Here is a 57155-nt window from a genome sequence, read left to right as displayed (position 1 = left end):
CGCGTCGGAAAAAATGTACTCTATCACTTTTGCCCCGCCGACAACCTAGCCTATCGACAATACAGCCCCTCGGTGTTGTTGACCAAAGGTTTGTACGAATTTTCCCAGCAAGAATGTGTAACTGTTTTAGATTTAGGCATTTCAGTTGACACCGCTGGCCAGCCCAAAACCAGTTTGGCACGTTTCAAACGCAACCTCGGCGCCCAAGAATGCGAAAAATGGCAGTTTGAAAGAAAAATCGGCATTTCTACCAAAATGTAAAAATGCCGATCGAGTCACGCGTGGGTCAATCTATATGTAAAGTCTGAATCAATGGTTGGCTATTTCAAGCCCGAAATAGTTAAAAAGGGTGCTCAAGGTTTTTCGTTCAGCCACAACGCTTTCCCCGCCTACCTCTTGGTAAGACACCCTTGATTTTTTCAATAATGGAGTAGGGTCAAAACCTTTTTTACCAGGTTTTAATTTATAATTTTTAGAAAAATAGATTTTATCAATATTGCGTGCCTCTAGAAAATTGCTCAAGGCATTGGCACTGTATCCATGAAAAAGTTCAACACTAATACTGCCCAAAAGAGATTCGTATCTATTTTTAAGAATAGCAATTGCTTCCTCAAATTCGGTTGTTTTCAGGCTATCTACCATTTCGTCGGGCGAATAAAACAAAAAATCCGAGATCGAATCTGTAGGAATTTTGGCATACATCAACACCACGTTTACTTTTCCCGCATTGATGGTATTCAATGCCAATCGGAGGGCATTTAGCGACTCAACTTTAAAATCTATCGGCACTAATATTGTTCTTTCCATGCGCTTAGTCGTTTTTAAAACCAATGCAAAGGTGCTACCCCCAACTAAGAATGATTTAAGAAGCAGATTAGAATTCGATAAGAAATGATTTTTTTACGGGATTTTTGCCAAAGGAATCCTAATGTGAACCGTAGTTCCTTCATTAACAACCGAAGAAAGTTGCAATTGACCGTTATGAATTTTAATAATATTACGGGTCAAAGGCAACCCAATACCATATCCTTCAAAGTTTCGGGTGTTGGAAGCCCTAAAAAACGGGTCATAAATAAACGGAAGTTCGGATTCGGGAATACCAATGCCGTGGTCTGTAAATGCCAAAAAAACCTGGTCATCGCTGGAGGCAATCGTCACCACAACGGGCTTATTGTTGGAGTATTTGCAAGCGTTTGTTAATATATTGGTAAAAGCCAGGGAAAGTAGCTGACGATTGCCCATCACTTTCAATTTTTTAGGGTTCTCGGGCAGCAGGCTAAAGTCAACTTGGATGTTATTTTTAGGATTGAGCTTATCAATCATCTCCTTGACTTGCCAAATCAGGTCGTCGGTTCGTAAAATTTCAAAATTAACCCGCTTGTTGGTATAGCCCGTTTGGGCCAAATACAACAACGTTTGCGTGATTTGGTTCAGGCGCTCGGCTTGGCCCAAAATGCTCATCAGCGACTGCTGGTATTCTTCGGGTGAGCGCTGTTTCATCAGCATCACTTCGGCTTCTCCCATGATAGACGTGAGTGGCGTGCCAAACTCGTGCGAGGCGTTACTAACAAAATTGTTTTGGGTTTCAAACGAGGTTTCGAGCCGATTCAGTAGGTCATTAAACGTTGAAATCAATTGGCTAATTTCGGCATCATTTTTTTTCTCTTCAATGCGCAAATGGATATTATCCTTACTTATTTGTTTCACCCGATCGGTAATGTGCTTAATTGGATCGAAAATTCGTCTTGAAAAGAAAAAAGACAAATAAGTGGTTATCAATGCAATAAGAAGTACACCAAGTAAAATCACATTGCGCATAAACAACAAGTGATTGGAAGCGTAGTAATTTTTGGCGGATACCACCACAATGTGCGTTTGCTGCTTGCTCTCGTGCCGAATTCCCGTAAAAAAGGTTTCGTCCATCTGACGCGTGGCTTTGCCTTTGTTCAAAATCTCCTTCAAAAATGCCATTGGGAGTTCTGATTTTTGCGCCATTTCAGCTAAATCATTATTATTTTCGACCCTATACAGATACTCTTTTTCGGCCGACAGCTTTTCAAGGTGTTCTTTACGGATAATTTTAAACGGCTCAGCATTAATTTTATCAGCATCAAAATTGTACTTTGCCGCAATCGTCGCCCGCGTTTCTAGTCGTTTATAAAAATCAGTGTAAGAATAATTATACAAAAAATAATAGATACTTCCCCCAAACAGAAGCAGCATCAAGCTGTTGGTAAAAATCAGGAAAAGCGCTATTTTCAGTTGGGTTTTCATGCTTCTCTTAACACATAGCCCATGCCAATCACCGTATGAATGAGCTTGGGCTCGTAGGCTGAATCCAGTTTTTTTCGCAAATAATTGATATAAACATCCACAACATTCGTAGCCAAATTAAAGTTGATGTCCCACGCGCTCTCCAGCAAATCCACCCTCGAAAGCACTTTCCCCTTGTTTTTTAGCAAGGTGACCAGCAGCCGATATTCGGTAGCAGTAAGGGAAATAAGCTCCCCATTTCGTTCTACGGTCTTCGAGTCATCGTCCACTTTCAAATTGGCCACCACATACACATTTTCTTTGGCCTTAGCCTCACTCCCACCTTGGCTTGCTCGCCGCAGTAGTGCCTTTATACGGGCAACCAACTCAATGAATTTGAAGGGTTTGGCCAAATAATCATCTGCCCCCGAATTAAGTCCCAATGCAATATTATCGGCGGTATTGAGGGCCGTCAAAAACAATATTGGTACCTGAATCTGGTTGTTGCGCAGCTCTTTGCATACTTCAATGCCGTTTTTGTCGGGAAGCATAATGTCAAGAATAATCAAATCATAGTCACTGCTCAAGGCCATTTGAACTCCCGAATTGCCGTCTAAAGCCACCGATACCTCAAAATCCTCCTCGGTCAAGCCTTTTTTTATAAAGCTCACTACATTGACTTCGTCTTCCACTAACAAGATTTTCTTCATAGCTCTACTGGGGCCTTTTCCAAAACATTCCTTTGCAATTTAACCACAAAAAACGGCACTGCAACTTCTAAAGCTACAATGCCGTTTTTCTTTCAAAACTTCAGAAAATTATTTCCCTGCTACTTTTCCCCACGTATCTTTCAACCCAACTGTGCGGTTGAAGATGAGTTTATCAGATGTAGCGTCGGTATCCAAACAAAAATAACCTTTGCGAACAAACTGTATTTTGGTATCAACCGTCGCTTCTTTGAGCGACGGCTCAGCGTAGCCTGTAATCACTTCCAGCGAATTTGGATTGATATGGTCTTTGAAATCACCCTCTGCTGACGCTAAATCTTCGACTTTGAAAAGACGGTCGTATTGGCGAATTTCGATTGGCAATGCTTCCGAAACCGACACCCAATGGAGCGTTCCTTTTACGTTAATGCCCGAGGTATCGCTGCCACTCTTGCTGTTTTCAATATACGAACACCGTAATTCTACCACATTACCAGCCTCGTCTTTGATTGCCTCGTCGCAACGAATAATGTACGCACTTTTCAAACGTACCATTTGTCCCACGGCCAAGCGGAAGAATTTTTTCGGTGGGTTTTCCATAAAATCTTCCCGCTCAATATACACTTCGCGGCTAAACGGCACTTCGCGCATTCCGCCGTTGGGGTCTTCGGGGTTGTTCTCGCTCAAACAAAGCTCCACGGTATCCTCGGGGAAGTTGGTAATGACCACTTTGAGTGGGTCGAGCACCACCATGCGGCGCTGCGCGATTTTGTTGAGGTGCTCACGAACGCAAAATTCCAATAAACTCACATCAATAAGGTTGTCGCGGCGCGCAATCCCGATACGGTCACAAAACTCACGAATCGACTCAGGCGTATATCCTCGACGACGAAGCCCCGAAATGGTTGGCATACGAGGGTCGTCCCAGCCTGTCACATGACCTTCGTTGACGAGTTGAAGCAATTTACGCTTACTCATCACGGTATAAGTCAGGTTGAGACGGGCAAACTCATATTGTTTTGAAGGAAAAATCTCCAATTTATCAATGCACCAATCGTACAAATCGCGGTGAGGAATAAACTCCAACGTACAAATTGAGTGCGTAATTTTTTCGATAGAATCAGACTGCCCATGCGCAAAATCGTACATTGGATAAATGCACCATTTGTCGCCCGTGCGGTGGTGGTGGGCAAATTTTATCCGATAGATGATGGGGTCACGCATGATCATGTTTGGCGCCGCCATGTCGATTTTAGCACGAAGCGTACGAGAGCCTTCAGGAAACTCGCCGTTTTTCATTTGCTCAAACAACGCCAAATTCTCTTCTACGCTACGGTCACGGTAAGGGCTATTAGTCCCTGGTTCGGTAGGCGTTCCTTTCATGGAAGCAATTTGCTCCGAGGTAGATTCATCCACGTATGCCAATCCTTTTTTGATTAAATCAATGGCAAAAGCATACAAATTATCAAAGTAATCAGAGGCATAAAATTCATTTACCCACTGAAAACCAAGCCATTGAACATCATTTTTGATAGACTCTACGTATTCGGTATCCTCCGTGACGGGATTTGTATCGTCGAAGCGTAAGTTGGTACCTCCTCCGTATTTCTGGGCTACTCCAAAGTTTAAGCAGATGGATTTGGCGTGCCCAATGTGCAAATAACCATTGGGCTCGGGCGGAAAGCGCGTTAGAACGCGGCCTTCGTGTTTACCCGTACGGATGTCTTCTTCAATGATTTGTTCGATGAAGTTCAGCGATTTCTCTTCGGTGGATTCTTTGGCAATTTCACTCATACTACTATAAACGTGTTTTTCGACCCTTCGGTTTTCTTATACATACCTTATTCTATATGTAATGGAAACACAAAACTAACATTTATTCGGGTTGAACACCTGAAAATAAGTGGCTTTACTGACTTTTTTCAACCTACACGTGTGACCGTAGGCACTCTACCCCATTTTTAACCAATTCACTTTCAAAAAGTTAATAAAAAATATATGGAATTTTTGGCGTTTATTACTAAAACTTCAAAACTATTTCAAACGTACAAATGTTAATTATGCTGTTGACAAACGATACTTACCTTCGGGCTAATTGGTACCACGCCCAACGGTCGAGAGGGTGTTGCAGACAAACTTTCTGACGACTCCTCGGCACGTACGTAAAACCAACAATTGAACTGATTTTTATCACAATATGAGCAACCCACGAGTGGCGGTGTTTCGCAAGGCACACTTTAATGCCGCACATCGTCTGAACAATCCGACTTGGTCGGACGAACAGAATGCGCGTGTTTTTGGGAAATGCAATTATCCCAATTACCACGGACATAATTACGAGCTGATTGTGCAAGTAACGGGCGAAGTAAACCCCGAAACTGGCTACGTTGTAGATTTGAAATGGTTAAATGACTTAATCGAGCACACCGTGCTAGTCAAGTTTGACCACAAAAATCTAAACCTTGATACTGAGGAGTTTAGGCACATAAATCCCAGTGCAGAAAATATTTCAATTGTCATCTATAATCTTTTACGTGGGCACTTAGCAGAGTCGCTCGATTTGAAAATTCGGCTTTATGAAACAGAACGGAACTTTGTGGAATTCCCTGCCTAATCATTCTGACTTAGGCGAGCTTAACGTCGATGATTGGGGAGACGACCATGTTTTTAGTGCTTACAATACACCTCTGCGTGAAGACGCGTTCGAATTGAGCGACGTAGAGAAAGTAGCCAAAATAGAGGGGCATTTCCGTGCGATTATGGAAACCCTTGGTCTCGACCTTACCGACGACAGCCTCAACGGCACGCCACATCGCGTGGCCAAGATGTACGTTAAGGAGATTTTTTCGGGATTAAACCCCGCCAACAAACCAAAGGCAACTCTTTTTGAAAATAAATACAAATACAACGAAATGTTGGTGGAGAAAGACATCAGTTTTTACTCCAACTGCGAGCACCACTTTGTTCCTATTTTTGGCAAAGCGCACGTAGCCTACATTTCGAGCGGCAAGGTGATTGGACTTTCTAAGCTAAACCGCATTGTTCAGTATTTTGCCAAACGTCCGCAAGTACAAGAACGCCTTACGGTACAGATTGCCAAAGAATTACAGCAAATTCTTCAAACGGAGGACGTAGCGGTGGTCATGGATGCCAAGCACTTGTGCGTAGCGTCTCGCGGCGTTCAAGACGACTCCAGTTCAACGGTGACGGCATTTTACGGCGGCAAATTCCAAGAAGACAGTACGAAGAATGAGTTTTTGAAATATTTATCGTAGCGCAACCTCCCGAAAGTTCAAAACTTTCGGGAGGTTACAAAACTTTCGGAAGGTTAGGAGGCTACTCCACTCCCAAAAGAGTCAAAGCAGCGCGGGCTTTATTGTCCACGCTGTTTTTGTATTCGTGCTTGGGATAATTTAGCGCTTGCTGAAAGTACTGAATGGCTTTGGTCCGTTGACCTTTTGCTTGGTAAATATATCCCAATTGTAAGGCTGAGGTTGCCCCAAAATAAAAGCTTTGCGCCTGACTCAACACAATCGCCCGTTCGTAATTTGGAATAGCCGCCTCGGTATGTTCTTGACGTTGAAAAATTCGCCCCAACCGATAGCGGAATTCGGCTCGGTCTCTCCCGTTCTCAAAAGATGCTTCATTGACGTTTCGTAGCGCTGCTGCGGCTTCTTCCAAGTACCCACCATCAAAAGCCAGCCGCGCTTTCATTAAGATTTTTTGTTGGGCTGAAACCAATCCTTTGGTATAGTTTTCGGCAAACTTTAACGCCGCTTTATCAGACTCTACGTACGTAGCTCCCACTTTATTTACTTTCTCAATGTAGCCTTTGGCCTGGGCATCTTCATTGAGCAACCAATGACTCAAAAACAATTTTAAGTAGGTATCTTTCAGGAAATTTTGACCTTTGTACTGGCTCAAAAACGCATTAAATTGCTTTCGGGCTTCGTCGTGTTGGCCTTTTTGCAGTAAAATTTCGCCTTCTAAATACTCCAGAAAAGGAAAAGCGAAGTAAGCGCTTCCTTTAGGTCGTTGTTTCAATACGTTCAACGCTTGCTCACCCCGACCATCTTTCATCGACACCGTAGCGCCAAAAAAGTGTAATAGCAGGTTGTCGGGTTGTCGGTGAACGAGTTGAAGTAAGTCCGCATTTTGTTTTTCTCCGTACGTTAAAATATACGAATGAAGCAGTAGTTGAATCAACTGCGCTTCCAACCCAAACACTTTATCTTCCTGAATCGCTCGTTGCACTTCTCGCAGTCCTTGGGGGATATTTCCCTTCAAACCCAATAGCTTCGCTACCCACTGATAGCTCTGCGGTGCTGAGCCAATCAGTACATGCAGTAACCCAAGCGACTTAAACGATGGCACAAAATCGGGGTACAAACGGGCATTTTCTGCCAGTAATCGATACGCTTTGATAATATCCCAAGAGGCGCTCATTTCTTTCCCAAATTTCAATTTGATAAACGCCCAATGCAGCCGTATTTCGGCTTGTATAAAACGCTTATACGGCGAGTTAGGTTGGTCATCGAGCCAAGAAAGGCGCTCGTCTTGATGGGAAGAAAGCTGTTCAAAGAGGGCTTTATTATCGCTCACAAGTAGCGTCACCATGTCGGCATAATTTTCCACATACATCGCCAGTGCATTCGGCGCTTTTTCCTTAGCCAACAGCGCCTTGGCCGCGTTTACTTTGAGCTTAAACACCTCGCGGTAGGCTTGTTGGAGGTTGGGAGAGAATGAATAAACTGTCGATTGTGCTTGTAAACGGCCATTCAATGAGCTTACAAATGCAAAAATCAGAAGGAAATAATGGCAGTTTTTCAACATCATTTTGCTTAGTTACTCAAGCCCCTCAATCACCCCTCTCTTCTGTTGAAACAAAAACGAATCGCCCGCTTGCTTCCCCATCAATGACGCTCCCAAAGGCGATTGTGGCGACATAGCAATCACTTTTTGGCCATCTATCACCACCATTCCTGCACTGATGGAAACAAAAAACACCCCCACGGACGTCGTGACCAACGCACCCAACCCCACGCGTTGAAACACAAAATCGGGGTCGATGCGATCGAGGACAGCGCGTTCTTGGCGCAGTTGGTCAAAGAGTTGGGCGTGGCGATCGCGTTCAATTTGCGCCATCGCCCTCCCCGTTTCGTACTTATCGCCCGCCGAGCTTTTGGTTTCTTCATTGGCCGAATCTTGGGCGTTTTGCATCGCCTCCTGCGCCGCTTGCACGCGGGTATCAAACTGCGTTTTTAGCAGCGTAAGTAATTGTAGTTTCAACGGACTATAGACGATGATTTATAATTTGGTCATACATACCCGCAAAAGCGGATTGTTTCATTCCTTCCGACGAAAGAAAATCGTGCGGGAAGCCTAATTCTATTTTGCTTACCTCGTTCAAACGCGTCATAATTTCGTCAGGAATCACAAAATCAAGGCATTTGAGCGAATCTTGGAGCTGTTCTACGCGTTTTGCCCCCACAATTGGCATCACATTTGACACCCGTTGACGCACCCAGTTGATCGCTACCTGCGTAGGCGTGACGCCCAACTCCTGCGCTACCTCCACCACTTCTTGGGCAATGTCGCTGCTGCGTTCGCTACGACGCAGGCTATTTTCGGGCACGCGACCTGTTTCTCCGCGCAAGTATTTTCCCGTCAAAGCACCTCCTCCAATCACTCCCCAGGGCGTTACGGCCATGTCGAGGGTTTGGGCCATCGGAAGCAAATCGCGTTCGGCCCCGCGTTGTAAAAGTGAATACTCTACTTGGAGCGCCACAAATTGGCTCCAGCCGCGCAACTCCGCCAGCATATTCGAACGTGAAATGACCCACGCAGGCGTGTCCGAAATCCCAACATAATGCACTTTTCCGCTCCGAACCAAATCATCCAATCCGCGCATCACTTCGTCAACGGGCGTCGTAAATTCCCACATGTGGACCCAAAACACGTCGATATAGTCGGTATGCAGGCGTTTGAGGCTTTCATTGACCGAACGAATCATGTTTTTACGGTGATTGCCCGCGTAGTTGGGGTCACCATTGCGGTCGTATAAGGTATATTTGGTCGAAACGACAAAATGGTCACGATCGGCCGAGATAAAATCTCCCAAAAATGTCTCCGATGTTCCTTCGGTATAGCGGTTGGCCGTATCGAGGAAATTACCACCTGCATTGGCGTAGGCTTCAAAAATCTTTTTACTTTCGTGTTTGTCGGCTCCCCAGCCCCATTCGGTACCAAAAGTCATTGTACCGAGGCACAATTCTGATACGCGAAGGCCAGATTTTCCCAATAATTTGAATTTCATAGAGTCATAGTTTGTTTAATGAGGGTGGGCAAAGAAAACAAATCTTTGCTCAAAACTACACAGAAAAAACCACTTATACCCTTAACAAGCCATGTGTTTTCGCAATTCCCTAACGGCTACGGTCGATGAAATGGAGAAACAATTTGAGGTTCAAAAACAGGCCAAAACCGTTGAATTTGAGCCTATTTACCACGCCAATGGCTTCGATTATCCCACTTGGCCAGTGATTACGGCTCAAGCTCCGAACACTTTACACTTTTTTAAGTGGGGATTGGTTCCAAGATGGGCGCGAAGCCCCCAAGAAGCGCTCGAACTACGCAGCAGTACCCTGAACGCCAAAATCGAAACCCTCGACGAAAAACCGTCGTTTAAGTATGCACTCCAACAGGCGCAGCGGTGCTTACTACCCTCCACTGGCTTTTTTGAATGGCAAACCGTCGGGAAGCAGAAATATCCCTATTTTATTCATCTACGGGAGCAACCGCTTTTTGCGATGGCGGGTATTTGGGAAACATGGCACAATCCTGCCCAAGCCAATGATGTTTGGCATACATTTAGCATTATTACGACCGATGCCAATCCGCTCATGGCGCGCATTCACAACACAAAGCAGCGAATGCCCGTTATTATACCAAAAGAGCTAGAAGCGGTCTGGCTCAATACCCAATCGGATGCCTTTGACCTCGAATTGTTTAAAAAACCAATTGACGATTCGTTCATGGAAGCATTTACGATTGGCAAGTCGATAAGCGACCCTAAAAGTCAGTCTAACACGCCAGAGGTGTTGACACGCATTACGTACCCTGAACTATCACATCAGCAATTGAGTTTGTTTTGAGTCCGTGAAGGAGGTTGCAGCCCGTGCAGGAGGTTGCTCACAACCTCCTTATTTCACAAAACGCGGTTGTAAGCAACCGCTGGCACAAATTAGTCGGTTGTGAGCAACCGACTGCACAAATATTTTCAATTATGATAAGTCGTAAACTTTTTCTTTGGGCGAGTTTCGTACTCCTAACCGTGAGTTTGTCGTCTTGCTTTCGGTCGTGGCGGAAAAACGACCGTGACATCCGCGAACACTACGCCAATCGCCCAGTAAAACCCACTTTTTACACCATTCAAAACGACAGCCTCAAGCTGTTTGCCGCTACCACAGGCGCAGACACCCTGCCTCCGCTGTTGCTCATTCACGGAGCACCTGGTGCTTGGTATGGGTATATGAACATGGTCGATGATTCCTTGCTACAAAGCCGTTTTCACATTATTGCCATCGACCGCTTGGGCTACAATCATTCGAGCTTGCGCAAAAAACGCTTTGTAACATCCATCGAAACCCAAGCCAAAGCCGCTATGTTGGCCCTTTCGCTTAATCATTCGAAGCAAAAAGCGGTTCTGTTGGGGCGTTCGTTTGGCGCACCCATAGCGGCACAAATGGCGATTTTGAACCCCAACGCGTTTAGTCAGCTGGTGATGCTTGCCCCTGCCATCGACCCAACCAAAGAAAAATTCTGGTGGTTTTCCAAACCTGCCAAATGGTGGATTGTCCGTGCGTGGCTTCCTCGTCGCCTCAACGTAGCCACCTTTGAGAAATTTGCTCACGCCAGCGAATTGAAAAAACTGCAACCGCAATGGTCGAAATTGCAAGTGCCCACGATTGTAGTGCAGGGTGGAAAAGACTGGATTGTAGATCCTAGTAACCTTGATTTTGCGCGTCAACAACTGGCCGATAAGCCTGCCCATTACATCTTTTTACCCGAAGCTGGCCACCTGATTTCTTATTCACACCCCGACTTAGTCCGTAAATTGGTTTCAACGCCTTTTACAACAATAACAGGAACAGCTGCCGCCTCTACGACCGCCCAGGGAAGCGGCCAAAGCGAACATAAATGAGTAAAGTCGTTATCTTTACCCACTTTTAATCGCGTATTCTTCAAAAACAATCTAGTATGAAACACCTTTTCAAGGCGATTATCGCCTCATTTTTAGCCATTTTAATAACGACGTCTTTCGTCAATCCCCCTGCCAAATCGATTATCACAGGCGCCGATCAAACCAGCGTCTATCTACCTTATTTGAAGGGGAAACGGGTAGGAATGTTGGTCAACCAAACCTCTATCATTGGCAAATCACACTGCGTTGATAGTTTGGTTAAATTAGGCGTCACAATTACCAAAATCTTTGGCCCCGAACACGGCTTTCGCGGAAACGCCAGCAACGGCGCCAAGGTCAGCGACAGCACTGACCCCAAAACAGGCATTCCCGTCATTTCGCTGTATGGCAAAAACCGCAAGCCAACCAAAGAACATTTGGCCGACGTGGACGTGATGATTTTTGACGTGCAAGACGTAGGCGCGCGCTTTTATACCTACATCAACACGCTGTCGCACGTGATGGAATCGTGCGCTGAGAATGGCAAAGAACTCGTCATCCTCGACCGCCCCAATCCGCACGGCTTTTGCGTTGACGGCCCGATTTTGGAGCCTCACCTCAAATCAGGCATTGGTATGTTTCCAATTCCGATTACCCACGGGATGACCATTGGGGAGTTTGCCCAAATGATTAATGGCGAAGGTTGGCTTCCGAACAAAATGCAGTGCAAATTGAAAATCATTAAAGTGGCCAATTACACCCACGCCATGCCGTATGTGTTACCCGTGCCGCCTTCGCCCAACCTCAACACGCAACAGTCTATCATGCTTTATCCAAGCATTTGTTTGTTTGAAGGAACAATTTTGAGCCAAGGGCGCGGCACGTACATGCCTTTTACGGTCTTGGGTGCACCCGCTTTGAAGGGAAAATACAGCTTTACGTTTAAGCCCGTAAGTATCCAAGGCATGAGCGAAACCCCACTCCACCAAGACCAAGAATGTTATGGTTTAGACCTGCGTAAGTTTGACGCCAATACGTTTGTAAAATCTAAAAAACTGAACCTCAGGTGGTTGTTTGAAACCTATGCGGCTTATCCTTACAAAGACAAGTTTTTTGACATGAGCCAGAGCAAGCAAATGGGAAATTTCGATAAACTGGCGGGGACGGAAAATCTTAAAAAGCAGATTATCGCAGGCACGAGCGAAGAAGAAATTCGTAAAAGTTGGGAGCCTGGCTTGTCGAACTATAAAAAAATGCGGGAGAAGTATTTGTTGTATCCTTAGGGGGAGAGATGAGTGATAAGTGAGGAGAGATGAGTGATAAGAAATCTTATCACTCATCTCTTATATCTCATCACTACAAAAACTACCCTTCCAACACCTCTGCTGAAATCCCAACGTTTGAGAAACCACCGTCGTGGAAGAGGTTTTGCATCGTTACCATGCGTGTGTAATCTGAGAACATCATGGTCACAAAATCAGCACATGAGTCAGCCGAGGCGTTTCCTAGGGGCGCCATTTTTTCGGCAAAATCATAAAACTTATCAAAACCACCGATACCGTTTCCAGCCGTAGTTTTGGTAGGCGACTGCGAAACTGTGTTTACGCGCACCTTTTTAAGTTTTCCGTAACGGTATCCGTAGCTACGTGCAATTGACTCCAACATCGCTTTGGCTTCGGCCATGTCGGTATAGAAAGGGAACGTACGCTGCGCTGCCATGTAGGTAAGGGCTACCACACTTCCCCACTCATTGATGGCGTCCATTTTTTCGGCTACTTGCAAAAACTTATGGAAAGACAACGCCGAAACATCCACACTCTTTAGAAACCACTCGTAGTTCAAATCACCGTATGCACGCCCTTTACGGATGTTGGGTGACATCCCAATCGAGTGAAGCACAAAATCCACTTTTCCACCCAATACGTCCATTGACTTGCCGTAGAGGTTTTCGATATCTTCGAGTGACGTCGCATCGGCGGGGATAATTTCTGCCTCACATGCCTCCGACAATTTTTTAATTTCGCCCATACGCATCGCGATTGGGGCGTTGGTCAACGTGAAAGAGGCGCCTTCTGCCTTAGCTTTCAAGGCTACTTTCCACGCAATTGAGTTTTCGTCGAGGGCACCAGAGATGATGCCGCGTTTACCTTGTAATATTCCGTTTGCCATTTTTTTGAGTTTGCTATTTTCGGTTTAGAGTTTACCGTTTGGAGTTTGTAAAGTTTATAGTTAGTTGTTTACTGTTCAGGACATTACTTCCACCATAAACCATAAATCTCCCCACCGTCAACCATCATTAACGAGGCAAAGTAACAAATTTTTGGGCAAATAGTCGTTATCTATCCTGGAAGATACCCCCTATCGACCAGCTCCTGGCGGGGGTTCGTGAGCAAATATGTGCTTCCATTTTGAATCAGGTAATTCTGGTCAGCAATGTCGAGCACCTCTCGGTACAAATGGTCGGTGATTAAAATCCCTTTATTTTGTTTTTGCTCAACAATATGCTGTTTGAGTGCTTCTACGTAAATGGGGGCTAAATTGGTAAATGGCTCATCAAGCAGCACAAACGGCACGGGCGAAAGCAACACCATCAATGCTTCAATAAAGCGCCTTTCTCCGCCCGACAACTCCCCCATGCGCTGCGAAATAAGGGTAGGAAGTTTATCATATTTCTCTTCCGTCAGTTTTACCCCGTACCAACCCAAAGCGTCCTTGACTTTCATGGAAGAAGGCGTAAGCGGATGCTGCGGCAGGTAGCGCGCCACGTTGCCTTGGCGGTAAAGTGATTCGACGTACCTTCCATTGACCCTGACCGACTTGTGCGTTGCCCTCATTGTTCCAAACACAATTTGCAACAAAGAAGATTTCCCACAACCATTTCGCCCCAAAATAGACGTGATTTGATACCTCGGAATTTTCAAATACACGCTTTGTAAAATTTTGCGTTCGTCAAACGACAGTTCCACGCTGTCTATCTCTAAAATAGTAATAAGCTCCACCGAATAGCAGTCAATAAAGTGAAAAATAAAACCATGTCCAGCCCAAAAGCACCCACAAAAAGCGCCGTTGGCGAATAGCCCAAGTTTTGATAAAAGAGGTAGCCCTCACGAGAAAATGTCTGCATCAAAAGCCAAACTACGCCGTAAGAGGCCAGTTTGAGCCAAAAAAGAGGCGCAATCATTCCCCACCACTCCTCGTCGATAGGTGCGCCCACGGCCAACCAGCCACCCCACGCCACCACGTGTAGAATTATCCAGAAATTTTTGTAAAAGTGCAGCACAACCGATAGCATTTGTGTAAAGTTTTTGGCAAACTATCCAGATTATTTTTTAGGTGCTAAGCCCATTAAGAAACTTTAAGACTTTTAACATTTTTTGTGCTACCACAATGCCATTCAAAGCCATACACTCATTTTCCCACTTGTACAACCAATCCGCCTTTTAACATAAACCCACCTCCTTGGCATATCCAAAACGTATTTTTGTTTGTTAGCTGAATTAAGAATCCTATTTTTGACCATTACATTTTTTCTCTTTTATACTCATGTGGCAGTTTATTAAATACGTTTTCGCAACCATCGTCGGTTTATTCCTATTTTCTATCCTCGGCTTTTTCCTTTTTGTTGGAATCGTAGCCGCAGTAGGTTCTTCTGAAGATAGTACACCGATAGAAACCAATTCTGTGTTAAAGCTCAATCTCAACAACCCTATTCAAGAAGTAGCCGTTGAGAACCCCTTCGCCGAATTTTCGGGCGGGCAAGGCAGCGTCCTTGGCTTACTCGATATTCGCTCGGCGCTCGCCAATGCCAAGCAAGACCCTAACATTAAAGGTGTGTACCTCGATGTACAGTACCCAATGGTGGGATGGGCTACCGCCGAAGAAATCCGCGATGCGATTCTTGATTTCAAGAAATCGAACAAGTTTGTGTATGCTTACGGCGAAGTAATGACCGAAAAAGCGTATTACTTGGCGTCGGTTGCCGACAAAATTTACCTCAATCCCGCAGGTGGAATGGAGTGGAACGGCCTCAGTGCTGAATACGACTTCTACAAAGGCACACTCGACAAGCTGGAAGTGAAACCATTGGTATTCCGCGTTGGGGAATATAAAAGCGCGGTAGAGCCTTTCTTCCGCGAAAACATGAGTGACGCTAGTCGTCTTCAAAATCAGGTGTTGATTAATAACATTTTCGACCATGCGGTGGATAAAATTTCGCAAGCACGAAAAATCACACCTACCCAGTTGAAAAACTTGGCTGACTCGCTCAGCATTGACTCTCCACAAGATGCCCTCACTCATAAACTTATCACGCACGTGGGCTACTACGACGAGGTGGAAAGCGCGCTTCGCAAAGAACTCAAGTTGGGCGAAGATGATAAAATCAAGTTTGTGGGACTCAGCAAGTATTCAAAAGCCGAAAAACAAGTCAAAGAAGGCAGCAGCGACAACCGTATCGCGGTCATTATCGGAGAAGGTGCCATCATGTCGGGTAAAAGCAACGATGGCAACATTGGTTCGGAGACAATCGTTGATGAGCTTCGCAAAGCCCGCAAAGATAAAAAAGTGAAAGCCGTCGTGCTTCGTATCAACTCCCCTGGGGGTAGCGCCTTGGCGTCGGATGTGATGTGGCGTGAGGTTCAGTTGACCCGCAAAGAAAAACCTGTGATTGCGTCTATGTCGGACGTAGCAGCATCGGGGGGCTATTACATGGCCATGGGTTGCGACAAAATCGTGGCACATCCAAACACCATCACGGGTTCTATCGGGGTATTTAGTGTATTGTTTAACTTCCAAAATACTTTCCGCAACAAATTGGGGATTACCTTCGACCGCGTAAATACCAACGCCCACTCTGATTGGCCAAGTGTGACGCGTGAGATGACGCCTTTTGAGAACAGCCGTATGCAGCGCAGTACCGAAAATATCTACGCCGTATTTACCAAAAAAGCAGCCGAAGGTCGTAAAATGCCATTGGAGAAGCTTAAGTCTTTGGCGTCGGGACGCGTATGGTCGGGTCGTGAAGCCAAAGGAAACGGTCTTGTTGACGAGTTTGGTGGGTTAGACAAAGCAATTGAAATTGCCGCCAAATCAGCCAAATTGAAAGAAGGTGACTATCGCGTTCGTTATCCAAAAGAGAAGAATGTGTTTGAGGAAATGATAACGAAGTTTTCTAATAACGCCGAAGAAGCTATGTTGCAGCAAAAACTAGGTGACTTCGCTCCTTACCTCAAAACCTTGAAGAAACTCCAACAAATGGAAGGAACGCAAACACGCTTACCATTTGATATTAATATTAAGTAAAATGTCGAGTGGAGAATGCAGAGTGTCGAATAGTAAATCAATTCATTCGACACTCTACATTCTACCCTCAAAAATTCGGGTTGTAAGCAACCCTCAACACTCTTATTCGACACTCTGCACTCTGCATTCGACACTCCAAAAATTCGGATTGTAAGCAACCCCCAGCACTCTTATTCGACACTCTGCATTCTCCACTCAAAAATTCGGGTTGTAAGCAACCCTCAACACTCTTATTCGACACTCTGCATTCGACACTCCAAAAATTCGGGTTGTAAGCAACCCTCAACACTCTTATTCGACACTTTGCACTCTGCATTCGACACTCTCCACTAGACACTCCCTCTAGTCTCTCACTGCTCCCGTTCTCCATGCTTCAACCATTGGATACCAAATAGGTTGATATTCAACGTAACGTTGGAGCTCATAATGATCTTCTACAAATTGATTGGGGCGACGGTTGAAAGTAAAGTTTATTTCGGAAAAATTAGCCCGCTGCGAATATACCCACACCTCACGGTCTTTGCTTCGTTGCACGCGGTCGGGTGAACCCATGATAATATAAATCATGCCTTTGTCCGTTTTCCAGCCTTCTTTATAGGTCGTAAAAAGTCGGTTAGCTTCTTCGACGCGACTGTAAAAGGCGCTAATCGTACGTTTTGCCAAGTCGCTGTTGCCGTTCATTAAATTCAACCAATAACGGTCGAGGGATTTTTTAGGGTCTTTGGGTGCCAGCATTTCGTTGATTTCGTTGGCCTGACTCATGTACATTACAGGACGAACAAGCTCGGCAGGGCGCGTCATTTTGGGAAAGCGCTTGTTGGTTACTACTATTCCCACCCCGTACGTGTCGGTCGTGTCTTCTGTCATGTAATAGAGACCTTCTTCCTTAAATATCAGCGGTGAGCTTGTCGAAATTTTGAAAGTCGAATCCACGCCCAACGTTCGGGCCGCATTTCGTGGATTGGTATTCATCGGCGACTGTGCAGGTTCAAAATCGTGGCGATAACGCATCACATACAGCTCTTTCACCGATTTATTAATGTCTTGAAGCTGAACTGTGTCGTTTAGGTTTACGTAGTTTTGTAGCAACGGCACGCGTCCTGTTCGTTCAAACAGGGCAAATCGCTCTCCAAGCTTCGTATCGCGAAACTTAATGGCCAAGTCATTCAGCACTTTTTTGGTAGTTCCAATTTCAGAAATTTCTCCCAATAACACGCCCGAAGCATGATTTGCGGGTCTTTTTACCTCAAATCGAATCATAAAACGTGTATGACTCAACTGCACCACATTTTGTTCATTCAGCGGAATGTTGCCATACGCCAACCGTTCTCTTGAAGAGAAGTCGGGATACATTACGTAGTTGAGGGTAAATTTTTCGGTAAATTCTCGCCAACGCACAGGAACATTGTTGGGTTTGGTCAAGTCCACCCGCATAAATACCGTGACATTGGTAGAATCTTTTGCTAAAAATTTGCTTTTGATTCCCAATATTGTCACCTCATCTAGGCTTTTATTGGCATCGGTAACGGCTGCTTGCCGTTTTTTATTTTTATTGCCAAACTGAGCTTGCGCCATCAAGCCACTTCCTAGAAGAACCAACAGGAATACAACGCTTCTCATACGCTTCATCATTTCTTTTTAGGATATTTTTAACAAAGCCCTACGACTACAAACTTCAGTCGTTAACTTCTTATTGATTAAAACGATTGTAATCACCAAATCGCGTATTAAGCGTTATTTTTTCATCGAACTAATTTTGTCCAAATCAGCGGTTTGATAATACCGATATACCTTTAACAAAATAGCCAATGCCACCGCCGACTCCGCCGCTGCAATCACCATCACAAACAGCGTAAGCATTTGCCCCGAAAGACGCACGGGGTCATACTGGGAAAAAGCAACCAAATTCAAATTTACAGCATTGAGAATAAGCTCTATACCAATCAAAACCGCAATGGCATTTCGTTTGGTAATAATGACTGCTACGCCGATACTAAACAAAGCGGCTGCAACGATAAGATAGTAATGGAGGGGTACGATGACTTGCATGATGCAATGTTAAGAAAAATATTTAAAAAGAGGTGCTACCTTTGTTGCCTCAATTCATCGTACTTATGACAGAAGCCGCTCCCCGCCTCCCCCAATACCAATTTTTATACGAGACGCTCCGCCAACAGCTGCACAATGGTATATATGAAATTGGCAGTTTATTGCCCTCTGAAAAAGAGCTTCAGCAAGCCTATAAGCTTACCCAGCCTACCATTCGACAGGCGTTGTCGATGCTTGCCGAAGAGGGATATATCAAAAAATATCAAGGAAAAGGGAGTGTGGTACTGCCCCTGCCTGTGGGGTCGGGGATGTTGTCGATTGAGCCGCATAGCCACCACGATTTGAAAAATGCGTCGGAAATTCAAACCGAAATTTTAACCCGAGGTGTGACTTCTAGTTTTCCGCCCGATTTTTTATTTCAACCTGAGCAGACGGCCGCCTCTTTTTACTACGTCGAACGCCTCCGAACGGTCAACAAAGAAGTGGTCTTTTATGAAAGAATCGCACTTCCTGCCAGCGAACTCCCTAATTTTTACAGGATTACCCTAGAAAACAAGTCGTTGTTTGATACTTTACGAAAACGTTATAACGTAATTGTAAAAGGAGGAGAAGAAAAGGTATGGGCCATGACTGCACCCGATGCGATTGCCCAATTGATGCGCATCCCAACGGGCAAGCCCATTTTGCGTCTCGAAAAGAAAATTGAAACCAACCGTCCGCATCTTACCTTTTTTTCGTCCTTGTTTGCCTGCACCAACAAATACTTATTAAAAGGTCGGTTTTAGAAAAATTCATTCATTTTTTTCTAGCCAAATAAAGTTGGCACAAAAATTGAGAGTCGGTATTTGGTTCCCCTTGGGGATTATTAATACACGTACAATTTTAAATTACCTATTCTCATGCGGTGCAATACAACAAGTTTATATACACACATTAAACTCTTTTGCCTGCTAATTTTAGCATTTAGTAAAGGTTTTTCGCAAGGAACGCCACCATGCAATCCTAAATGTATCCCGATATCACTAAGAATTGTGCCCGCCAATTATCAAATTCCTCCTAAGGATACCACTCAAAAACCAGTAAAAAAAGTAACTAACATTCCTGCATTTGACTCATTCTTAAATAACAATTTACAATCTTATGATAATAATGTATTAGCATTTGTCTGTAATGATACATTGAGCTACTCTTACAAAAATGGCCAATATAATGCTGACGATATTCTACCAATTGCCTCTGCTACAAAATGGCTTACTGCTGCAGTTATTATGAGTTTGGTAGATGATAACAAGTTAAATTTAAATGATAAAATTGGGGCTTATTTACCCATTTTTAACGCCTATGGCAAAGGAGACATCACTATTCGTCAAATTTTTTCACATACTTCTGGCTTTCAATCTGATACCCCTTATGATGATAGAGGAGGAATATCTTTAGCAGCTGCTATAGATTCAATTGCCATATATTCAAACTTGCAATTTTCTCCAGGAACTCAAGCAAGCTACGGTAGCTCTGCATACAAAATTGCGGCTAGGATTGCAGAAGTAATAGAAGGTAAACTTTGGGAAAATATTTTTAAAGAACGCATAGCGAACAAATGCGAGATGTCTAACACCTCATACCTAAGTTTTATCAATAATACGAATCCTCATGCAGGCGCTGGTGTAAGAAGTACTATGAACGATTACATCAAGTTTCTTACTATGATACACAATTTTGGCATTTACGAAGGCCAAAGAGTGCTGAGTGAAAATTCGGTCAAAACGATTGAACTTGACCAATCGGGTGGAATTAATACTTTTTATGGTCTTGGAGTATGGCGCTACCAAATTGTATCGGGCTTTGCTAAAGAAGTCAGTAGCCCAAGTGCCATGGGAATCCATCCTTGGATCAATCGTGACAAAAAGTATTTTGGTATAATTTTTACACAAGCAGGGTTTGATAAAACTATTAATACAAATTTGAACTTCCGAAGCTTAGTCCAAAACACGATAAAATAAAAACAACTGATAATCAACAAGTTAACGTCAAAAAATTACCGTTTACTAAAAACATATTTGATTTATAAAAATGGTTTTCTTTCTTTGTTATAAAGCCATAGTTATAAATGATACAATCAAGCCACAATCCAGTAATCAAGGAAGAAAGTAATCAACAAAGAATATTTGGATTAGACCTCTTTCGAGCTCTATCTATTGTAGCCGTTTTTTTATCACATTCAATTGACCTTAACCCTTTAAAAAAAGAGTTTCCTTATTTTGCCTGGCTTGGCTTTGGAGTCGAAGCTTTTTTTGTTTTAAGCGGTTTTCTAATTGGAAGAATTATTCTACAAACCTTCTTTCAAAAAGCTATTACATGGGAAGTAATTGCTTCTTTTTGGATAAATCGCTGGTTTCGAACAATTCCCGCCTACTTATTCACCTTATTTATATATTTCTTATTCTTTCCTCACTTTGGGTTAAAAATAATTTCGTACCTCTTTTTTTTACAAAATGCTATAACTCCTATCCCATATTTATTTCCTCATTCTTGGAGCTTATCAGTTGAAGAATGGTTTTATTTTTCATTTCCAATTATTATTTGGGTAACTTATATCTTACAAAAAAAAACACAGTACCCATATAAAACATTCATATTCAGCTCATTGACTCTTATCTTTATTGGCTTTATGGGTCGTACAGTTTTATACTTTATTGCAAACCATACATCTATTATACACACAGCTATTAAACAAGGGTATCTCTTCCCCAGTTGGGACACTTTTTTAACGCCATATTATTGGGATACAATGAGAAAAATGACATTTTTCAGGATTGATTCTATCGCATTTGGCTGTATAATTGCCTACGTTTTTGAAACAAATAAAGAATTATTATTAAAAAATCACATAAAATTATTTATCACAGGTCTGTTACTTTTATTTCTATCATACTTTTTGTTTGTTAAAAATGTAATTAATGGCAAACCTAATGTAATATCCGATATTATTTTACTTCCAATATTTAGCCTATCTTTTTCCTTTTTAATTCCTACTTTTGTCAGTACACCCGTGCCAAATAAAAATAGAATATTTAAAATTATACATACAATAAGCCTCACTTCTTATTCTTTTTACTTAATACATCTATTAGTAATCGATTTATTTTCCCAAAAATTCAACACTCAAAACACCTCCTGCCTGAAAACTACAATAACCTTTGCAACATGTTATTTAGCGACTTTTTTGTTATCCTATCTGATGTATAATTATATTGAAAAACCTTTTCTTAGCTATCGAACAACAATCAACAAAAAAATATTTTCAAAAAACAAAAAATAAGATTAGCTTCGATTTTTCAAGAAACTTATACATGAAATATGCTTCCCACCAAATCTCCCAAGGCTGATTTAGACTATTTAGAAATAAATGTGTTAATATTTGTATTTTTTCTATTTTCCTTATCGGGGTGTGGAGTTTTTGATTATCCAGAAAGCCATTCTATTTCCTTAGACTCGACATATAGAATAAAAAACCCTTTGATTATTCCGCCAAAAACTACGCCAAAAGACAGTTTGGGAATACCACCTAATCCCCAAAACCCTAATCAAAAAGACACAAACTTAATCACTAATAGTTTTTATAAAACACTCGACCAGTTTTTACAAGCAAATTCATATAAATACGATAAAAATATTTTAGTTTTTATTCATAATAAAGATTCTTTACTATATACTTATAAAGAAGGCATATATAATTCTGAGGATTTTTTACCCATTGCTTCTTCAACAAAATGGCTCACGTCAGCTGTTATTTTATCTCTTGTAGATGAAAAAAAACTCAACTTAGATGATAAAATTGGACAATATATTCCAATTTTTAACCAGTATAATAAAGGAGAAATTACAATTAGGCAAATTTTTTCTCATACTTCAGGCATTGTTAGCGACTCACCTTTTGATGAAAGAAGTGATTTAACATTGAAAGCTAGTGTAGATTCAATTGCAGTTTTTACAAAACCATTATTTTCACCTGGCCAATCAGCTCTCTATGGAAGTTCTGCTTATAAAATTGCTGCTAGAATTGCAGAAATTGCTGACAACAAACCTTGGCAAATAATTTTTGAAGAACGTATTGCGAAAAAATGTAATATGAACAATGTAGTTTTCAGTCCTTCCCACCCTCAAAATCCACATGCAGGTGCTGGAGTAGTTTGCTCTTTAAATGAATATGTAAAATTTTTGTATATGTTAAATAATAATGGCTACTATAATGGATTAAAGGTTTTATCTGAAAATGCTATTAATGAAATGGGTAAAGATCAAACCAATAATATAAATCCATTTTATGGACTAGGTGTATGGCGTTATCAGATAAGAGACGGAAAGGCATCTGAATTAAGTAGTCCAAGTGCAATGGGAGTACATCCTTGGATTAATAAAGAAAAAAAATACTTTGGCATTATTTTTACACAAGCTGGCTATGATAAAACGTATGATACAAACTTATCTTTTAGAGCATTAGTACAATCTATGATTAAATAATATCACTCCCAAATCACCTCAATCACCTCATTTTTGAGGTCAACGGTGGTGCGTGTTTCTCCGTTGTGGCGTTTGAGTGTGAGTTGGCCGTCCCGCACCCGTACAATTTCTTGCGAAAGTACGTGTGTGGGGCTTTTTTTATGGAACAAAGAAACCATATCGCCCGCTTCGGGAATTTTCAGAATAAATGTAAGCCCTTCTGCTTTAACTTCTTTGGCATAAGTGGCAGTAGCTTCGGCCGAATTTTGAACAAGCCCTAACGCCCGCGATGCCAAAGGCACACCATAGCCTACAAAATTATTGCCATAAGGGTACAAATGCGCCGATTTTTCAATGATTTGAATCAATTGTTTGTTGTTCAACGCGGGATTGGCCTGCATCAAACAAGCTGCAAAACCCGTAATAACAGGCGCCGCCAAAGACGTTCCATACAACGAAAAACACGAAACGTTGGGTTTGAGGTATGCTAAATACTCAGGGCCGATGCTGCTATAACCAATTCGATTCCAAAAACGCTGATTGGTCGCACCTACCGAAAGAACGCCCTGGGCATCGGCTGGGGTAGAAATAATGCGCCAACTTGGGTCGTCGCCTTCATTTCCTGCCGATACCACTACCAAGATTCCCTTTTTATCAGCCGCAATTTGGGCCGCGCGGCTGATCACGCTCGTTTGCCCATCCATTTGCGAGATTAGGTAATTTTCCTTGGGATCAGTAAAGCCTTGCGCATATCCCAAAGAAGTATTAATGAGGCGCACCCCCAAGCTATCCATCCATTCCATGGCCGCCACCCAATTGTCTTCTTCTCCGCGCCACTCGCGCGTTCCGTGGTCGGTGCGGGCGAGGTAAAACTGGGCATCAATGGCCAAGCCACTTTGGGTATTTTCGGTGCGACTTGTACCCGTGATGGCACTCATTACTTCCGTTCCGTGAAAATCAGAGAATGTCTCTTGGGTTTTGTAAAACGCATCCGTATGAGTAAGCGGAGGATTTACGTAGTCACGTTTGTCCAAAATCGCGTTGTTGTCAAATACGTGTTTGAGGTAATGACTCTCTTTTGCTTCAAAAAAACCAGCATCAATCACCCCAATCGTAATGCCTTTCCCCGTTAAGCCCACTTTTTTAAATTCATCTGCCTGAATTTGGGTCATCACAGGCGCCATCGTAGAGCGACGACGCGCATTGGTTTTGGCAATGTAAAAGCGCCCGTCCATCGGCTGAATTTTTTCCACAAACGAAAGCTGCTTTACATCCTCCAGTTGCTGCGCAGGAATGGTGGCCGAAACGGCATTGAGCCAACGAGAGGCTATGACGGGCTGACACTGAAGGCGTTGGAGTTGTTTTAGATATTCTTTATTGACGGGCAAATCGGTTTCGTCCGACTCCGTAAGTCCTTGCAGGCGGCGGTTTTCGAGCGTCTTAGCCGACACCGCAGGAACGTCATGCGGGTTTTTATCTTTAAAAAAGACCCAATACTTGGTTTGAGCAGATGCGGTAACGGCTCCCCACATCCAAAGCAACAACAAACAACCGCCCTTTTGGTACATAACGAAGATTTAGTCTATAAGTTAAGAAAAACTGCCAGCTCATACATTGGCAATAATTCAACAAAATAAAGAAATAAGTCTAAATTTTTATACACTACTTCTTAAATTTCACCCAATCTGCGGCAGAAAGCAGATTTTTTAGCGACCACCACGCCTTCTTTTTCGTTTTCGCCCGTACATTCGTAGTGTTTTCTGAACCCTTTCTGCTACGCTCTCATGCGCAAAATCTTTTTTTTAGTTTGGTCTATTGGACTCAGTCTGCACCTTTTTGGTCAAACCTATCAAATTGAACGAATAGGAACCGACAAAGGGCTTTCACAGGGGTCAGTCTATGCCATGCTCAAAGATTCGCGCGGATTTATGTGGTTTGGAACGCAAGACGGACTGAATCGTTACGATGGCCATCATTTTAAGGTCTATTATTCTGATACTGACCAGCCCAACGCCCTGCACGGTGGCTTTGTTAACTCCATGATTGAAGCCCCCAACGGCGATCTATGGCTAGGAACGGATTATGGACTCAATCTTTATCAACGCCAAACCGATGACTTTCGGTTTTTCCAAAGCTCACCTCAGCAAAAAACGCCATCAGCTTGTAGCCCGTTTGCCGTACGCCCTCCTTTTGTGTGGTATTGGTCAGAGTCAGAAGGCATCGTAAAACTTAATTATGACACCCAACAAAAAACCGTACTCCTCGCCGACGTTTCGTACGACTTAGGGCTTTTATCGGTGTCAAATGCCACCAAATTTGGAAAAGACGGGCGCTTGTGGGTGAGCCTTTCCGAAGGGCTCATGCAGTACGATACGAGTAGCCGCCAGATGCGCTATTTTTTTAGCAAACATCCCCAAAACATCACAGGAGACGCCCTCAGTATCTTGAAAATATTAATAACCAAAGAAGGGTTGATGTACCTCAGTCATTCCAATGGCGTCACGATTTTCGACCCAAAAACCACTGATTTCAAACATATTACCCAAATTAATGGCATAGAATTAAACGAAATTTACGATTTGGACGAGTCGCCCGACGGGGATATTTGGCTTGCTACCAGCTCAAGCGGGCTATTTAGGTTATCGAAAGATGGAAAAGCGCAGCAGTTTATTCACCAAAAAAATGATAATAACAGCCTCAGCAACAACACCATTTCGTCGGTTTATATCTCAAAAGATGGGCTCGTTTGGGCAAACCCCGACCCTCTTGGCATTAATTTGCTCATTGGAACGGGCAAAAAATTCCGAAGCGTCAAATACGTAGCCGAAGCGCAAAATTCCCTCAGCGACCCCAACGTTCGGACGATGATTGAAATGGACAAAAATCATGTGTGGGTTGGGACAGAACAAGGTGGAATCAACGTTTGGAACAAACAAACGGGGTTGGTCGAAAAAAGCTTTAAGTCCGACCCCTCCAATCCTCGTTCAGTACCAAGTTCTTCGATTTACCATTTTTTTCGTGACACCCAACAACAACTTTGGATTGCTACCTACAACGGTCTCGCCAAATACCTCGGTAGTGGGACATTTGAGAGTTATTTTCTGAAAAAAAAGGAAAACATGGGCGACAATATCTTTCGGTGTTTGGCCGAGTGGGATGCCGCGCACTTGCTCGTTGGTACCGAAAATGGACTTTTCTTATTTGATAAATCCAAGAAAGTTTTCACCCCCATCAAAGGTTTAGAAAACATAAGTATTCTTTGGATTGACCAGCCTACCCCAGGCGAACTTTGGCTCACTCGCTTCAACGAAGGGTGCTGGAAAGGTAGCATTCGGAACAATGAATGGCTCCCAAAAGCGACGGTTCTAGTGGGTGGGAATGCCCTTGCACTGCGCAAAGATGCCTATCGTAATTGTTGGTGGATTGCTACTAACAATGGGCTGCTGAACTACCAAAACGGGCGAATCGTTCAGAAATTTACGGCCAAAGACGGCCTCGCCAATGCCTATATTTACGGCTTTTTGCTCGACTCCCAACACAACCTTTGGCTCAGCACCAACCGTGGACTGAGCAGTTTTAATCCCGATACGCGTCAGTTTCGCAACTACCACGTCAGCGACGGGCTGCAAGGTTATGAGTTCAACAACCGTTCTTACATGGCCGACAGCGAGGGTATCTTCTACTTTGGCGGCACCAATGGGTTCACTTATTTTCGCCCCAACGAAATACGCACGAACACCTTTCAACCTCAAGTCCAACTCACTCATTTTGAAATCAATTACCAGCCCGCCCAGCTGCCACAGTACATTGGCGAAACCAGTGAACTGACGCTCAAGGCCGACCAAAACACGTTTTCGCTGGGTTTTATAGCGATTGATTACCTCAGTAGCGGAAAAAACGACTATCAATACCGACTTGTCAACTTAGAAGACAATTGGAACTCTACTCCAGACAACTTAGTCAGATACGTGCAGGTGCCTCCTGGAGAGTATATTTTTGAGGTAAAAGCATCAAACGGCGACGGTTTTTGGAGCGACGAAGTACGCCGTTTGAAAATCACCGTACTACCTGCTTTTTGGCAAACGTGGTGGTTTCGATTGCTCAGTCTGTTGTTGTTGATTGGCGTTGGCATTGGCTTCTATCGCTGGCGCATTCAGCAACTTCAACGCCAACAACGCGAACGCTTGGAGCTAATTATCAAAACCCAAGAAGCCGAACGAAAACAATTGGCCACCGAACTACACGACGATTTGGGAATGCGGCTTTCGACCTTACAGATGTATTTGTCCGAAATTGATATTTCCCAAAACAGCCGCGCTTCTCAATTAACTCCCTTGCTCAACGAGGCCATTGCCGACATTCGGAATTTGTTGCGCGATTTGAACCCCAAACTTCTGTTTGAGGAAGGCTTACGCGTGGCTGTGGAAGAAGTAAATACCAAACTCAACGCGGTAGGTTTGGTAAAATTCGAGCTTTTGTGGCTAGATTTCCCCGAAAAACTCCCCGAAGTCATCGAAATCAACCTTTTTCGCATCATTCAAGAATTGATAAACAATACCCTAAAACACGCAGAAGCTACGCACATTACGCTGCAATTGCTCCAACGTGACGCGCGCTGGGTCATCATTTATGAGGACAACGGGCGCGGTTTTGAGCGACAACCGTTATCGTCGGGTTTTGGGTTGCAAAATATTGAAAATCGCGTCCAGTTGCTGAAAGGGCAAATTCACTTCGATACCGCCCCCCAGCGTGGTGTACATGTTACGATTGAAATCCCCCACCAATAACTTTACCCATTATGACCCGTAAAACGTTGATTGTTGACGACCACAAATTGTTTTTGGAAGGACTGCGCTACGTGCTTTCGCAGATACCCAACGTAGAAATTGTGGGAGAAGCTTCCAACGGAGATACTGCCGTTGAGGTAGCCCAAAGCACCCACGCTGATTGGGTATTGATGGACATCAACATGCCCCACTGCGACGGCGTGAAAGCAACTGCCCAGCTCAAAAAAATCAACCCAACCATCAAGGTGATTGCCGTTACGATGCACGACGATTACAGCAATATCCAACAGATGATTCGGGCAGGCGTGGATGGGTATGTCTTAAAAAACACAGGTTCAAGCGAACTTGCCAACGCGTTTGAGACGATTGAAAAAGGGCAATTCTATTCGTCACCCGCGATTTTGGACACTTTACTACGGCGCAAAACTGTAGCATCAGCCCCTGCGCGTTCGGCCTATCACCTCAACCCCATTGAGTTGTTAACTTCACGGGAAAAAGAAATATTGCCTTTGCTGGTAGAAGGGCTTACCAGCGCCGAAATCGCTGAACGGCTATTTGTAAGCGAATCGACAGTAGTAAGCCATCGCAAGAATATTCTTCATAAACTCAACCTCAAAAATACGTCGGCACTGGTCAAATATGCCCTTGAGAATGGACTGATTCAGCCCTAATACGTACTTTCCCCTGTTTTCTCCCCCCCACGGGGGATTTTTCACATCTCCCCTCTAGGGATGTTTTTTGGCGCCCTTTCGTATAGCAATTTTGTGCTGTTGATTTACTCAAACAGCACAAACGAATGAAATGGCAAATCCTGATGCTCACCTTTTTTCTCGTCTTCGCTCAAGCTTGGAGCAGCCCTCCACGCAGCTATCGGGTGACACTTGAGAAGATCTCATTGGTAGAGTCAGGAAGCATCGGCGGCTCCGACAACCTGTATGGCTCGGTGTGGGTGGGCGCTTTTTGTAATGCCAACGACAACCAGACAGGCACTTCTTTTGACAGCCGCGAGCGCACCCTAAAACTGTTTGAGCGTACTGGCGACAACTACGTCAAAATCAAGGAAAACAGCCCCATTGTTTTGAATCAATCGCTGGTTTTTGACATTCCAACCTGCGACCAAAAGCAAGCCAATTTTGCCGTTACTGTTTCGCTCAGTAGCCAAAGTTCAGGCCGAAAATACAACACCGAACAACACCGCATTTATTTATCCGAAATCAACAGTACGGTTCGCCGAACGATTCATTGCTACGACCGTACGTCTCACCTTCAACTGCATTTTATGATTGCACCTCTATAACCCAGTTTTTCTAATCATTTTAACACTTAAACACTATTCACATGAAAAGTTCATTCAAATTCGTCGGGTTATTTTTTGTTTTGGTATGTTTTGTTTCCAATGTATTTGCCCAAAAACAAATCGACAATTACTATCAGTTTTCGCCCAAAGAAATGGAATCAATGATGGCGAGTTTTGGCAAAGATGCGGGCTGGAAAAACCTCTCCGCCACCATGAGTAGCCGAAGTTTTGAGCGCATCAAACACGAAAAAGCTGCTTGGGGCTTCAAAGGGCAGGTAAAAACCGCTGATGGAAAAATGCAAGATGTTCTTTTCTGCGCCTTTGACTTCTACAACCCTAAAAGCAAAAAAGGCCAAGGTGGGACCATGATTTGGCGCAAAGTAGGCGACGAAGTGTATAAAGCCTATTTGATTTATCCTGAGGGAGTTGAAGATTTAGACAAAGCCTTAGAACTATCAGAAGAATTTTTTGCGGATGCCTCTGGCAAACTTCAAAAAGCCCAAAGCTGGGGTCGTTGTTTTAGAAAATGTGTACGTGGTTCTTCAAGAACAGTCGTTGATGCCAAAGGCATACGTTTTGACGTACCTTCAGACTGCGGAACAGGATGCTTGGCCTCCATTGCCGTTTGTGGTGGCGCAACAGCCGTCTTGGCACTGGCTACAGCTGCCCCAACTGGTGGACTTTCATTTCCTGTGTTAGCGATTACGTTTGGGGTTTGTGCGGGGGTAAGTTGCGGGGTTTGCCTTGGGGTTTGCGCACTTGGATGTATATAATCCGTTTTTAATCAAGCCATTGTAGAGCTTACCAACAAAAAGTAGGCTCTACATTTTCTTTAGTTCATAGCCCTTATTCACATGAAAATCATCAGCCTCGGTCTCCTCCTAACGACAATGGTCAGCTATTTGGCTCCTCCCGCCGAAAACTATACCATTGAACAAGTTACTATTTGTAAAAATACGAATGCGTGCTTGGCCACTTCCCAAAAGAACCGAATCAAAGAAAGCGACAAATACACAGTAGAAGTTGTGTTAAAATCGAACTCTGCCAATTTTTTGGCACAACAGATTCAAGCCGTGCAACTCGAAGTCTCTGAAATATCTTTTGCCTGTGCGCGCTCAGCCACAGACATGGACAATTGCCCTGCGGGGAGTTCACAGGAGTGGTACACCATGTACCAAAATCCCAATCCGCCTTTGGGCAATGCCGTGACAGTCATCAATGCTGCCAAACTTACCAAACAGTTATCAACTCAGCATTTAACACTACGAAACAGCATCAAAAAATTCCCCATAGAGGATGTTTTTGGGCCAAAATTTGACAAACCTACCGCTCCTACCAAGCCCACATCGTACCAAGTTCGGCTCCGAGCTGAGAACATACAATTTCCTGACTGGGTTTGGGGGATTCGCGTCAGTGTTTATGAGCGAGACGGAGGGAGAAATACAAGTGCCGAATTTAAAACGAGGTTTTAGGACTTTTTGGCAAACCAACTTTTTCACATTTGAACTTCTACAATCATGCGTTTTTGGTATTTTTTTATCGTAATTTGGGGATACGCTATTGCTGCTTTGGCCCAAAGCGACGAAAGCCCAATTCCGAGCCTCAATGCCTCCAAACCATTAGAATTTTCTATCCCGACTTCAGCCGCATTTGACTTGCTGGGAGTCACACCCGCTCAAGTCATCAAACCTGGTAATATTCGGGATTTTAAGGTGGACTGGTCGTTCCAAAGCTGGCGACTTAAGCCCAATATTGCCATTCAGGCGCAGCCGATTTGGGAGATTTTTTACAACCGCCCCAACTTATTGAAGTACCAGTCGGCCTCAAAACTGGCCAAAATGCTCTCTACGATTGATATTTCGGCAGGCACAGTGGAAGATGATGACCTCAATCGGAGACTAGCTGGGGCCGTTAAAATAACGCTTTTCCGCAGTCACGACCCCCTCGACGAGCCCGCCCTCTACCGCGGCCCGACGGAAGAGTTTTACGAACAACAAAGTCAGCTAAAGGGCCTCGTTACGCAATTGGAAGACAGCCTAAAACGCCTTCCCGCTACCAATGAATACCTCGAAACAAAAATGCTGGTGTTGAAGGAATTAGACCTTCTCCAAACTAAAATTCAAACCTTAGAAAAGCTTCAAAAAGACCGAATTACGCAACTGACAACCCTCTACCTGAAAGAACATTGGAACGCGTCGTTTGTCGATGTAGCCGTCGGCAAATCCTATCTGTATGACAACCTAAAGCTGGATAGTTTGAATTTGGTACAAGACGGGCTTTCGGCTTGGGTCAACGGCTGTGTGGGTATTGGGCGCAAGTGGCTTCTGACGGGAATGGTTCGTTATACAAGTTTTAGCGGAGTAAAAGCGACGATTAAACAGGAATATTTTTTGGGAGCGAGTTTGCGCTATGGCAGCCCTAAGTTTAACTTTTTTGCCGAAGTCCTCACCCGCGACCCGCACAATCCATTTTCTTTCAAAAGTGTTACCTTAGCCTACGGTGGTGACTGGCGTTTTAGCCGCAATGTCATGTTAAGTTACGGCGTACGAACCCTTTACGGGCAAAATTTCAGTTTCAAATCACTGGTTCCTGTCGCAAGCATTGCTTGTATGATGCGATAACCAACTTACCTTTTATCTCCCATGAAATCGCTTGTTTTGCTTCTTTTATCGGCCATTACGTTTTCGGCATTTGGTCAAAAAACGGTCAAAAGTACGCTAAAGCTCGAAAACACAGGTTTTGGCAACTGCTCGATGGCCTCGATTCCTTTCAAGTATTCCATTAAGAACCTCGGGCCCGAAACCTTTGTTTTTCACGCCTCTCCTTCAACGCCCATTGACGATTTGACCTTCAACGTGTATTTATCCCAAAACGAAACCATTGAAACGGGAATACTCGGGGGAGAAAATGACTTACGAGTCGGGTCTGCCGTTCCAGCCCAATATACTTTAACCGATGGCCAAATTGCCTTCAATAAAATTTCCGTACCCGTCAGAAATCCACCATACAGTTCATATAGATTTGTGATTGTAGAAGTGGTGTATAGCAGCGGTCCTTCGATGACGGGTAGTACGTTTTTAGCCAAAAAATACCGTATGTCGTCGGGGCAGGTTGTTTTTGAAAATCCCTAACGCGGCAGTTTTGCAAGTTTATAAGAAACATTAACGCGGCGGTTTTGAGCCCCCCCCAACACAATATTCGTAATTAAAAGCCCGTAATTCCTAATTCACATGAACTTCCGCCTTTTCATTTTTTTAGTTTCATTTCACTTTATTTCTTTTGTTGCCATGTCACAAACCGCTGCCGATTTTGTGGGAATTTTTGTTAGTACTCAAACAGGAATTCAACTTACCATTAACCAACAGAATGGAACGTTTAAAGGTGAATTTACGGCCCAAAACCAGCGTTATGGCTGTGAAGCCACCTTTGTAAAAGGAGGACTTTCGGGCGTCTATTTTGATACGGGGCGAAAAATCGGATTTACCCTTCTGAAAAACTCAGGTGAATATATTCTTAGCACCGAAGGGGTCAACATCCCCATGAAACGAACCGCCGCTTCCTCTCAAACCACCGCCCAATCTTCCGCTCCAACGGCTTCCGCCCCCTCGTCATCCGCTGCTAAGAGCAATGGGCAACGACTAAGCGACGCATTGTTGGGGTACGCGTTCAATGCTCCATCGGGTTGGCAAATGCAGCAAAACAACGGTGGCTACGCCTTCGGGCGAGGCGACCAGCAAGTAGCTCTTACGGTTTCTCCCCATAACTATAACTCACTGGCAGACCTCAAAAAAGACACCCAAGGGGTTCAAGATGCCAACTCAAACACCTACCTCAATGCTCGGGTTGACCCGTACAGCGATTCGGGGGCTTGGGTATTTTTTAACGGAACCATTCAAGGAAAACCCTTTACCATTGCTACAATTTCGCTCATTTCGCCGCACGGTGGCGGGATTAATATTTCTTGCGTAGCGCCCACTTCGCTCTACAACGACGCCCTCTCCAATACCCTACGTAGCATTGCCAATACCGTTGCTTTTTCAAAACCCCAAACCTCGGCCTTGGCCGAACAATGGAAAGCCAAGCTCAAGGGCAAAGAGCTACTCTACCTCAATACCGCGAATGGCATGTCTGATAAATTTTCCATTCACTTGTGCAGTACTGGCCAATTCACTAAAAAAGAAGACACCAGCTACTCCTCACGGACGTTCAGCGACAACTTTAGCTATGCAGGACGCTCGGGCGACCAAGGCCGATGGGACGTCACCACACAAGGAGCAACGCCAGTATTGGTGCTTCGTGCCAACGACGGCAAGGTATTCCAATACCAAATCACACTTCGGCAAGCCAGCAATGAACTTGGACTCAATGGAAGACGGTATTTTGTGCGAACAAGCCAAAATTGTCAATAAACACGTTTTTTTGGCTAATATTGCGCGCCAACAAAACCTCTATCCTTTATGTTTTCCAAAGACACCTACGTCGGACGACGCCAAAACTTAAAAAAAGCAGTCAATAGTGGAATTTTGCTCTTTTTGGGCAATGAAGAAGCAGGCATGAACTATGCCGACAACACCTATCATTTTCGCCAAGACAGTACTTTTCTATATTATTTTGGGCTAAACAAAGTCAGCCTAGCCGCCCTCATTGACGTAGAATCAGGTGAGGAATGGATTGTTGGCGACGAAATCACCATCGACGACGTCATTTGGGCAGGGCCACAACCTACGCTTCAAGAACAAGCCGAACGTGTGGGTGTGGCCAAAGTTTTACCCAAATCCCAACTTGAAAGTGTGCTCAAAAGCCACTTAGCCGCAGGCCGAACTGTTCATTATTTACCAACCTATCGCCCTGAGCATACCTTCAAACTTCACGAGTGGACGGGGCAATCTCTCCAAAAAATTGCTCATGGAGCTTCTACTGAATTCATCAAAGCCGTTGTAAATCAACGTTCTTACAAAACTGCCGAAGAGGTAATTGAGCTTAACAAGGCCGTCAATATTACAGCTCAAATGCACCTCAGTGCCATTCGTGCCACAAAATCGGGTAAGTACGAATATGAAATTGCGGGCATTGTCCACGGCACAGCGCTGCAAGGTGGAGGCGACTTAGCCTACCCTATTATTTTGTCGGTAGATGGCCAAACCCTGCATAATCATTACCACGGCAATCGTCTTTCGAGCGGCCGCCTTGTGTTAGGCGATTTTGGGGCAGAAACCGCTACGCATTACGCAGGCGATATTACCCGCACCTGGCCCGTTGACAAACAATTTAGCGAGCGTCAAAAAGAGATTTATCAAATCGTCCTCGACGCCAACCTCAACGCCATCGCCGCCCTACAACCAGGCACAAAATACCTCGAATGCCACTTAATTGCTTGGAAAACCATTGCTGAAGGTTTAAAAGCATTGGGGTTATTGCAAGGCGACGTTGACGAGATGGTCGCGTTGGGCGTGCCAGGTTTGTTTATGCCGCACGGAGTAGGCCACATGATGGGCATGGACGTACACGACATGGAAAACCTTGGCGAACAACACGTTGGCTACCGCGACGGCCTTAGTCGCAGTACATTACTGGGTCTAAAATCACTTCGTTTGGCCAAAGAACTAGAAGCAGGCTTTGTTTTGACCGTTGAGCCTGGGCTGTATTTTATTCCTGAATTAATCGACTTGTGGGAAAGCCAAGGAAAGTTCCGTGATTTTGTCAACTACGACGCGCTTAAAGATTACTATGATTTTGGCGGGGTACGTATCGAGGACAATTACCTTATTACGGCTGATGGTGCTCAATTATTGGGCAATCCTATTCCAAAAACAATTTCCGAAATCGAAGCGTTGAGACTCTAGGTTTAGGCTTAGACCTTCCAAGTTTTTGAAACTTGGAAGGTCTGCACTTCAACACCTTAATTTTTTACACCTTCCAAGTTCTGAAAACTTGGAAGGTGTATCTACTAGCAATTTACTCCCAACACCCTATGCGCTACACACCCATTGATCCTCAATTATTTATCCAAAATCGGCAACGCCTATATCAACTTCTCAAGCCCAAAAGCTTGGTTATTTTGCAGTCCAACGACGTCATGCCTACCAACGCCGACGGGACGATGGGTTTTAAGCAAAACTCCGATTTGTTTTATTTGTCGGGTATCGACCAAGAAGAAACTACTTTATTGCTCTTTCCCGACCATCCCGACGCGAAGTTTCGTGAGATTTTATTTGTACGGGAAACCAACGAAAACATTGCCATTTGGGAAGGTGAAAAATTGACCATTCCGCAGGCTTTTGAACGCTCAGGCGTACCCCGAATTTATTGGACAAACCAATTAGAAAGCGTGCTTCCCCACGTCATTTTTGAAGCCGAAAATGTCTATTTGAACACCAATGAGCACGCTCGCAGCGACTCACGAGTGCAAACCCGCGACGCTCGCTACATTCAGGAGTTCAGAGAAAAATACCCGCTACATCGCCTTGAACGCTTGGCGCCGTTGATGGCTTTTTTACGCGCCACAAAATTGCCCCAAGAAATCGAATTGCTTCAAAAAGCGATTGACATTACCCGCGATGGCTTTATGAGGGTGTTAAAATTTACCAAACCCGACGTCTGGGAATACGAAATTGAGGCCGAATTTACCCATGAGTTTCTCCGCCAACGTTCGCGTGGCTTTGCTTACACGCCCATTATAGCTTCGGGGAAAGATTCCTGCGTGCTGCACTATACCGCTAACAATAAACAATGCAAAGACGGCGACGTTTTACTACTAGACGTAGCGGCTGAATATGCCAACTACAACGCCGACCTCACCCGTACCATCCCCGTCAATGGCCGATTTACGGCACGCCAACGGCAGGTATATGAAGCGGTATTGCGAGTACTAAAAGCCGCCCGTTCGATGCTTGTGGTAGGAAATGTACTGGATGAATACCAAGCCGAAGTGGCCAAAATTATGGAAAGTGAATTGATTGGTTTGGGACTACTAACGACCCAAGACATTGCCAATCAGCATCCCGATTGGCCTGCATATCGCCGTTATTTTATGCACGGGACTTCGCACGCCCTCGGCCTCGATGTGCATGATGTTGGAAATCGTTATCGACGTTTTGAGGCTGGTATGGTTTTTACCTGTGAACCTGGCATTTACATCCGAGAAGAAGGCTTGGGCATTCGATTGGAAAATAACATTCTCATTACCGAAAACGGCAACCTCGACCTCATGGCCCACATTCCGATTGAAGCCGATGAAATTGAATTATTGATGAATTCTTAATTGGGTTTACGGTTGCGGGTTGACCGTTTGGAGTTCATTACTAACAAAATGATTATAACCCCAAACTGAAAACAGGAAACTGAAAACAGGAAACTGGAAACTAACAACCCCAAACTGTAAACAGGAAACCGAAAACAGGAAACTAGCAACCCCAAACAGCAAAAAATGGAAACATTTCTGACAGAAGAAGTCCTTCAATTATTCATCGCCGCAGGATTGGGGTCGATAATTGGCATAGAACGCGAGTATCATAGTAAGTCAGCAGGGTTACGTACCATGATTCTCATTGCCGTGGGTTCTACCCTGTTTACCCTCATTTCGATTCGAGTGGGCGGAGATGCGGGGCGCATTGCGGCCAACATCGTAACGGGCATTGGCTTTATTGGTGGGGGAATTATTTTCCGAGAAAACAATCGTGTAGTCGGGATTACGACCGCAGCGACGGTCTGGGCCACGGCAGCGCTGGGGATGTGCGTGGGGAGCGGCTACTATGAGTTAGCTACCGTTGCCTCCTTGATTGTGTTGGTGGTTTTGTATGGTTTTGTCCCCATCCAAAACCTTATCAAACGCCGAAACCAGCTTCGTAACTACCGTATTGTGTGCAAATTCCAACAAAAAACGTTGAAGCATTACGAAGCCCTGTTTCGAGAACTGCAATTGGACGCCAAGCGAGGCACTCAAAGTAGGGTTGGAAATACCATCAGCGGCACATGGATTGTTCAAGGCAACGAACACAACCACGAACGGCTCACCAAACGCCTCCTCAATGACCCCGACGTCATCGAATTTGACTTTTAGTCAGTTACCGTTTAATAAAATCTTTTGGGATATTTTCCTGTTATAATCATTTTTTTTCTTAATTTACCATTGACATACAGACCTATGTAAAAAATGCAAAAGGCACTAGCCACTCCCAATAAACATGACATCTGATAAAAGAACCGCCCTAGTGGTAGGAGGAAGTGGACTAGTAGGGAAAGAAGTCATTTCTGAATTGATTGCTTCCGAAAAATATACTGAAGTAGTCACACTCACTAGAAAACCGTTGGATTTCACCCATCCAAAGCTATCATCTATTATTTTTAACTTCGACCACCCCGATGCCTCCGTTGTTTGTGGCGACGACATTTTTTGTTGTTTAGGCACAACCATGAAAAAAGCTGGTTCTAAGGAAGCATTTTACCGCGTTGATTATACTTATCCCATCGAAATAGCCCAGTTGGGGCACCAAAACGGTGCCAAACGGTTTGCTATCGTCACTGCCATGGGCGCCGATAGTGGGTCGATGTTTTACTACAATCGGGTCAAAGGGGAGGTAGAAGCAACGCTCAAAAAAATAGGTTTTGACACATTGCTCATTTTTAGGCCATCGTTGCTTGTCGGAAATCGTGGTGAAACGCGCATAGGTGAGCAAATCGGCGAGGGTTTATCCAAAATTTTCAGGCCGCTTATACCTATCAAATACCGCTCCATCGAAGCCCGTAAAGTAGCCAAAGCGATGGTTACCATCACAGCCAGCAACGTCAAAGGTACACTCGTGTATGAGTCGGATGTAATGCAAGAGTTTTAATTCCCCAACTGTTCTTCACACCATGTCATCCATCTCCCTTCGTCGAGCCACGCCCCCCGATGTTGCATTTATTTATTCTTTTCTCTGCGAACTGGAGGAAGAGACGTTTGATTTTGAACAATTTAACGCCATCTACCATCGTAACCTTCTCAACCCCGACTGCCATTATTTTTTAGCGTTTGACCAAAAGCAATGCGTCGGTTATGCCAGTGTTCATGCTCAGTGGCTTCTTCATCATTGCGGAAAAGTGGGCGAAATTCAAGAAATGTTTGTCATCCCAGCCTACCGAAGCAAAGGCATAGGTCGTTTGCTGATTGAGCAACTTGTGGACGTTGCCCAGCAAGAAAACTTTGAAATTTTAGAAGTGACGGCCAACAAAAAACGCCTTGATACTCACCGTTTTTACGAGCGGCAAGGGCTAGAACGAACGCATTTTAAGTTTGTTAAAAAGATGAAGTAGAACCAGGTTAAATGTATTAAAAAAAAGTAGCCTCAGCGAGGCTAAATCTTAGTAGAAAAAAAGGGTAAAAGCGATTCAAAAGCCCCATCGGGGTGACATCTTTCAACGAACGTCGGCCGCCCCGATGGAGCTTTGGGGTGGATTTGATTCATCTTTCTACTAAGATGTAGCTCCTCTGGAGCAGCCAATAGTAGCCCTAATTTTAATCCATTCAACCTGAAGAAGGACTTTTATTTTCTCTTTTTCAAGTTTTCTGTTATCAATAGCATTGATAAGCATGGACTTAGACCAGCCAAAACTACGAGCCATTTCGATGTAGAAAAAGCGTTGGTGTTCATCTTTACATTTCTCCAAAATGATGATATTGTGGGTCCAGCCAATTTCTGCCTTTAGTTGTAACTCACTTATTCCGTTTCATTTCTTCCCGCCGCATGGGCATGGAGTCAATTAGGCCAAAGATTTGCTCGGGTTTGACGGGTTTTGCACTAATGAGTTTTACTTCACCGTCTTTGCCAATCAACCAAAAACAAAAGTGATTAGGAGTGTAGCGAAAACGTTCTTTCAGATGTGCGGCATCTTCGGAAGTTAAGTCTGCCTCCACGCAATCGACAATGCACAAATCACGCTCAAGAATCCCCGCTCCTACCTCACTTAACCATTGTTTTTGCGTCTTAAAATCGGCATCCGACGATTTTGGGCAATACACCATCACCACTCGGCTTTTACCCACCATTTTCGACAAACGGCTTTCGAGAGGGTCTTGCCCCCAAATGAGCATACTTAACACTAAAGCGAACACATTCATACCACTTTCTTTTTTAGAATATCCTACAAAGAACGTACCACTTTCCACGCTTCTAGCGGGCGATCCGACGAAAGGATGTCACCGCCTTGTTTGACAAATTCACCATACAACTGATCTCCGCGCGCTGCGGCCATTTTATCGAGGTTACCGAGCGTTCCCAAAATACAACGAATTCCTTTTTTGTGTAAAAACTGGCAGAGCTCGCTATTGGGCTCACGCGTTCCCACAAATGCAATCATCCGATTGTCGGGCACACCCGCCTCTTGATGACGCTGGTATTCTTCCATATTACGAATTGTCACCGAAATCATTACCTCAGGGGCAAGGCGATGTACTTTTCCAGCGTCTTGTGCATTGTAAGTAATGATGGCCGCGTAAGATTCCGCACTGTATTTTTTTACCAATGTCGTTACCCGTTCAAACGGTACGCTTCGCTTGACATCCAACGTAAACATGACTTTGTTTTTTCCCCACGCCAACACCTTGTCCAGCGTCGGGATTTTGAAAGGTGTCAGCGTGCCTTTGTTGTCCTCCAATTGCAACGTTTTACAATACTCCCACGTTACCTCTCGCACCTTTCCAGTACCTGTAGTTGTACGTTCGAGGGCATCATCGTGCATCATCATCAACACGCTGTCTTTGGTCATCGAAATGTCACATTCAATGATAACGGGCATCTGTTTGGCGAGCCAATCGAACGATTCGATGCAATTTTCGGGGTAACCCGCATAATCTCCCCCACCTCGGTGCGCACTAATAAGTGGCTTGCTCTGGGCAGTGTATTGAAAACTTTCCCGCTTAACTCCCTTTAAATACGTAGTAGGTGTACAACCTCCTATCCACAATGCACTTGCAAAAACTGCAATAAAACTTACTTTTTTAAACATAGAACTACGCTTGATGTGTCTTTTGAAAGTACAAATAAACCAATAATCACAATGTTTAAACAATTTCTGACTATTATGCTTTTATCTGCTGCGGTTTTTACGGCGTCAGCCCAAGATACACGCTTGTTTGAAACCCGCATTTACTACACCGAACCTGGCCGTTTGGAGGCGCTTTTGAGTCGTTTTCGGAATCATACTACCAAAATTTTTGAAAAACACGGAATGACTAACGTCGGGTATTGGGTGCCGCTACACGAAGAGAACAAGCTCATTTACGTGCTCGCGTATCCTGACCGTGCCTCACGCGATGCCTCATGGAAAGCTTTTGGTGCTGACCCTGAATGGGTAAAAGTTCGGACAGAATCGGAAGTAAGTGGGAAAATTGTGTCGAAAGTAGAAAGTATTTTTATGGATGCCACCGATTTTTCACCCAAAATTAAGTCTTCAAAAAGCAAAAAAGAACGCGTTTTTGAACTCCGTACCTACACGACCAACGCAGGAAAACTACCTGATTTGTTGGCGCGTTTTCGCAATCATACGCTTAAATTGTTCAAGAAACACGGCATGACTAACGTCGCTTACTGGACCGTTAACGGAAAAGATGACACGCTTGTCTATATCTTGGCGCACCCAAGTGAGGAAGCGGGCAAAAAAGCGTTTGATGCCTTCCGCGTTGACCCTGATTGGGTAAAAGCACGCGATGCCTCGGAGGTAAACGGAAAACTTGCTAACAAAGTTGAGTCTGTTTACATGAAAGCTACTGATTTTTCTACAATTAAGTAAGGCTCACATCCTTTCCAAGTTTTGTTAACTAGCACTTTCAAAACTTGGAAAGGCTTAAACATGCCTTCGGTTGTGCTTTCGATTGTGCCTTCGGTTTCTCAAAACCGAAGACGAGGTTTCTCAAAACCTCGCTACAAAAATGCGTACATCAACCCCTCATCTCCTATGAAAAACATTCTTTACGTTAGCCTAGTTGCCCTTTTGCTGGCTGCTTGCAACAGCTCGCAACAATCAGACAACCAAACCAAAAGCGACACCACAAGCACCGATACCGCTGCGGTAGTGAAGGTGGATTCGATGGGTATTTTCTTGCCTGATTTAAAAGCCAAATTCCCCGCTCCCGAAACCGTTGTTGTGGCCGACGACCCCGTTTTTCACCAAAAGAAAACCTATAAAGCCATTCCGTTACAAACCATTTTAGACACATTTTTACCCGCCTACAAGAACCTCAACCGCAACGAAACGCAAATTGTATTTGAGTGCGAAGACGGCTATAACCCTTCGATGGCGTTGGAAAAAGTATTGAGTAAAAAAGCCTTTTTGGCCATAGCCGATGTTGATGCTCCCCAAGGGAAAGATTGGATAAACCCGACAAAAGAAGGCCGAGAAATGAAGATTGAGCCTTTTTACATCGTTTATACAGACGTACCAGGCGCCGATGTTAGCTACAAATGGCCTTACAACCTGGTTAAAATCAGCCTTTCGGCAGCGTCAAAAGAATTGGCCGTGCTGTTCCCAAAAGACGACGACACCCAAGTAAAAGGATTTGAATTGTTCAAAGTCAACTGCCTCACCTGCCATTCGCTCAACAAAGTAGGCGGCAAAATGGGGCCTGAACTCAATTACCCCAAAAGCGTGACAGAGTATTGGAAAGTCGAACACATCAAGCAGTTTGTGAGAGCACCTTCGTCGTACCGCAACGAATGCAAAATGCCTGCCGTTACCCACTTGAAAGACAAAGAGCTAGACGCTATTGTAAATTATCTACAATACATGGCAAAGCATAAAATATAACTTACACTCGCTCCCAGTCTTCGGGAAGTAAGTCCTGGGTATTGAATCGCTCCGTAGCAAACCATTGCTGCGGAGCGATTATTTTTTTCTCAGGAAAAGCGGCCAACCAAGCCCCCCACCAACTAAACGTGCTATTCGCAATGATGTGATGTTGACACTTTGAGATGAGCACCAAGTCTTCTGCGGCCGAGTTTCCTTCTACAAAATAGGTCGGAACGGGAAAATGTAGGTGAGTTTTAGCCCAAAGAGGGTCGTCCGAAAAAACAAAAAAAGTAGGCTGTTGAAGTTGAGGCAAAAGAACGGAAGCCGCTTTTTGGTAATAATCCAACCCACAAGGGCGCAAAAAACGATTGGCTATCGAGCGTAACGTATAATCACCACGACGTACGTGTACACTCACCGATTCACTGGTTTGAATCAAGGTTTGCCACATTTGAAAACGCGAAAGAACAGTATTTTGTAGCTTTAATTCCTGTTTTACAAGAGACGCAATGGGCTTAAAATAACGTTCTGATTGCCAATACCCATCAAAATATAAGTCGCCCCGCAAACGAAGTATAAGCGGGGAAAAATGAAAATGGGGTTCCCGCTGGTAAAAAGGAGAAATAGCTCCCAAACGCCCCAACATTGAAAAAGAAGCGCCTGCAAGCTCGCTGATTTCGCGGTCAGTAGCCAACGACGCATTAATACAAAAAGCGTCCAACGCATACGCACGGGCTGTCCAAAACCGTGAAGCCTGTAACTGCGATACGTCCAATTTGAGTTCGGTTTGGTTTAAAAACGCCAAATGCCGCCCCAACGCGTATTGAAACAATTGATTACCCAAACCACCGCTTAATTTTACGATAATCATAGCTGTACATATTTTAGGCTTTGACTATCTCCATGACATTTCGTCACACTTGATTCTCAAGCAAGCGGCATACCAATTGATGATATTTCAGCGCAATTATATCCCAATGATGCGTATTTTTCATCGCTTCTTTGCCCTCCTCCCCTAAGCGTCTTCTCAAAGCATCGCCCTCCAAAAGTAGTCGTAATTGGGATTGAAACGTAGTTTTGTCTTGAAAACAAACGCCACCCGCAAGCGACGAAACAACTCCCACCTCTCGGCTCAAAAAAGGTACTCCAACGGCCATCGTATCGAGCAGCATAAGCGGCTGAACTTCGGTGTACGTAGCCGTCACAAACACATCGGCAGCACAGTAGGCGGCATGGATTTGGGCTTCGGTTTGTTGTTCAAACAAAAAAATAGTTTGGTTCAACTCCTCTCCCGCAAGCCGTTTGAGGCGGTCAGCGAAGCGATTAAACTCACTTCCAATCAGCACCAAAACAGTATCCGTCAGTTGCATTTCTCGAAACCATTTTACCAACTCTCGTTGCCCTTTGGTAGGTGTATAATTAGAAACGCACAGCAGCATTCGTGCCATTGGAAGGCTATTTTCAAGCCGAAAATCTCGCGTAGAGGGCATTCCAAAAGCAGGTCGAGCGCCGTTAGGAATCACCGAATACGAGGGAAATCTATTCTTTTTCACCCAAACTACATCAGACATTCGCTGAGGCTCGGATACATCAGACAGAAATACGTAATGGTCAAAACCCCGCATTTTTTTGTCAAAATGCCAAGCCTGCCTTCGTTGACGAAGCCACCAAACCAATCCTCGAATCCCACCCAAACGAACGTTGAAATTGGTACCATGACTTACCAAAACAACTTTTGCGGGTAAAGGCAGCAATTCTATCACCCAGTCGGAAGCCCAATTACTCCAGCCGTGAACAAAAATCACGCTCGCTTCCGAGGCTTTTAATATATCCTGATAATCAACTTTTTGCTCAATACATACCACCTCAAAAGGGAAATCCACCTCCCTTTTTCCACGAGTGATTACCGTCACTTGATGCCCCCATTGATGCAGTCCCAGGGCATGACGATAAGCTACTTCGGCAACACCGTGGGTTTCGGGGTAAAAGCCAAATGCAACGATGAGAATTTTGTAGGGTTGCGCTAGATTGTTTGCTGGTTTTTCCAATGGTTCATTTCTTCTTGGATAAAGTAGTTCACCAAGTCGGTGTACATTTTTTCGATGGCATCTGGATGAATACCCTCTTCTTCCGCCCACGTTCTTCGCTCAACGAGCATGGCCTTGAAACGTTCGGGCGCCTTTACGCTCGTTTCGGACGTTTTGAATTTTGAAGCGGCTTTTACGTAGCCAAAACGCTGGCCAATCAATCGAATAATTTCACGGTCTAACGCATCAATTTCCGTGCGTATTTCGACCATATTTTCACATTGTGCGGGTGATTTCATCACAAATTCGTTAAATAGTTTAGGCTACAAAGAAGTTGAAAAGCATTGAAACTGCAAACAACTGCCTCCGAAAGAAGGTTAATTTAAAAATAAAATCGAACCACCAAATTAACTCCAATACCGTTGAAAATTCTCATCATTGGCGCAGGAATGACAGGGTTATCGGCTGCCCGACTTTTGACTCAAAATGGCCACGAAGTAACACTACTCGACAAAGGGCGCGGGGTAGGCGGGCGCATGTCAACCCGTAAAATTGAGCTTGCCAAAGCCGATCACGGGGCACAATATTTCTCGGTCAAATCGCCCGAATTTCGTCTTTTTATTGATGAACTCATGGCCGAAAATGTCATTTCTGAGTGGCAAGTCCCTCAGCGCGAAAATGTTCGTTACATCGGCACGGCGGGAATGAATACCATTCCTAAGTACTTGGCTGCTTCGCTCAACATCCAATTAAACGAAAAAGCCATCCGTATTCATCCTCAGTCAGTTGAAACTGAATCGGGCAACCAATATGACTACGACGTGCTCATTTCAACAGCTCCTGTTCCACAAGCAGTTGAGCTTTTTCAACGTTCAGGCACAACCTTAGCCGATGCCGACCAACGCGTTTTTGATTCAATTGAATACGACCCTTGCATTGCCGTTTTGGCTACGTTGAAAACTCCAACCACAATTGAAGGAGGTGGATTACTTTTGGAAAACCAACCCGTAGCGTGGATAGCCGATAACTTCCAAAAAGGCATTTCTTCAGTTCCTTCGGTGACTTTGCACGCTTCCGCCGATTACAGTCAAGCACACTTTGAAGACAATTTACAAGAAGTAGGCAAAAACTTACTGGCGTCCGTCAGTGACTGGATTGCTCCTGACTCCATCGAGCAAGTACAAGTACACCGCTGGCGCTACAGCCTCGCCCGCCAACGCTCCCCCCATTCATTTTATAAGCTCCAACACGCACCTATTTATTTGGCAGGCGATGCTTTTGGCATCGGTAATGTGGAAGGGGCGTTTTTGTCAGGGTTGGAAGTGGGGAATGCCTTAACCAATTTATTCAACTAGGCCAATCTTCATTTTAGAACAACATTTATCAATAAATGGCTTGCAAACGAAAGTGTTTCGTAATTACTTTGTAATAACAAAACACTTTCACGTATGGAACTTTCAGTCATAACTATTGGCAACTCCAGAGGCATTCGTTTGCCGAAAAGTATTCTTGAGAAATATAGTATCAGTGACAAAATTGAGCTAGTTCTTGAGCAAGGCTACATGATCTTAAAACCCAAACCTGAGCCCAGAAAAGGTTGGGAAGAAGCATTCAAACAAATGCACGAAAATGGCGATGACAAGCTCATGATGGATGATGTGTTTGAGGACGAAACCTTTGAAGAATGGAATCAATAAATCAATACGATATTGTATTAGTAAATCTTGATCCTACCCTAGGTAGCGAAATGAAGAAAACTCGTCCGTACGTTGTTCTTTCCCCCAATGAAATGAATAAATACTTACAAACGATTGTCGTCGCTCCACTCACCAGTAGTTCAAAACCTTACCCTACCAGGGTACAGATAAATCATCCAACAACCAAAGGTTGGATTGCCATTGACCAAGTGCGTACAATCGACCGATTACGAATAGTGAAACGGTTTGAAACACTCTCGGCTAGTGAAATTACCCAAGTAAAAAACGTCATTAAGGAAACCTTTGTTGATTAAAAACACACCTCATTCACAAGATGATTTCTGACACCCTATTGCAGCAAATTGAGTTCATAAAAGAAATTGATAAACTCAAATACATCCAACGCAAAACCAAACTACTCAACAGCGACCGACCCGAAAACGACGCCGAACACAGTTGGCATTTGGCCCTGATGGCCATCGTTTTAGCCGAACACGCCAACGAGCCTGTTGATGTGCTGCAAGTGGTTAAAATGGTACTGATTCACGACATTGTCGAGATTGACGCGGGCGATACCTTTATCTATGATACCCAGAAAAATCATTCAAATACCGACGAAGAAAGGCTGGCCGCTCAACGGATTTTTGGGATGCTTCCCCAAGCCCAAGCCGACGAATTGATTGCCATTTGGGAAGAATTTGAGGCAGGAGAAACCAAAGAAGCCAAATTTGCCCGTTCCATGGATCGTTTAGAGCCTCTGCTCCAAAATACCTCCAACAACGGAGGAACTTGGGCAGAATTTGACGTTCCTTACGAAAAAGTCTATCAAAAGAAATCGGTCATTAAAGAGGGCTCTACCACCGTCTGGGGATTTGCCGAGCAGCTCATCAATGAAAGCGTTGAGAAAGGGATTTTGAAAAAAGCATGACATATCTTAACGAAAAAGGGCTACGTTTCCGCAGCCCTTTTTCGTTCGTTTTTATTCTTCGTCTTACACTAAATATTTCAAACGCACTACTTCTTTTTCGTTCAAGAAGCGCCATTTGCCACGTGGAAGGTCTTTTTTGTTTAGCCCTGCATAAACTGTTCTATCAAGCTTAATCACCTCGTAACCAAGGCTTTCAAAGATACGACGAACAATGCGATTGCGACCGCTGTGAATCTCAATTCCTACGACCATCGCATCGGGAGTAACGAGGGCTAGGTCGTCGGGTTTGATGAATCCATCTTCCAACTCAAGCCCTGCTTGTACTTTCTCAAAATCTTCGGTTGTCATAGGCTTATCCAATTCCACTTGGTAAATCTTGTTGATTTCGTTCGATGGGTGCATCAGTTTTTCAGCCAATTCACCGTCGTTTGTCAACAACAACAAGCCCGTTGTGTTACGGTCCAAACGACCAACGGGATATACACGTTCGTTGCACGCGCCCGAAATCAGCTCCATCACCGTATGGCGACCTTCTGGATCGTCGGTCGTCGTAATATAGTCTTTTGGTTTATTCACCAAAATATAGACCATTTTCTCAGGATTCAAGATACGGTTTCCGTACTTTACAATATCGCCAGGGTTCACTTTGTGCCCTAGTTCATTGATTACCTTGCCATTAACCGTAATTTGCCCTGTTTCAATCAATCCATCCGCTTCGCGACGAGAACACAATCCCGCATTTGCGATGTATTTGTTAAGGCGAATCAAGTCATCTTTTGGAGCTGGCCCGTCCTTTTTTATGTATTTTTCTTCTGCTTTGCGAAGGTCATAACGGGGTGCTTCAGTATGCTCACCTACCCGACGACGCAACCCATCCTCGGCACGGCTACGTTTTTCAGGCTTATCACCTTCCTCTGAAGCCCGACCGCGTTTTTCAAATGGTTTATCAAAGCTACGTTCGCCGCGTTTTTCAAATGGCTTGTCAAAACTGCGTTCGCCGCGTTTTTCAAATGGCTTGTCAAAGCTGCGTTCACCGCGCTTTTCAAATGGCTTGTCAAAGCTGCGTTCGCCGCGCTTTTCAAATGGTTTATCAAAGCTACGTTCGCCACGTTTTTCAAATGGTTTGTCAAAGCTGCGTTCGCCACGTTTTTCAAATGGTTTGTCAAAGCTGCGTTCGCCGCGTTTTTCAAATGGCTTGTCAAAGCTGCGTTCGCCGCGCTTTTCAAATGGCTTGTCAAAGCTACGTTCGCCGCGTTTCTCAAATGGCTTGTCAAAGCTACGTTCGCCGCGTTTTTCAAATGGCTTGTCAAAGCTGCGTTCGCCGCGCTTTTCAAATGGCTTGTCAAAACTGCGTTCACCGCGTTCTTCACGCTTTTCAAACGGCTTTTTGAAAGCTGGTTTGTCGCCGCGTTTCTCAAATGGTTTGTCAAAGCTACGTTCGCCGCGTTCTTCACGCTTTTCAAACGGCTTTTTGAAAGCTGGTTTGTCGCCGCGTTTCTCAAATGGTTTGTCAAAACTACGTTCGCCACGTTTTTCAAATGGCTTGTCAAATGGCTTTTTGAAGGCTGGTTTATCGCCGCGTTGCTCAAATGGCTTGTCGAAGCTACGTTCGCGGCGAGGGGTTTCACTGGGCTTTTTGTCGGGAGATTTTTCTAAACGAGGTCTTGAGCGTCTAGGTTCTGAAGAGTTGTCAAAACTATCTGACGATTGATTCGACTTTACGAATTTACTGTAAAACGGCGTTTTGCCAGCGCCTTTATTGTCTTTTTTCATTGGATTTGCAGTATCACTACTGTAAAAAGTGAATTATGTAACTAAAAATTTGGCGGCGAGCAAACGCCCCAAATACCCTGATAATCAGGCGAACAAAGGTACAAAAAATAAAGCCACGATGTTTTTTTTAAGAAACATATCTCAAAAAAATGATTTTGGTCGTTTAAACATCTAGCCATCCAACCTATTAACTTTTTGTGCCGTGATACTAGATCGTGTACCACTCAAACCCCTTTGGGCTCCTTCGCGCTCGGTTGTGGAGCAGTCCAACCTGAAAAAATTTCAGAACTGGTTATTTGTTAAGAAAGGATTGTATTTCCGTGATTATCATGATCTTTGGGATTGGTCAGTGACCGACATCGAGGATTTCTGGGAATGTATCTGGTCGTTTTGTGACATCAAAACGCACAGTTTGTACTGGGATGTTGTCGTTACGCACAAAAAAGAATTGGCCAAAACCCAATGGTTTACGGGCGCGACTATTAACTATGCCGAACACATCTTTCGTTATAAAAACAGCAACAAGCCTGCTTTTTTGTACCAAACGGAAGGTGAGCCCCTTCGGGAGTTTTCGTGGCGTGATTTAGAAAAACAGGTAGCCTCGGTGGCGGCGTATTTGCGACAGGTCGGTGTTTCTAAAGGCGACCATGTCATGGGAATTTTACCCAATGCACCTCAGTCGGTAGTAGCCTTTTTGGCCACCCATGCTATTGGGGCGATTTGGTCGATTTTTTCCCCAGAAACGGATGCTAAAATCCTCAACGAACGCGCAAGAACGCTTTCGCCTAAGGTCGTATTTGTTCATTCTTCGGCAACTTTTAAAAGTACCACCAAAACCGTTTGGGTAACGCCCACAGGAGAAGATGAACTTCATGCAGAAACATGGACGTCGGTTCTCAAAACGCCTTCAACTTTGTTGGAATTTACTCACGTTCCATTTGAGCACCCGCTGTGGGTGTCGTTTCCGTCGTTTACCCCCGTTACTCACAGCACGGGAGGCACGTTGCTTGAACATCTGCGGTTGTTGACCATACATCAAAATTTCAAGCAAGGCGACCGCGTTTTATGGCACGACTCCTCCCCTTCTATTGCGTGGCAATTTTCACTGAGTACGCTGCTTACGGGTGCTATTCCTGTCTTTTATGACGCCCCCGTTCATGGTTCAAAAGGGTCACTTTGGGAGAGTATCGACAAAAACAAAATCAATCATTTTGGGTGCACAGCAGCATTTCTAAGCACCATAAAATCAACACCTTTACCTACCTATAAATTTAACGCTTTACAAAGTATCACCACCTTCGACGGACCACTGTCGGCAGAAGAATTTGAATGGGTATATCAACAGGTAAAGAAAGATGTGTGGTTGATTGCATTGAGTACCCATCCTTACCTTGGTAGTAGTTTGGTAGGAGGGTGTCCCACTTTGCCCGTATTTGCAGGTGAAGCACAATGTGTGTTATTGGGCTGTAAATCAACAAAATACCCCGAAAAAAGCCAATTGATTCGGCAAGCCTGGGACAACGATTTACTGGCACAGCCTCTGCCCTCGCTGCCCTATATGAAGTAAAAAAAGCACTTCGTGGACTGGATTAAAGCGGCCTAATCCACGAAGTGCTTTTTTGAGAACGATCGTTAATCTACCCAATCGGCAATGTACAAATTGGTGTCGCGAGAGCCTGGTGCATTATTGCGGTTAGAACTAAAAATCAGCCTCTTCCCATCATACGAAAACATCGGAAAGGCATTAAAAATGCTGTTGTTCGTTACCCGTTCTAAGCCCGTTCCGTCGAGGTTAATGAGATAGAGTTGAAAATCGTAGCCACGTTGCGAATGGTGGTTCGACGAGAAAATAATTTTATCACCTTTCGGTGTAAAGTAGGGTGCCCAGTTGGCTTTGCCTAGCTTGGTAATTTGGCGTAGGTCTGAGCCATCCACGTTGCAGGTATAAATTTCCATGTCAGTCGGCGCTACTAATCCCATCGAAAGCAATTTTTTATACTCGGCAATTTCTTCCTCCGTTTTTGGTCTTGACGAACGAAAAACAAGTTTTTTGCCATCAGGTGAGAAAAACGCACCTCCGTCGTACCCCAGCTGATTCGTGATTTGTTTCACGTTCTTTCCGTCAATGTCCATGATGTACAAATCAAGGTCGCCGTTACGGGTTGACGTAAACACAATTTTGTCGCCTTTGGGCGAAATGGTCGCTTCGGCGTCGTAGCCTTTTTCAGTGGTCAACTGCTTTACCACTTTTCCCTTTAAATCCGACACAAAGATATCGTAGGTGTCGTACACTGCCCAAAGGTATTTGTTGAGATACGGTTTGATGGGCGGCGGACAAGAATCATTGGCCAAGTGCGTACTTCCAAATAGAATGTGTTTGCCGTCGGGCATAAAATACGAACAAGTCGTACGGCCTTTTCCTGTACTGATAAACTGCGGGCGCTCATCAGGGTTTTTTAATCCTTTGGTGACATCCAAGTAAAAAATCTGGTCGCATTGCAAGCCCCATTTAGGGTTATTCGACTGAAAACTCACGTATTTACTATCAAAACTAAAGTACGCCTCGGCATTGTCACCTCCGAAAGTGAGCTGTTTTATGTTGGTCAGGTGCTTTTCGTCTCCCGTTTGGGCCAGTGCAACCGTAGCGAAAAGAAGTAGTGGTGTTAGCAAGTAGTTGATTCTCATATTACTTTCTGTTGATTTAGTAACCGCAAAGAACGGAATAGATGCCCTATGTTCGCAATCTTTTTTACGGCTTTTTGGGAGCAAAAAGGCTTTTTTTGGTAGAATGAGGAAAATAATTGGGAAAATTTGTTTGTAATTAATCTAAATAAACTACTTTTGCGTAAGTATTTGAAACCTTAGAACATTTCCAATGACCATCGTTGAAGTTTCGACTTGCACACTTTCAAGCACTGAAGAAAAGTTTTTCCAGCCTAACGCCTTCATGGGTTGTGCTTTTGCCTGCGACCTAAAGAAATGCTGTAAAGCGTACAAGAAGAAGGGCAAACACTGCAAAAAGTGCCCCAAACGCGATGATTAGTGCCGCAAGGCTTCCTCTAAGATTTTTATCAAATCTTTTCCTTCGTTTTTGCTGGGTGCTGGAGGCTGAATAGCGTGGAAGGTCTGATCTCGGCCAATAATGAAAGAAGACGGAATCGAGCCTGCATCATAGGTATTAGCCGCGCTTTCTTTCGCTGTGATGTCATCCCGCAGATGAGTACCGCCAATTTGATATTTAGTGATGGCTTTGCGCCAATCGCTCTCTTTTTTATCCAATGAAATGTAAAGGAACACCAAATCAGCTTGGTCTTTGAAGTGATTTTTTATCTTCTTTGCTGGCGTCATTTCAGCAATGCAAGGTCCGCACCAACTCGCCCAGAAATCGAGATAAACCACTTTTCCTTTGAAATCAGCCAGCTGCACCGTACGCCCTGCGGTATCTCGGAGTGAAAAGGGCAAAGCAGGTTTGCCAATGGCAAAGGTTTGTTTTTGGGTAAGCTCATCCTTGAGCAGATTCACAAAGCGGCTGTTGGGATAATCTTTCTCAAAATTTTTTACCTTATTTACGGCCTCATCATTGAAACCTTTGTAGCGAATTTCTTCTTTTAGATGTTCCGCACTTAAAACCTCAACGAAAGCAGGGTGAAATAGCGATTTGTGGGCTTGAAAGTAATCATCTACGTGCTCAATATCATACTTTTTATCAGGGTAAGTCAGCGCAGTCATGTACAAAACATTATTTGGGTATTGCTCAGACTTCGCGGTTATTTCGTTCTGAGGCGGGTTTATTTCAATTATTTTTTTTCGATACAAAGCAGGGATAAGCTTTGCATCTAGTGGTACTTTTAATTTTTGAGACCTTTGATAGGTATCGTATATGATTTTACTGTTTATGGTAGATTTTATATCTGCTTGACAAAGCATATAAAAAGTAGAACTCGTTTTGTTCTTATATTTATCTAACACTCTCATTTTCATCGATTCTACCTCCATCATTTTTTTTAAGAATAAGGCAGAAGAGCCTGACTTCTTAGACGAAATATTTTTCCAGTCTGACGCAATAAAGGTTTTGATGAAATCTTCTTTGTAGTACTCAAATTTTGAAGCAGCATTACCTTTAAAATTGACGGTATTCCAGAAATCTTTTCCCTCAAAACTCATCAAAATAGTGTCATTAGGCTCAAGGATAAAAGTCAGGTTCTCTTCTTTATTTTTATCAAAGTCACAGTAAAGGTAGGCGATGTCGTTGAGTGTAGTCGTTACTTCAAACTCATCGTTTTCATCCAATAACACCTCATTTGATTGACTTTTCTCGGCAAACGGATAGATATAAATGCTGATATTCCGTGACACAGGATTTTTGATTTTTCCTCGAATGGAGACGTTTTGTGAAAAAGTGGTGAGGCTAAGAGTCAAACAGAAGCAGAAGAAAAGGGTACGCATGGCTGTAGTTTGAGAGAGGTTTGTAACAAAACAAATATAAAGAAAAATTATATATCAATCGCATGGTATTAGTGTACAAACGTTGCGTCTCTCCGAGACTCTACAAATGTTACGTCTCTCCGAGACTTTCCGTGGAATAGCTTTTTTCGTTACAAACGTTGCGTCTCTCCGAGTCTCTACAAATGTTACGTCTCTCCGAGACTTTCCGTGGAATAGCTTTTTTCGTTACAAATGTTGCGTCTCTCCGAGGCTTTTATCCCTTGCTTAGTATATCGTATTCATAAATTCTCCCTAAACAAGTCATGAATTCTACCTTTTTATGCCCTACACCCCTCATTTCTTTGAGAAAGTGGGCGTATTCCCTACTTTTGCGTGTTCATAAAACTATTTAGACAGATGTTACAAGCCATTCCTTTTGACCAGACGGCTGCCTACCGCAAACTCAAAACTCACCACAAGAGTATCAGCAAGAAACATTTAAAAGAATTGTTTGCCGAAGACCCTAACCGCTTCAAAAAATTCTCGTTGCGCTTGGGTGACATCGTCGTTGACTACTCTAAAAACCGCATCAATGGCCGCACTTTGGCGTACTTGTGCGACCTTGCTCGCGAATGCCAACTTTCGGACGCCATTGAAAAAATGTTTACGGGCGACAAAATCAACGCCACCGAAAATCGTGCGGTGTTGCACGTGGCTCTCCGCAACCGCTCAAATACTCCTATCGAAGTGGACGGCAAAGATGTAATGCCTGACATCAACGAAGTATTGGACAAAATGAAGGGTTTTTCGGAGAAAGTTCGCGGCGGCGAATGGAAAGGCTTTACTGGAAAGAAAATCACTGACATTGTAAATATTGGTATCGGAGGCTCTGACCTCGGCCCAGTAATGGTGACCGAAGCCCTCAAATCGTACGGTAAAAAAGGACTTAGTGTTCATTTTGTATCGAACGTGGACGGTACCCACATTGCCGAAGCAGTCGCAAAACTCAATCCTGAGACAACGTTGTTCATGATTGCTTCAAAAACGTTTACAACCCAAGAAACGATGGCCAACGCCCACTCGGCGCGCCGTTGGTTTTTGGAAACTGCGAAAGACAGTGCCCACGTGGCCAAGCACTTCGTAGCGATTTCGACCAACCGTACTGAAGTAGAAAAATTCGGTATTGACCCTGCCAATATGTTTGGATTCTGGGATTGGGTAGGAGGCCGTTACTCGTTGTGGTCGGCCATCGGCTTATCGATTGCTTGCTACGTTGGTTTCCAAAACTTTGAGCAGCTATTAGCGGGAGCGCACGACATGGACAACCACTTCCGTTCGGCCCGTTTTGAGAAAAACGTTCCTGTCGTTTTAGCGCTTTTGGGCATTTGGTACAACAATTTCTTCGGGGCTGATACCCACGCTATTTTGCCATACGACCAATACATGCACCGTTTTGCGGCCTATTTCCAGCAAGGTGACATGGAGTCGAACGGGAAATACGTAAGCCGCAACGGCGAGGCTGTTGACTACCAAACGGGTCCTATCATTTGGGGAGAGCCTGGCACCAACGGACAACACGCATTTTATCAATTGATTCATCAAGGAACAAAGCTCATTCCTGCCGATTTTATTGCGCCAGCGTTGAGCCACAACCCGATTGGCGAACACCACAAAATGTTGTTATCAAACTTCTTTGCCCAAACAGAGGCGTTGATGAACGGTAAAACGTTGGATGAAGTGGTAGCAGAATTGAGCGGAAAATCAGCCGAAGAAATTGCAAAAATTGCTCCTTTCAAAGTATTTGAAGGCAACCGTCCAACCAATTCAATTTTAGTCAAAAAAATCACCCCTCGCGTTTTGGGCAGTTTGATTGCCATGTATGAGCACAAAATCTTCGTACAAGGTGTGATTTGGAACATTTTCAGCTTCGACCAATGGGGCGTAGAGTTGGGCAAACAATTGGCCAACAAGATTTATCCAGAACTTCAAAACGACTGGCCTATCGAATCACACGATAGCAGTACCAATGGCTTGATTAACCAATATAAGCGTTGGAGATAAAATAGCAGAGGATATGGTGCAGAGGGATAAGGGAAAACTTCAACTTTTTGCTTTCCCAATGCCCCTGCCCTTAACCCTTCCCTCACTATGCCCCTCCGCATTGATTTTTTTGCGATTATCATTTTACTCGGTGTCGTTCAAGGCATCTTGCTGGGCGGGCTTTTTCTGACGGGTCAGCGGGCAAAATCTGTTGCCAATCGAATGATGGGCTGGGTCATGTTGGCCTTTTCTGCCGCCATTTTAGAGGTATTCTTGTGTTATACCAACTACCAGTTTCAAACCCTTTGGGCCGATAATTTTGCCGAACCTACCAACTTCTTACTAGCTCTTTTACCTTTTTTCTTTGTGTACGCTCGACTCAACGGGCGGCTTCCGCATCGTTATGGTTGGCACCTTGCTCCTTTCATTTTTTGGTGTTTTTATTCCCTATTTTGGCAGCATCAACCCCTTGATTACAAGTACAATTCGTACCTCGACGCGTGGCATCCTGAGCTACCTTTTCGTGACGTTCACTTGTGGCATTCGGAGGATCCTTTGCATATTCGTGAACACGTCAACGACTTTACGTTGGTGAGTATATTGGCGTATTTGGGGCTTAGTTTTCGAGAAATTGGGCTGGCCTTCCGCCAACAACAGTTGCCTTTTTTCACCCTAAAAAGCGTTGCTCCTTTCACTCAACTTCGGAATCTTACACTACTTTCATGTCTTTTTCCAATGTTATTTATTGGGGTAAAATTGACCTTTGAAGAAGATTTGGGCGATTATTTGCTGGGAAGCTTGGTCACGTTTTATGTCTATGTAACCAGCTACCTTGTGATGAGTCATTCGGTATTGTTTCAGGTAGAAAGCCCTGACAGCGAGCCCAAAAAGAAGTATGAAAAATCGTCGTTATCGGAAGACCACGGAGCGCTGATTTTGCAAAAATTACAACAGCTACTCGAAAACGAAAAGCCTTACACTGACAATGATTTTACTTTGCCTAAGCTTGCTCAACGCTTATCGGTATCTCAACATCATTTGTCGCAGGTGCTCAACGACCGACTTCAACAAAGTTTCTTTGATTGGTTGGCTTATCATCGCGTAGAGGAAGCGAAACGCCTACTCGCTACCCCTGCTTTATCCCACCTCAAAATCGACGAAATAGCCGAACGCGTCGGTTACAATTCTACTTCCGCTTTTCATACGGCTTTCAAAAAAAATACAGGAAAAACTCCCGCACAGTTTCGTAATCAAGCTTAACAAGGGCGTAGATTCGGATATAGGAGGTACTTACGAGCCTATTTTTTGAGTAAATCCCCCTCTAAATCGGTTTACTTTCTTCCAAAATAGGTGGATTTGAAACGCAAATGGTTCAAAAATTACGTAACTTATGTGGATGAATTAAAACATCTGTTAGGAACAGGATTTACCCAATGGATTGATCATACCCAATCGACCACAAACTACACCCTATTTATCAACTCGAACGCAAACGTTGGTTATTTGATTTTACAATGAATTTGTACAATACACGACCCAAAGGAATCATTCCACTTAGCTTTTAAACCAATGGAAGACATCAATGAATTGCAACTTGCCAATGACGAACGAGCTGCTGCTGTTGCTAAACTATTCCAACTGATTGAAATAGATAATGAAATTATTGACTTGTACCGTGCCAATGGTATTGATGACGAACATGTAAAACAATACCTCGAACTCCGTAACGAAAATTTAAAAAAATTAAGTCAATTGTTAGACGCACCTAAACTTAAAATTCAACTGACCTTCGACAATGCCGCATAAAACCTACTTCACCACAAACGACTCCATTTTCTGTAAATAAGCCAAATCCACGTCAGCTCCGTGTCCTGGAGCATCGGGAATAATCACTTGGTAATGGTTTTGGTAAGCAATGCCACCTAATACAGGGTCTTGGGCGTGCTCGAAGGGTGAATCTAAATCGTAAAAAACGACGTTATGCAAGGCCGAAGCAAAATGAGCATTGGCCGAAATCCCCAGCCGCGACTCCGACATACAGCCTATCATGCATCGAATACCCGCCCCTTCGGCAATCGCATTGATTTTCACGGCATTGCGCAAGCCTCCGCTCTTAGAAAGTTTGATATTGAAGTAATCAACGGCCTCTTGAGCGACCAACTTTACCGCATCTTGGGGTGAAAACAACGACTCATCGGCGCAAATCGGTACGCGCGCGTGTTGGCGAAGCCGCGCCATGTGCGCATAGTCCCAGTGCTTCACAGGCTGTTCGCAGTACTCGACGTTCCAGTCGGCAATGGTATTCAGTACCTTCAATGCGCTTACATAATCCCAACCTTGGTTGGCATCAGTCCGAATCGGAATTTCGTCACCAATCGCTGTTCGTATCGCCGCGATGCGCTTTATATCGTCGGTGGCATTGGTTCC

The 57155-nt window shown here is 44.1% G+C and carries 58 protein-coding genes (2 of these 58 running past the window's edge); 35 read left to right on the top strand and 23 right to left on the bottom strand.

Annotation, left to right across the window (positions count from 1 at the left end; all coding sequences use genetic code 11):
• Positions 1-261 carry the end of a GNAT family N-acetyltransferase gene (locus AC23P2_RS15125; protein ID WP_487773982.1) on the top strand. It extends 756 nt beyond the left edge of the window, so the window shows 261 of its 1017 coding nt (coding positions 757-1017); the start codon falls outside the window, past its left edge; its stop codon occupies positions 259-261.
• A 48-nt stretch (positions 262-309) separates the two neighbouring features.
• Here the strand turns inward: AC23P2_RS15125 and AC23P2_RS15120 are convergent, their stop codons facing one another.
• The 4 genes from AC23P2_RS15120 to AC23P2_RS15105 form a co-directional block, all read right to left on the bottom strand.
• The gene (locus AC23P2_RS15120) at positions 310-807 is read right to left on the bottom strand and encodes a universal stress protein (protein WP_487773981.1); all 498 of its coding nucleotides are present in this window, start codon (positions 805-807) and stop codon (positions 310-312) included.
• 93 nt (positions 808-900) lie between these two features.
• On the bottom strand, positions 901-2274 hold the full coding sequence (locus AC23P2_RS15115; RefSeq protein WP_487773980.1) for a sensor histidine kinase: 1374 nt from the start codon (positions 2272-2274) through the stop codon (positions 901-903).
• Complete coding sequence (locus tag AC23P2_RS15110) at positions 2271-2963, bottom strand: response regulator transcription factor (protein WP_472489190.1); 693 nt, start codon at positions 2961-2963, stop codon at positions 2271-2273. Before AC23P2_RS15110 ends, AC23P2_RS15115 begins: the two co-directional genes overlap by 4 nt.
• Before the next feature lie 108 nt (positions 2964-3071).
• Positions 3072-4754, bottom strand: coding sequence for a glutamine--tRNA ligase/YqeY domain fusion protein (locus AC23P2_RS15105; RefSeq protein ID WP_487773979.1), 1683 nt, complete (start codon positions 4752-4754; stop codon positions 3072-3074).
• Positions 4755-5157: 403 nt separating this feature from the next.
• On the opposite strand from AC23P2_RS15105, the gene AC23P2_RS15100 reads away from it, so the two are divergent.
• Both AC23P2_RS15100 and folE read left to right on the top strand, forming a co-directional pair.
• Complete coding sequence (locus AC23P2_RS15100; protein ID WP_487773978.1) at positions 5158-5574, top strand: 6-pyruvoyl trahydropterin synthase family protein; 417 nt, start codon at positions 5158-5160, stop codon at positions 5572-5574.
• Entirely contained in the window at positions 5537-6235 is a 699-nt protein-coding gene (folE, locus tag AC23P2_RS15095) for a GTP cyclohydrolase I FolE (RefSeq protein ID WP_487773977.1), read from the top strand. The genes AC23P2_RS15100 and folE overlap by 38 nt, the downstream gene beginning before the upstream one ends.
• 61 nt (positions 6236-6296) lie before the next feature.
• On the opposite strand, the gene AC23P2_RS15090 is transcribed toward folE, so the two are convergent.
• The 3 genes from AC23P2_RS15090 to AC23P2_RS15080 are packed head-to-tail and all read right to left on the bottom strand — an operon-like array spanning position 6297 to position 9276.
• Positions 6297-7796, bottom strand: a complete 1500-nt coding sequence (locus tag AC23P2_RS15090) for a tetratricopeptide repeat protein (protein ID WP_487773976.1) — start codon at positions 7794-7796, stop codon at positions 6297-6299.
• Between the two features lie 9 nt (positions 7797-7805).
• Complete coding sequence (locus AC23P2_RS15085; protein WP_487773975.1) at positions 7806-8249, bottom strand: GreA/GreB family elongation factor; 444 nt, start codon at positions 8247-8249, stop codon at positions 7806-7808.
• A 4-nt stretch (positions 8250-8253) separates the two neighbouring features.
• On the bottom strand, positions 8254-9276 hold the full coding sequence (locus AC23P2_RS15080; protein ID WP_487773974.1) for an aldo/keto reductase: 1023 nt from the start codon (positions 9274-9276) through the stop codon (positions 8254-8256).
• Positions 9277-9367: 91 nt separating this feature from the next.
• On the opposite strand from AC23P2_RS15080, the gene AC23P2_RS15075 reads away from it, so the two are divergent.
• The 3 genes from AC23P2_RS15075 to AC23P2_RS15065 all read left to right on the top strand — a co-directional run bounded on the left by AC23P2_RS15075 (position 9368) and on the right by AC23P2_RS15065 (position 12425).
• Entirely contained in the window at positions 9368-10114 is a 747-nt protein-coding gene (locus AC23P2_RS15075; protein WP_487773973.1) for an SOS response-associated peptidase, read from the top strand.
• 131 nt (positions 10115-10245) lie between these two features.
• Entirely contained in the window at positions 10246-11163 is a 918-nt protein-coding gene (locus AC23P2_RS15070) for an alpha/beta fold hydrolase (protein WP_487773972.1), read from the top strand.
• Between the two features lie 56 nt (positions 11164-11219).
• Complete coding sequence (locus AC23P2_RS15065; RefSeq protein ID WP_487773971.1) at positions 11220-12425, top strand: exo-beta-N-acetylmuramidase NamZ family protein; 1206 nt, start codon at positions 11220-11222, stop codon at positions 12423-12425.
• Between the two features lie 82 nt (positions 12426-12507).
• Here the strand turns inward: AC23P2_RS15065 and AC23P2_RS15060 are convergent, their stop codons facing one another.
• The 3 genes from AC23P2_RS15060 to AC23P2_RS15050 form a co-directional block, all read right to left on the bottom strand.
• Positions 12508-13311, bottom strand: a complete 804-nt coding sequence (locus AC23P2_RS15060) for an enoyl-ACP reductase FabI (protein ID WP_183973428.1) — start codon at positions 13309-13311, stop codon at positions 12508-12510.
• Positions 13312-13481: 170 nt separating this feature from the next.
• Entirely contained in the window at positions 13482-14141 is a 660-nt protein-coding gene (locus AC23P2_RS15055) for an ATP-binding cassette domain-containing protein (protein WP_487773970.1), read from the bottom strand.
• Positions 14120-14434 carry a hypothetical protein gene (locus tag AC23P2_RS15050; RefSeq protein WP_487773969.1) on the bottom strand — a complete coding sequence of 105 codons (315 nt, stop codon included), beginning with the start codon at positions 14432-14434 and terminating at the stop codon, positions 14120-14122. The genes AC23P2_RS15055 and AC23P2_RS15050 overlap by 22 nt, the downstream gene beginning before the upstream one ends.
• 251 nt (positions 14435-14685) lie before the next feature.
• On the opposite strand from AC23P2_RS15050, the gene sppA reads away from it, so the two are divergent.
• Positions 14686-16443 (top strand): signal peptide peptidase SppA, encoded by a 1758-nt coding sequence (sppA, locus tag AC23P2_RS15045; protein WP_487773968.1) that lies wholly within the window; start codon positions 14686-14688, stop codon positions 16441-16443.
• 342 nt (positions 16444-16785) lie between these two features.
• Here sppA and AC23P2_RS15040 read toward each other — a convergent pair whose 3' ends face one another.
• Positions 16786-18063, bottom strand: a complete 1278-nt coding sequence (locus tag AC23P2_RS15040; protein ID WP_487773967.1) for a GWxTD domain-containing protein — start codon at positions 18061-18063, stop codon at positions 16786-16788.
• 114 nt (positions 18064-18177) lie between these two features.
• Positions 18178-18492, bottom strand: a complete 315-nt coding sequence (gene nuoK, locus AC23P2_RS15035) for an NADH-quinone oxidoreductase subunit NuoK (protein WP_028525359.1) — start codon at positions 18490-18492, stop codon at positions 18178-18180.
• 65 nt (positions 18493-18557) lie between these two features.
• Here nuoK and AC23P2_RS15030 point away from each other — a divergent pair, with 65 nt between their 5' ends.
• The 4 genes from AC23P2_RS15030 (at position 18558) to AC23P2_RS15015 (ending at position 23013) form a co-directional block, all read left to right on the top strand.
• Complete coding sequence (locus tag AC23P2_RS15030; protein ID WP_487773966.1) at positions 18558-19277, top strand: GntR family transcriptional regulator; 720 nt, start codon at positions 18558-18560, stop codon at positions 19275-19277.
• 246 nt (positions 19278-19523) lie between these two features.
• On the top strand, positions 19524-20492 hold the full coding sequence (locus AC23P2_RS15025; RefSeq protein ID WP_487773965.1) for a serine hydrolase domain-containing protein: 969 nt from the start codon (positions 19524-19526) through the stop codon (positions 20490-20492).
• 107 nt (positions 20493-20599) lie between these two features.
• Positions 20600-21811, top strand: coding sequence for an acyltransferase family protein (locus AC23P2_RS15020; protein ID WP_487773964.1), 1212 nt, complete (start codon positions 20600-20602; stop codon positions 21809-21811).
• A gap of 38 nt (positions 21812-21849) precedes the next feature.
• Positions 21850-23013 carry a serine hydrolase domain-containing protein gene (locus tag AC23P2_RS15015; protein ID WP_487773963.1) on the top strand — a complete coding sequence of 388 codons (1164 nt, stop codon included), beginning with the start codon at positions 21850-21852 and terminating at the stop codon, positions 23011-23013.
• 2 nt (positions 23014-23015) lie between these two features.
• On the opposite strand, the gene AC23P2_RS15010 is transcribed toward AC23P2_RS15015, so the two are convergent.
• Positions 23016-24560, bottom strand: coding sequence for a S8 family serine peptidase (locus tag AC23P2_RS15010; RefSeq protein ID WP_487773962.1), 1545 nt, complete (start codon positions 24558-24560; stop codon positions 23016-23018).
• 216 nt (positions 24561-24776) lie between these two features.
• On the opposite strand from AC23P2_RS15010, the gene AC23P2_RS15005 reads away from it, so the two are divergent.
• The 13 genes from AC23P2_RS15005 (at position 24777) to AC23P2_RS14945 (ending at position 38367) form a co-directional block, all read left to right on the top strand.
• The gene (locus tag AC23P2_RS15005) at positions 24777-27779 is read left to right on the top strand and encodes a ligand-binding sensor domain-containing protein (protein WP_487773961.1); all 3003 of its coding nucleotides are present in this window, start codon (positions 24777-24779) and stop codon (positions 27777-27779) included.
• Positions 27780-27790: 11 nt separating this feature from the next.
• Positions 27791-28450, top strand: a complete 660-nt coding sequence (locus AC23P2_RS15000) for a response regulator transcription factor (protein ID WP_487773960.1) — start codon at positions 27791-27793, stop codon at positions 28448-28450.
• 125 nt (positions 28451-28575) lie between these two features.
• A complete protein-coding gene (locus AC23P2_RS14995; protein ID WP_487773959.1) occupies positions 28576-29076 on the top strand; it encodes a hypothetical protein in 501 nt (166 codons plus the stop codon).
• Positions 29077-29117: 41 nt separating this feature from the next.
• Positions 29118-29849 (top strand): hypothetical protein, encoded by a 732-nt coding sequence (locus AC23P2_RS14990; RefSeq protein ID WP_487773958.1) that lies wholly within the window; start codon positions 29118-29120, stop codon positions 29847-29849.
• Between the two features lie 81 nt (positions 29850-29930).
• Entirely contained in the window at positions 29931-30548 is a 618-nt protein-coding gene (locus AC23P2_RS14985) for a hypothetical protein (RefSeq protein ID WP_487773957.1), read from the top strand.
• Positions 30549-30593: 45 nt separating this feature from the next.
• Positions 30594-31697, top strand: a complete 1104-nt coding sequence (locus tag AC23P2_RS14980; protein ID WP_487773956.1) for a hypothetical protein — start codon at positions 30594-30596, stop codon at positions 31695-31697.
• Between the two features lie 21 nt (positions 31698-31718).
• The gene (locus tag AC23P2_RS14975; protein WP_487773955.1) at positions 31719-32207 is read left to right on the top strand and encodes a hypothetical protein; all 489 of its coding nucleotides are present in this window, start codon (positions 31719-31721) and stop codon (positions 32205-32207) included.
• A gap of 156 nt (positions 32208-32363) precedes the next feature.
• Positions 32364-33485 (top strand): hypothetical protein, encoded by a 1122-nt coding sequence (locus AC23P2_RS14970; RefSeq protein WP_487773954.1) that lies wholly within the window; start codon positions 32364-32366, stop codon positions 33483-33485.
• Positions 33486-33533: 48 nt separating this feature from the next.
• Positions 33534-34919, top strand: coding sequence for an aminopeptidase P family protein (locus AC23P2_RS14965; RefSeq protein ID WP_487773953.1), 1386 nt, complete (start codon positions 33534-33536; stop codon positions 34917-34919).
• Positions 34920-35047: 128 nt separating this feature from the next.
• Positions 35048-36337, top strand: coding sequence for an aminopeptidase P N-terminal domain-containing protein (locus tag AC23P2_RS14960; RefSeq protein WP_487773952.1), 1290 nt, complete (start codon positions 35048-35050; stop codon positions 36335-36337).
• A 165-nt stretch (positions 36338-36502) separates the two neighbouring features.
• Positions 36503-37135, top strand: coding sequence for an MgtC/SapB family protein (locus AC23P2_RS14955; protein WP_487773951.1), 633 nt, complete (start codon positions 36503-36505; stop codon positions 37133-37135).
• A 124-nt stretch (positions 37136-37259) separates the two neighbouring features.
• Complete coding sequence (locus AC23P2_RS14950) at positions 37260-37907, top strand: oxidoreductase (protein WP_487773950.1); 648 nt, start codon at positions 37260-37262, stop codon at positions 37905-37907.
• Between the two features lie 22 nt (positions 37908-37929).
• Positions 37930-38367, top strand: coding sequence for a GNAT family N-acetyltransferase (locus tag AC23P2_RS14945; RefSeq protein ID WP_487773949.1), 438 nt, complete (start codon positions 37930-37932; stop codon positions 38365-38367).
• A 159-nt stretch (positions 38368-38526) separates the two neighbouring features.
• Here AC23P2_RS14945 and AC23P2_RS14940 read toward each other — a convergent pair whose 3' ends face one another.
• Genes AC23P2_RS14940 through AC23P2_RS14930 form a run of 3 tightly spaced genes read right to left on the bottom strand, consistent with a single transcriptional unit; the run spans position 38527 to position 40059 of the window.
• Positions 38527-38775 carry a DUF1016 N-terminal domain-containing protein gene (locus AC23P2_RS14940; protein ID WP_487774035.1) on the bottom strand — a complete coding sequence of 83 codons (249 nt, stop codon included), beginning with the start codon at positions 38773-38775 and terminating at the stop codon, positions 38527-38529.
• On the bottom strand, positions 38768-39172 hold the full coding sequence (locus AC23P2_RS14935; RefSeq protein ID WP_487773948.1) for a DUF4174 domain-containing protein: 405 nt from the start codon (positions 39170-39172) through the stop codon (positions 38768-38770). Before AC23P2_RS14935 ends, AC23P2_RS14940 begins: the two co-directional genes overlap by 8 nt.
• Positions 39173-39195: 23 nt before the next feature.
• On the bottom strand, positions 39196-40059 hold the full coding sequence (locus tag AC23P2_RS14930) for a glycerophosphodiester phosphodiesterase family protein (RefSeq protein WP_487773947.1): 864 nt from the start codon (positions 40057-40059) through the stop codon (positions 39196-39198).
• A 51-nt stretch (positions 40060-40110) separates the two neighbouring features.
• On the opposite strand from AC23P2_RS14930, the gene AC23P2_RS14925 reads away from it, so the two are divergent.
• Positions 40111-40842 carry an NIPSNAP family protein gene (locus tag AC23P2_RS14925; protein WP_487773946.1) on the top strand — a complete coding sequence of 244 codons (732 nt, stop codon included), beginning with the start codon at positions 40111-40113 and terminating at the stop codon, positions 40840-40842.
• Positions 40843-41007: 165 nt separating this feature from the next.
• Entirely contained in the window at positions 41008-41856 is an 849-nt protein-coding gene (locus AC23P2_RS14920) for a c-type cytochrome (protein WP_487773945.1), read from the top strand.
• 1 nt (position 41857) lies between these two features.
• Here AC23P2_RS14920 and AC23P2_RS14915 read toward each other — a convergent pair whose 3' ends face one another.
• The 3 genes from AC23P2_RS14915 to AC23P2_RS14905 are packed head-to-tail and all read right to left on the bottom strand — an operon-like array spanning position 41858 to position 44164.
• A complete protein-coding gene (locus AC23P2_RS14915) occupies positions 41858-42709 on the bottom strand; it encodes an alpha-1,2-fucosyltransferase (protein WP_487773944.1) in 852 nt (283 codons plus the stop codon).
• A gap of 43 nt (positions 42710-42752) precedes the next feature.
• Entirely contained in the window at positions 42753-43886 is a 1134-nt protein-coding gene (locus AC23P2_RS14910; protein ID WP_487773943.1) for a glycosyltransferase family 4 protein, read from the bottom strand.
• Positions 43862-44164 (bottom strand): isochorismate lyase, encoded by a 303-nt coding sequence (locus AC23P2_RS14905; protein ID WP_487773942.1) that lies wholly within the window; start codon positions 44162-44164, stop codon positions 43862-43864. The genes AC23P2_RS14910 and AC23P2_RS14905 overlap by 25 nt, the downstream gene beginning before the upstream one ends.
• Before the next feature lie 123 nt (positions 44165-44287).
• Here AC23P2_RS14905 and AC23P2_RS14900 point away from each other — a divergent pair, with 123 nt between their 5' ends.
• The 4 genes from AC23P2_RS14900 (at position 44288) to AC23P2_RS14885 (ending at position 46490) form a co-directional block, all read left to right on the top strand.
• Positions 44288-45220, top strand: a complete 933-nt coding sequence (locus AC23P2_RS14900; protein WP_487773941.1) for an NAD(P)/FAD-dependent oxidoreductase — start codon at positions 44288-44290, stop codon at positions 45218-45220.
• A 93-nt stretch (positions 45221-45313) separates the two neighbouring features.
• The gene (locus AC23P2_RS14895) at positions 45314-45562 is read left to right on the top strand and encodes an AbrB/MazE/SpoVT family DNA-binding domain-containing protein (RefSeq protein ID WP_487773940.1); all 249 of its coding nucleotides are present in this window, start codon (positions 45314-45316) and stop codon (positions 45560-45562) included.
• Positions 45550-45876 (top strand): type II toxin-antitoxin system PemK/MazF family toxin, encoded by a 327-nt coding sequence (locus AC23P2_RS14890; RefSeq protein WP_487773939.1) that lies wholly within the window; start codon positions 45550-45552, stop codon positions 45874-45876. Before AC23P2_RS14895 ends, AC23P2_RS14890 begins: the two co-directional genes overlap by 13 nt.
• Positions 45877-45896: 20 nt before the next feature.
• On the top strand, positions 45897-46490 hold the full coding sequence (locus AC23P2_RS14885) for an HD domain-containing protein (RefSeq protein ID WP_487773938.1): 594 nt from the start codon (positions 45897-45899) through the stop codon (positions 46488-46490).
• A gap of 63 nt (positions 46491-46553) precedes the next feature.
• Here AC23P2_RS14885 and AC23P2_RS14880 read toward each other — a convergent pair whose 3' ends face one another.
• On the bottom strand, positions 46554-48263 hold the full coding sequence (locus tag AC23P2_RS14880; RefSeq protein ID WP_487773937.1) for a pseudouridine synthase: 1710 nt from the start codon (positions 48261-48263) through the stop codon (positions 46554-46556).
• 202 nt (positions 48264-48465) lie between these two features.
• Here AC23P2_RS14880 and AC23P2_RS14875 point away from each other — a divergent pair, with 202 nt between their 5' ends.
• Positions 48466-49830 carry an AMP-binding protein gene (locus tag AC23P2_RS14875; RefSeq protein ID WP_487773936.1) on the top strand — a complete coding sequence of 455 codons (1365 nt, stop codon included), beginning with the start codon at positions 48466-48468 and terminating at the stop codon, positions 49828-49830.
• 65 nt (positions 49831-49895) lie between these two features.
• On the opposite strand, the gene AC23P2_RS14870 is transcribed toward AC23P2_RS14875, so the two are convergent.
• Complete coding sequence (locus AC23P2_RS14870; protein WP_487773935.1) at positions 49896-50948, bottom strand: TolB family protein; 1053 nt, start codon at positions 50946-50948, stop codon at positions 49896-49898.
• A gap of 190 nt (positions 50949-51138) precedes the next feature.
• Here AC23P2_RS14870 and AC23P2_RS14865 point away from each other — a divergent pair, with 190 nt between their 5' ends.
• The gene (locus AC23P2_RS14865; RefSeq protein WP_157607680.1) at positions 51139-51306 is read left to right on the top strand and encodes a hypothetical protein; all 168 of its coding nucleotides are present in this window, start codon (positions 51139-51141) and stop codon (positions 51304-51306) included.
• Here the strand turns inward: AC23P2_RS14865 and AC23P2_RS14860 are convergent.
• Positions 51303-52709 carry a TlpA family protein disulfide reductase gene (locus AC23P2_RS14860; protein ID WP_487773934.1) on the bottom strand — a complete coding sequence of 469 codons (1407 nt, stop codon included), beginning with the start codon at positions 52707-52709 and terminating at the stop codon, positions 51303-51305. The two genes, AC23P2_RS14865 and AC23P2_RS14860, sit on opposite strands and share 4 nt — an antisense overlap.
• A gap of 396 nt (positions 52710-53105) precedes the next feature.
• Here AC23P2_RS14860 and pgi point away from each other — a divergent pair, with 396 nt between their 5' ends.
• The 3 genes from pgi (at position 53106) to AC23P2_RS14845 (ending at position 56534) form a co-directional block, all read left to right on the top strand.
• Positions 53106-54749, top strand: a complete 1644-nt coding sequence (gene pgi, locus AC23P2_RS14855; RefSeq protein WP_487773933.1) for a glucose-6-phosphate isomerase — start codon at positions 53106-53108, stop codon at positions 54747-54749.
• Between the two features lie 87 nt (positions 54750-54836).
• Entirely contained in the window at positions 54837-55988 is a 1152-nt protein-coding gene (locus AC23P2_RS14850; RefSeq protein WP_487773932.1) for a helix-turn-helix domain-containing protein, read from the top strand.
• A 309-nt stretch (positions 55989-56297) separates the two neighbouring features.
• Positions 56298-56534 (top strand): hypothetical protein, encoded by a 237-nt coding sequence (locus tag AC23P2_RS14845; RefSeq protein WP_487773931.1) that lies wholly within the window; start codon positions 56298-56300, stop codon positions 56532-56534.
• Between the two features lie 3 nt (positions 56535-56537).
• Here the strand turns inward: AC23P2_RS14845 and AC23P2_RS14840 are convergent, their stop codons facing one another.
• On the bottom strand, positions 56538-57155 hold the 3' portion of the coding sequence (locus tag AC23P2_RS14840; protein ID WP_487773930.1) for a mandelate racemase/muconate lactonizing enzyme family protein. 489 nt of this gene lie beyond the right edge of the window; the window shows 618 of its 1107 coding nt (coding positions 490-1107); the start codon falls outside the window, past its right edge; it ends in the stop codon at positions 56538-56540.

This window comes from Runella sp. R0.1_18 (assembly GCF_057652155.1).
Note: the sequence above shows the minus strand (reverse complement) of the source record. Positions and strands in the feature narration are given on the sequence as shown.

What these genes read in the sequence shown, in the direction of transcription:
- AC23P2_RS14950 (WP_487773950.1), top strand. Translation starts at nt 37,260, where the DNA reads ATGACATCTGATAAAAGAACCGCCCTAGTGGTAGGAGGAAGTGGACTA.
- AC23P2_RS14865 (WP_157607680.1), top strand. Translation starts at nt 51,139, where the DNA reads ATGACCATCGTTGAAGTTTCGACTTGCACACTTTCAAGCACTGAAGAA.
- AC23P2_RS14920 (WP_487773945.1), top strand. Translation starts at nt 41,008, where the DNA reads ATGAAAAACATTCTTTACGTTAGCCTAGTTGCCCTTTTGCTGGCTGCT.
- AC23P2_RS14925 (WP_487773946.1), top strand. Translation starts at nt 40,111, where the DNA reads ATGTTTAAACAATTTCTGACTATTATGCTTTTATCTGCTGCGGTTTTT.
- AC23P2_RS15065 (WP_487773971.1), top strand. Translation starts at nt 11,220, where the DNA reads ATGAAACACCTTTTCAAGGCGATTATCGCCTCATTTTTAGCCATTTTA.
- AC23P2_RS14995 (WP_487773959.1), top strand. Translation starts at nt 28,576, where the DNA reads ATGAAATGGCAAATCCTGATGCTCACCTTTTTTCTCGTCTTCGCTCAA.
- AC23P2_RS15075 (WP_487773973.1), top strand. Translation starts at nt 9,368, where the DNA reads ATGTGTTTTCGCAATTCCCTAACGGCTACGGTCGATGAAATGGAGAAA.
- AC23P2_RS14980 (WP_487773956.1), top strand. Translation starts at nt 30,594, where the DNA reads ATGCGTTTTTGGTATTTTTTTATCGTAATTTGGGGATACGCTATTGCT.
- pgi (WP_487773933.1), top strand. Translation starts at nt 53,106, where the DNA reads ATGTTACAAGCCATTCCTTTTGACCAGACGGCTGCCTACCGCAAACTC.
- AC23P2_RS14990 (WP_487773958.1), top strand. Translation starts at nt 29,118, where the DNA reads ATGAAAAGTTCATTCAAATTCGTCGGGTTATTTTTTGTTTTGGTATGT.
- AC23P2_RS15105 (WP_487773979.1), bottom strand. Translation starts at nt 4,754, where the DNA reads ATGAGTGAAATTGCCAAAGAATCCACCGAAGAGAAATCGCTGAACTTC.
- AC23P2_RS15070 (WP_487773972.1), top strand. Translation starts at nt 10,246, where the DNA reads ATGATAAGTCGTAAACTTTTTCTTTGGGCGAGTTTCGTACTCCTAACC.
- AC23P2_RS14860 (WP_487773934.1), bottom strand. Translation starts at nt 52,709, where the DNA reads ATGCGTACCCTTTTCTTCTGCTTCTGTTTGACTCTTAGCCTCACCACT.
- AC23P2_RS15060 (WP_183973428.1), bottom strand. Translation starts at nt 13,311, where the DNA reads ATGGCAAACGGAATATTACAAGGTAAACGCGGCATCATCTCTGGTGCC.
- AC23P2_RS15005 (WP_487773961.1), top strand. Translation starts at nt 24,777, where the DNA reads ATGCGCAAAATCTTTTTTTTAGTTTGGTCTATTGGACTCAGTCTGCAC.
- AC23P2_RS14850 (WP_487773932.1), top strand. Translation starts at nt 54,837, where the DNA reads ATGCCCCTCCGCATTGATTTTTTTGCGATTATCATTTTACTCGGTGTC.
- AC23P2_RS15015 (WP_487773963.1), top strand. Translation starts at nt 21,850, where the DNA reads ATGCTTCCCACCAAATCTCCCAAGGCTGATTTAGACTATTTAGAAATA.
- AC23P2_RS15010 (WP_487773962.1), bottom strand. Translation starts at nt 24,560, where the DNA reads ATGTACCAAAAGGGCGGTTGTTTGTTGTTGCTTTGGATGTGGGGAGCC.
- AC23P2_RS14885 (WP_487773938.1), top strand. Translation starts at nt 45,897, where the DNA reads ATGATTTCTGACACCCTATTGCAGCAAATTGAGTTCATAAAAGAAATT.
- AC23P2_RS14905 (WP_487773942.1), bottom strand. Translation starts at nt 44,164, where the DNA reads ATGAAATCACCCGCACAATGTGAAAATATGGTCGAAATACGCACGGAA.
- AC23P2_RS15100 (WP_487773978.1), top strand. Translation starts at nt 5,158, where the DNA reads ATGAGCAACCCACGAGTGGCGGTGTTTCGCAAGGCACACTTTAATGCC.
- AC23P2_RS15080 (WP_487773974.1), bottom strand. Translation starts at nt 9,276, where the DNA reads ATGAAATTCAAATTATTGGGAAAATCTGGCCTTCGCGTATCAGAATTG.
- AC23P2_RS15020 (WP_487773964.1), top strand. Translation starts at nt 20,600, where the DNA reads ATGATACAATCAAGCCACAATCCAGTAATCAAGGAAGAAAGTAATCAA.
- AC23P2_RS14895 (WP_487773940.1), top strand. Translation starts at nt 45,314, where the DNA reads ATGGAACTTTCAGTCATAACTATTGGCAACTCCAGAGGCATTCGTTTG.
- AC23P2_RS15110 (WP_472489190.1), bottom strand. Translation starts at nt 2,963, where the DNA reads ATGAAGAAAATCTTGTTAGTGGAAGACGAAGTCAATGTAGTGAGCTTT.
- AC23P2_RS15030 (WP_487773966.1), top strand. Translation starts at nt 18,558, where the DNA reads ATGACAGAAGCCGCTCCCCGCCTCCCCCAATACCAATTTTTATACGAG.
- AC23P2_RS14945 (WP_487773949.1), top strand. Translation starts at nt 37,930, where the DNA reads ATGTCATCCATCTCCCTTCGTCGAGCCACGCCCCCCGATGTTGCATTT.
- sppA (WP_487773968.1), top strand. Translation starts at nt 14,686, where the DNA reads ATGTGGCAGTTTATTAAATACGTTTTCGCAACCATCGTCGGTTTATTC.
- AC23P2_RS14915 (WP_487773944.1), bottom strand. Translation starts at nt 42,709, where the DNA reads ATGATTATCGTAAAATTAAGCGGTGGTTTGGGTAATCAATTGTTTCAA.
- AC23P2_RS14975 (WP_487773955.1), top strand. Translation starts at nt 31,719, where the DNA reads ATGAAATCGCTTGTTTTGCTTCTTTTATCGGCCATTACGTTTTCGGCA.
- nuoK (WP_028525359.1), bottom strand. Translation starts at nt 18,492, where the DNA reads ATGCAAGTCATCGTACCCCTCCATTACTATCTTATCGTTGCAGCCGCT.
- AC23P2_RS14890 (WP_487773939.1), top strand. Translation starts at nt 45,550, where the DNA reads ATGGAATCAATAAATCAATACGATATTGTATTAGTAAATCTTGATCCT.
- AC23P2_RS14960 (WP_487773952.1), top strand. Translation starts at nt 35,048, where the DNA reads ATGCGCTACACACCCATTGATCCTCAATTATTTATCCAAAATCGGCAA.
- AC23P2_RS15000 (WP_487773960.1), top strand. Translation starts at nt 27,791, where the DNA reads ATGACCCGTAAAACGTTGATTGTTGACGACCACAAATTGTTTTTGGAA.
- AC23P2_RS14870 (WP_487773935.1), bottom strand. Translation starts at nt 50,948, where the DNA reads ATGAGAATCAACTACTTGCTAACACCACTACTTCTTTTCGCTACGGTT.
- AC23P2_RS14985 (WP_487773957.1), top strand. Translation starts at nt 29,931, where the DNA reads ATGAAAATCATCAGCCTCGGTCTCCTCCTAACGACAATGGTCAGCTAT.
- AC23P2_RS15120 (WP_487773981.1), bottom strand. Translation starts at nt 807, where the DNA reads ATGGAAAGAACAATATTAGTGCCGATAGATTTTAAAGTTGAGTCGCTA.
- AC23P2_RS15050 (WP_487773969.1), bottom strand. Translation starts at nt 14,434, where the DNA reads ATGCTATCGGTTGTGCTGCACTTTTACAAAAATTTCTGGATAATTCTA.
- folE (WP_487773977.1), top strand. Translation starts at nt 5,537, where the DNA reads ATGAAACAGAACGGAACTTTGTGGAATTCCCTGCCTAATCATTCTGAC.
- AC23P2_RS14970 (WP_487773954.1), top strand. Translation starts at nt 32,364, where the DNA reads ATGTCACAAACCGCTGCCGATTTTGTGGGAATTTTTGTTAGTACTCAA.
- AC23P2_RS14880 (WP_487773937.1), bottom strand. Translation starts at nt 48,263, where the DNA reads ATGAAAAAAGACAATAAAGGCGCTGGCAAAACGCCGTTTTACAGTAAA.
- AC23P2_RS15090 (WP_487773976.1), bottom strand. Translation starts at nt 7,796, where the DNA reads ATGATGTTGAAAAACTGCCATTATTTCCTTCTGATTTTTGCATTTGTA.
- AC23P2_RS15115 (WP_487773980.1), bottom strand. Translation starts at nt 2,274, where the DNA reads ATGAAAACCCAACTGAAAATAGCGCTTTTCCTGATTTTTACCAACAGC.
- AC23P2_RS14845 (WP_487773931.1), top strand. Translation starts at nt 56,298, where the DNA reads ATGGAAGACATCAATGAATTGCAACTTGCCAATGACGAACGAGCTGCT.
- AC23P2_RS14935 (WP_487773948.1), bottom strand. Translation starts at nt 39,172, where the DNA reads ATGAATGTGTTCGCTTTAGTGTTAAGTATGCTCATTTGGGGGCAAGAC.
- AC23P2_RS14955 (WP_487773951.1), top strand. Translation starts at nt 36,503, where the DNA reads ATGGAAACATTTCTGACAGAAGAAGTCCTTCAATTATTCATCGCCGCA.
- AC23P2_RS14965 (WP_487773953.1), top strand. Translation starts at nt 33,534, where the DNA reads ATGTTTTCCAAAGACACCTACGTCGGACGACGCCAAAACTTAAAAAAA.
- AC23P2_RS15040 (WP_487773967.1), bottom strand. Translation starts at nt 18,063, where the DNA reads ATGAGAAGCGTTGTATTCCTGTTGGTTCTTCTAGGAAGTGGCTTGATG.
- AC23P2_RS14930 (WP_487773947.1), bottom strand. Translation starts at nt 40,059, where the DNA reads ATGTTTAAAAAAGTAAGTTTTATTGCAGTTTTTGCAAGTGCATTGTGG.